Source organism: Bacillus sp. GW823-FHT06A11 (assembly GCF_058795355.1).
The window spans coordinates 1,123,586-1,181,256 of record NZ_JBXAHS010000001.1 but is presented as its reverse complement, the minus strand read 5'-3'; the positions used below and the strand labels follow the sequence as shown (position 1 = coordinate 1,181,256).

General features: G+C 35.7%; 57 protein-coding genes, 1 tRNA gene, 1 pseudogene and 1 riboswitch (1 of these 60 cut by a window edge). Of the genes and pseudogenes, 37 read left to right on the top strand and 22 right to left on the bottom strand.

The features are described from left to right. The 5 genes from AC1Q8L_RS05905 to odhA form a co-directional block, all read right to left on the bottom strand. Positions 1 to 7, bottom strand: the 5' portion of a protein-coding gene (locus AC1Q8L_RS05905; RefSeq protein ID WP_098311734.1) for a SagB family peptide dehydrogenase. Its footprint begins 1,535 nt before the window's first position; only the first 7 of its 1,542 coding nucleotides appear in the window; the start codon lies at positions 5 to 7; its stop codon lies beyond the left edge, outside the window. 15 nt (positions 8 to 22) lie between these two features. After that, complete coding sequence (locus AC1Q8L_RS05900; RefSeq protein ID WP_492339412.1) at positions 23 to 1,972, bottom strand: TOMM precursor leader peptide-binding protein; 1,950 nt, start codon at positions 1,970 to 1,972, stop codon at positions 23 to 25. After that, complete coding sequence (locus AC1Q8L_RS05895) at positions 1,969 to 3,888, bottom strand: putative thiazole-containing bacteriocin maturation protein (protein ID WP_001061569.1); 1,920 nt, start codon at positions 3,886 to 3,888, stop codon at positions 1,969 to 1,971. The genes AC1Q8L_RS05900 and AC1Q8L_RS05895 overlap by 4 nt, the downstream gene beginning before the upstream one ends. Positions 3,889 to 4,011: 123 nt before the next feature. Then, positions 4,012 to 5,271: a 2-oxoglutarate dehydrogenase complex dihydrolipoyllysine-residue succinyltransferase gene (gene odhB / locus AC1Q8L_RS05890; RefSeq protein ID WP_000569893.1), complete on the bottom strand. Its 1,260-nt coding sequence runs from the start codon at positions 5,269 to 5,271 to the stop codon at positions 4,012 to 4,014. 133 nt (positions 5,272 to 5,404) lie between these two features. Further along, positions 5,405 to 8,272, bottom strand: coding sequence for a 2-oxoglutarate dehydrogenase E1 component (odhA, locus tag AC1Q8L_RS05885; RefSeq protein WP_000197174.1), 2,868 nt, complete (start codon positions 8,270 to 8,272; stop codon positions 5,405 to 5,407). 823 nt (positions 8,273 to 9,095) lie between these two features. On the opposite strand from odhA, the gene AC1Q8L_RS05880 reads away from it, so the two are divergent. The 6 genes and pseudogenes from AC1Q8L_RS05880 (at position 9,096) to AC1Q8L_RS05855 (ending at position 11,400) form a co-directional block, all read left to right on the top strand. Next, positions 9,096 to 9,305 (top strand): helix-turn-helix transcriptional regulator, encoded by a 210-nt coding sequence (locus AC1Q8L_RS05880; protein WP_000428506.1) that lies wholly within the window; start codon positions 9,096 to 9,098, stop codon positions 9,303 to 9,305. Between the two features lie 2 nt (positions 9,306 to 9,307). Next, positions 9,308 to 9,685, top strand: a complete 378-nt coding sequence (locus tag AC1Q8L_RS05875) for a hypothetical protein (RefSeq protein ID WP_001109921.1) — start codon at positions 9,308 to 9,310, stop codon at positions 9,683 to 9,685. Between the two features lie 28 nt (positions 9,686 to 9,713). Then, entirely contained in the window at positions 9,714 to 9,896 is a 183-nt protein-coding gene (locus tag AC1Q8L_RS05870; protein WP_001178299.1) for a DUF3976 domain-containing protein, read from the top strand. Between the two features lie 132 nt (positions 9,897 to 10,028). Then, entirely contained in the window at positions 10,029 to 10,391 is a 363-nt protein-coding gene (locus tag AC1Q8L_RS05865) for a hypothetical protein (protein WP_001036582.1), read from the top strand. Between the two features lie 16 nt (positions 10,392 to 10,407). Further along, positions 10,408 to 10,662, top strand: a pseudogene (locus AC1Q8L_RS05860) (hypothetical protein). 141 nt (positions 10,663 to 10,803) lie between these two features. Next, positions 10,804 to 11,400: a DUF4878 domain-containing protein gene (locus AC1Q8L_RS05855; RefSeq protein WP_001169503.1), complete on the top strand. Its 597-nt coding sequence runs from the start codon at positions 10,804 to 10,806 to the stop codon at positions 11,398 to 11,400. 63 nt (positions 11,401 to 11,463) lie between these two features. Here the strand turns inward: AC1Q8L_RS05855 and AC1Q8L_RS05850 are convergent. The 3 genes from AC1Q8L_RS05850 to AC1Q8L_RS05840 all read right to left on the bottom strand — a co-directional run bounded on the left by AC1Q8L_RS05850 (position 11,464) and on the right by AC1Q8L_RS05840 (position 13,077). Beyond that, positions 11,464 to 11,536, bottom strand: a tRNA-Val gene (locus AC1Q8L_RS05850). Between the two features lie 265 nt (positions 11,537 to 11,801). Next, positions 11,802 to 12,266 carry a hypothetical protein gene (locus AC1Q8L_RS05845; protein WP_000846652.1) on the bottom strand — a complete coding sequence of 155 codons (465 nt, stop codon included), beginning with the start codon at positions 12,264 to 12,266 and terminating at the stop codon, positions 11,802 to 11,804. A 589-nt stretch (positions 12,267 to 12,855) separates the two neighbouring features. Then, the gene (locus tag AC1Q8L_RS05840; protein WP_000196287.1) at positions 12,856 to 13,077 is read right to left on the bottom strand and encodes a hypothetical protein; all 222 of its coding nucleotides are present in this window, start codon (positions 13,075 to 13,077) and stop codon (positions 12,856 to 12,858) included. A 407-nt stretch (positions 13,078 to 13,484) separates the two neighbouring features. Between AC1Q8L_RS05840 and AC1Q8L_RS05835 the strand changes: the two genes are divergently transcribed. From AC1Q8L_RS05835 to calY, 6 genes are all read left to right on the top strand, one after another. Then, on the top strand, positions 13,485 to 13,712 hold the full coding sequence (locus AC1Q8L_RS05835; protein WP_000251856.1) for a hypothetical protein: 228 nt from the start codon (positions 13,485 to 13,487) through the stop codon (positions 13,710 to 13,712). Positions 13,713 to 13,864: 152 nt separating this feature from the next. Beyond that, positions 13,865 to 15,151 carry a D-alanyl-D-alanine carboxypeptidase family protein gene (locus AC1Q8L_RS05830; RefSeq protein ID WP_492339411.1) on the top strand — a complete coding sequence of 429 codons (1,287 nt, stop codon included), beginning with the start codon at positions 13,865 to 13,867 and terminating at the stop codon, positions 15,149 to 15,151. Between the two features lie 190 nt (positions 15,152 to 15,341). After that, entirely contained in the window at positions 15,342 to 15,911 is a 570-nt protein-coding gene (gene sipW / locus AC1Q8L_RS05825; RefSeq protein WP_000767802.1) for a signal peptidase I SipW, read from the top strand. Between the two features lie 62 nt (positions 15,912 to 15,973). Continuing rightward, a complete protein-coding gene (locus AC1Q8L_RS05820) occupies positions 15,974 to 16,561 on the top strand; it encodes a CalY family protein (protein WP_000172852.1) in 588 nt (195 codons plus the stop codon). 119 nt (positions 16,562 to 16,680) lie between these two features. Further along, complete coding sequence (locus tag AC1Q8L_RS05815) at positions 16,681 to 17,502, top strand: DUF4047 domain-containing protein (RefSeq protein WP_071714539.1); 822 nt, start codon at positions 16,681 to 16,683, stop codon at positions 17,500 to 17,502. A 386-nt stretch (positions 17,503 to 17,888) separates the two neighbouring features. Beyond that, a complete protein-coding gene (calY, locus tag AC1Q8L_RS05810; RefSeq protein WP_000053715.1) occupies positions 17,889 to 18,482 on the top strand; it encodes a biofilm matrix protein CalY in 594 nt (197 codons plus the stop codon). Positions 18,483 to 18,554: 72 nt separating this feature from the next. Here calY and AC1Q8L_RS05805 read toward each other — a convergent pair whose 3' ends face one another. Beyond that, positions 18,555 to 18,878, bottom strand: a complete 324-nt coding sequence (locus AC1Q8L_RS05805) for a helix-turn-helix domain-containing protein (RefSeq protein WP_000578885.1) — start codon at positions 18,876 to 18,878, stop codon at positions 18,555 to 18,557. A gap of 79 nt (positions 18,879 to 18,957) precedes the next feature. Then, entirely contained in the window at positions 18,958 to 19,092 is a 135-nt protein-coding gene (locus AC1Q8L_RS05800; RefSeq protein WP_000276219.1) for an anti-repressor SinI family protein, read from the bottom strand. Positions 19,093 to 19,434: 342 nt separating this feature from the next. On the opposite strand from AC1Q8L_RS05800, the gene inhA1 reads away from it, so the two are divergent. From inhA1 to AC1Q8L_RS05745, 11 genes are all read left to right on the top strand, one after another. Further along, positions 19,435 to 21,825: a M6 family metalloprotease immune inhibitor InhA1 gene (gene inhA1 / locus AC1Q8L_RS05795; RefSeq protein ID WP_001035940.1), complete on the top strand. Its 2,391-nt coding sequence runs from the start codon at positions 19,435 to 19,437 to the stop codon at positions 21,823 to 21,825. 172 nt (positions 21,826 to 21,997) lie between these two features. Then, positions 21,998 to 23,365, top strand: coding sequence for an aldehyde dehydrogenase (locus tag AC1Q8L_RS05790; RefSeq protein ID WP_000028384.1), 1,368 nt, complete (start codon positions 21,998 to 22,000; stop codon positions 23,363 to 23,365). 239 nt (positions 23,366 to 23,604) lie between these two features. Then, positions 23,605 to 24,588 carry a spermidine/putrescine ABC transporter ATP-binding protein PotA gene (potA, locus tag AC1Q8L_RS05785; RefSeq protein WP_000720335.1) on the top strand — a complete coding sequence of 328 codons (984 nt, stop codon included), beginning with the start codon at positions 23,605 to 23,607 and terminating at the stop codon, positions 24,586 to 24,588. Then, on the top strand, positions 24,585 to 25,433 hold the full coding sequence (gene potB / locus AC1Q8L_RS05780) for a spermidine/putrescine ABC transporter permease PotB (protein ID WP_000715500.1): 849 nt from the start codon (positions 24,585 to 24,587) through the stop codon (positions 25,431 to 25,433). The genes potA and potB overlap by 4 nt, the downstream gene beginning before the upstream one ends. Positions 25,434 to 25,439: 6 nt before the next feature. Next, the gene (gene potC / locus AC1Q8L_RS05775) at positions 25,440 to 26,240 is read left to right on the top strand and encodes a spermidine/putrescine ABC transporter permease PotC (RefSeq protein WP_000714190.1); all 801 of its coding nucleotides are present in this window, start codon (positions 25,440 to 25,442) and stop codon (positions 26,238 to 26,240) included. 38 nt (positions 26,241 to 26,278) lie between these two features. After that, positions 26,279 to 27,328: a spermidine/putrescine ABC transporter substrate-binding protein PotD gene (potD, locus tag AC1Q8L_RS05770; RefSeq protein WP_000772490.1), complete on the top strand. Its 1,050-nt coding sequence runs from the start codon at positions 26,279 to 26,281 to the stop codon at positions 27,326 to 27,328. Between the two features lie 59 nt (positions 27,329 to 27,387). Beyond that, the gene (locus AC1Q8L_RS05765) at positions 27,388 to 28,035 is read left to right on the top strand and encodes a phosphatase PAP2 family protein (RefSeq protein ID WP_016513124.1); all 648 of its coding nucleotides are present in this window, start codon (positions 27,388 to 27,390) and stop codon (positions 28,033 to 28,035) included. Between the two features lie 111 nt (positions 28,036 to 28,146). Beyond that, positions 28,147 to 30,339 (top strand): MMPL family transporter, encoded by a 2,193-nt coding sequence (locus AC1Q8L_RS05760; RefSeq protein WP_000856400.1) that lies wholly within the window; start codon positions 28,147 to 28,149, stop codon positions 30,337 to 30,339. 102 nt (positions 30,340 to 30,441) lie between these two features. After that, the gene (locus AC1Q8L_RS05755; protein WP_000490302.1) at positions 30,442 to 30,858 is read left to right on the top strand and encodes a YodN-related protein; all 417 of its coding nucleotides are present in this window, start codon (positions 30,442 to 30,444) and stop codon (positions 30,856 to 30,858) included. A 100-nt stretch (positions 30,859 to 30,958) separates the two neighbouring features. Next, positions 30,959 to 31,882 carry an RluA family pseudouridine synthase gene (locus AC1Q8L_RS05750; protein ID WP_098311732.1) on the top strand — a complete coding sequence of 308 codons (924 nt, stop codon included), beginning with the start codon at positions 30,959 to 30,961 and terminating at the stop codon, positions 31,880 to 31,882. A 91-nt stretch (positions 31,883 to 31,973) separates the two neighbouring features. After that, positions 31,974 to 32,579 carry a DUF1648 domain-containing protein gene (locus AC1Q8L_RS05745; RefSeq protein WP_000599010.1) on the top strand — a complete coding sequence of 202 codons (606 nt, stop codon included), beginning with the start codon at positions 31,974 to 31,976 and terminating at the stop codon, positions 32,577 to 32,579. A 40-nt stretch (positions 32,580 to 32,619) separates the two neighbouring features. On the opposite strand, the gene AC1Q8L_RS05740 is transcribed toward AC1Q8L_RS05745, so the two are convergent. The 4 genes from AC1Q8L_RS05740 to AC1Q8L_RS05725 all read right to left on the bottom strand — a co-directional run bounded on the left by AC1Q8L_RS05740 (position 32,620) and on the right by AC1Q8L_RS05725 (position 37,883). Further along, complete coding sequence (locus tag AC1Q8L_RS05740) at positions 32,620 to 33,447, bottom strand: CAP domain-containing protein (protein WP_016513122.1); 828 nt, start codon at positions 33,445 to 33,447, stop codon at positions 32,620 to 32,622. A 465-nt stretch (positions 33,448 to 33,912) separates the two neighbouring features. After that, complete coding sequence (locus tag AC1Q8L_RS05735; protein ID WP_016513121.1) at positions 33,913 to 35,241, bottom strand: (Fe-S)-binding protein; 1,329 nt, start codon at positions 35,239 to 35,241, stop codon at positions 33,913 to 33,915. Then, positions 35,238 to 36,650 (bottom strand): glycolate oxidase subunit GlcD, encoded by a 1,413-nt coding sequence (gene glcD, locus AC1Q8L_RS05730; protein WP_000890756.1) that lies wholly within the window; start codon positions 36,648 to 36,650, stop codon positions 35,238 to 35,240. The genes AC1Q8L_RS05735 and glcD overlap by 4 nt, the downstream gene beginning before the upstream one ends. A 117-nt stretch (positions 36,651 to 36,767) precedes the next feature. Continuing rightward, positions 36,768 to 37,883: a CdaR family transcriptional regulator gene (locus AC1Q8L_RS05725; RefSeq protein ID WP_000898640.1), complete on the bottom strand. Its 1,116-nt coding sequence runs from the start codon at positions 37,881 to 37,883 to the stop codon at positions 36,768 to 36,770. Positions 37,884 to 38,019: 136 nt separating this feature from the next. Between AC1Q8L_RS05725 and AC1Q8L_RS05720 the strand changes: the two genes are divergently transcribed. From AC1Q8L_RS05720 to AC1Q8L_RS05680, 9 genes are all read left to right on the top strand, one after another. After that, positions 38,020 to 38,994, top strand: a complete 975-nt coding sequence (locus tag AC1Q8L_RS05720) for a YncE family protein (RefSeq protein ID WP_001234155.1) — start codon at positions 38,020 to 38,022, stop codon at positions 38,992 to 38,994. After that, positions 38,987 to 39,658: a response regulator transcription factor gene (locus tag AC1Q8L_RS05715; RefSeq protein ID WP_001046397.1), complete on the top strand. Its 672-nt coding sequence runs from the start codon at positions 38,987 to 38,989 to the stop codon at positions 39,656 to 39,658. Before AC1Q8L_RS05720 ends, AC1Q8L_RS05715 begins: the two co-directional genes overlap by 8 nt. 3 nt (positions 39,659 to 39,661) lie before the next feature. Next, entirely contained in the window at positions 39,662 to 41,062 is a 1,401-nt protein-coding gene (locus AC1Q8L_RS05710; protein WP_000494811.1) for a sensor histidine kinase, read from the top strand. Between the two features lie 382 nt (positions 41,063 to 41,444). Beyond that, the gene (locus tag AC1Q8L_RS05705; RefSeq protein WP_254904515.1) at positions 41,445 to 42,134 is read left to right on the top strand and encodes a FadR/GntR family transcriptional regulator; all 690 of its coding nucleotides are present in this window, start codon (positions 41,445 to 41,447) and stop codon (positions 42,132 to 42,134) included. A 168-nt stretch (positions 42,135 to 42,302) separates the two neighbouring features. Next, a complete protein-coding gene (locus tag AC1Q8L_RS05700) occupies positions 42,303 to 43,022 on the top strand; it encodes a (Fe-S)-binding protein (protein ID WP_000869147.1) in 720 nt (239 codons plus the stop codon). A 16-nt stretch (positions 43,023 to 43,038) separates the two neighbouring features. Next, the gene (locus AC1Q8L_RS05695) at positions 43,039 to 44,460 is read left to right on the top strand and encodes a LutB/LldF family L-lactate oxidation iron-sulfur protein (protein WP_000061930.1); all 1,422 of its coding nucleotides are present in this window, start codon (positions 43,039 to 43,041) and stop codon (positions 44,458 to 44,460) included. Beyond that, on the top strand, positions 44,460 to 45,170 hold the full coding sequence (locus AC1Q8L_RS05690; protein ID WP_000147180.1) for a LutC/YkgG family protein: 711 nt from the start codon (positions 44,460 to 44,462) through the stop codon (positions 45,168 to 45,170). The genes AC1Q8L_RS05695 and AC1Q8L_RS05690 overlap by 1 nt, the downstream gene beginning before the upstream one ends. A gap of 112 nt (positions 45,171 to 45,282) precedes the next feature. Further along, positions 45,283 to 46,005, top strand: coding sequence for a prepilin peptidase (locus tag AC1Q8L_RS05685; RefSeq protein WP_086387352.1), 723 nt, complete (start codon positions 45,283 to 45,285; stop codon positions 46,003 to 46,005). Positions 46,006 to 46,019: 14 nt separating this feature from the next. Further along, positions 46,020 to 46,331 (top strand): cyclic-phosphate processing receiver domain-containing protein, encoded by a 312-nt coding sequence (locus AC1Q8L_RS05680; protein ID WP_086387351.1) that lies wholly within the window; start codon positions 46,020 to 46,022, stop codon positions 46,329 to 46,331. A 27-nt stretch (positions 46,332 to 46,358) separates the two neighbouring features. On the opposite strand, the gene AC1Q8L_RS05675 is transcribed toward AC1Q8L_RS05680, so the two are convergent. From AC1Q8L_RS05675 to phaQ, 7 genes are all read right to left on the bottom strand, one after another. After that, positions 46,359 to 47,210 (bottom strand): formate/nitrite transporter family protein, encoded by an 852-nt coding sequence (locus AC1Q8L_RS05675; RefSeq protein ID WP_000893034.1) that lies wholly within the window; start codon positions 47,208 to 47,210, stop codon positions 46,359 to 46,361. A gap of 202 nt (positions 47,211 to 47,412) precedes the next feature. Then, complete coding sequence (locus AC1Q8L_RS05670) at positions 47,413 to 48,207, bottom strand: TerC family protein (protein ID WP_000383326.1); 795 nt, start codon at positions 48,205 to 48,207, stop codon at positions 47,413 to 47,415. Between the two features lie 90 nt (positions 48,208 to 48,297). Next, a riboswitch (yybP-ykoY riboswitch) is annotated at positions 48,298 to 48,463 on the bottom strand. Positions 48,464 to 48,501: 38 nt separating this feature from the next. Next, the gene (locus AC1Q8L_RS05665; RefSeq protein ID WP_000822342.1) at positions 48,502 to 49,821 is read right to left on the bottom strand and encodes a TrkH family potassium uptake protein; all 1,320 of its coding nucleotides are present in this window, start codon (positions 49,819 to 49,821) and stop codon (positions 48,502 to 48,504) included. A 114-nt stretch (positions 49,822 to 49,935) separates the two neighbouring features. After that, the gene (locus tag AC1Q8L_RS05660; protein ID WP_000241212.1) at positions 49,936 to 50,121 is read right to left on the bottom strand and encodes an alpha/beta-type small acid-soluble spore protein; all 186 of its coding nucleotides are present in this window, start codon (positions 50,119 to 50,121) and stop codon (positions 49,936 to 49,938) included. A 148-nt stretch (positions 50,122 to 50,269) separates the two neighbouring features. Further along, positions 50,270 to 50,713: a MaoC family dehydratase gene (locus AC1Q8L_RS05655; protein WP_001067916.1), complete on the bottom strand. Its 444-nt coding sequence runs from the start codon at positions 50,711 to 50,713 to the stop codon at positions 50,270 to 50,272. A 101-nt stretch (positions 50,714 to 50,814) separates the two neighbouring features. Continuing rightward, positions 50,815 to 51,339, bottom strand: a complete 525-nt coding sequence (gene phaP / locus AC1Q8L_RS05650; RefSeq protein WP_000448592.1) for a polyhydroxyalkanoic acid inclusion protein PhaP — start codon at positions 51,337 to 51,339, stop codon at positions 50,815 to 50,817. Positions 51,340 to 51,381: 42 nt separating this feature from the next. After that, on the bottom strand, positions 51,382 to 51,834 hold the full coding sequence (gene phaQ, locus AC1Q8L_RS05645) for a poly-beta-hydroxybutyrate-responsive repressor (protein ID WP_000939954.1): 453 nt from the start codon (positions 51,832 to 51,834) through the stop codon (positions 51,382 to 51,384). A gap of 198 nt (positions 51,835 to 52,032) precedes the next feature. On the opposite strand from phaQ, the gene phaR reads away from it, so the two are divergent. The 5 genes from phaR to AC1Q8L_RS05620 all read left to right on the top strand — a co-directional run bounded on the left by phaR (position 52,033) and on the right by AC1Q8L_RS05620 (position 57,239). After that, positions 52,033 to 52,515 carry a polyhydroxyalkanoic acid synthase subunit PhaR gene (gene phaR / locus AC1Q8L_RS05640; protein ID WP_000566941.1) on the top strand — a complete coding sequence of 161 codons (483 nt, stop codon included), beginning with the start codon at positions 52,033 to 52,035 and terminating at the stop codon, positions 52,513 to 52,515. Between the two features lie 150 nt (positions 52,516 to 52,665). Continuing rightward, positions 52,666 to 53,409, top strand: coding sequence for an acetoacetyl-CoA reductase (locus tag AC1Q8L_RS05635; RefSeq protein ID WP_000250407.1), 744 nt, complete (start codon positions 52,666 to 52,668; stop codon positions 53,407 to 53,409). An 83-nt stretch (positions 53,410 to 53,492) separates the two neighbouring features. Beyond that, positions 53,493 to 54,578, top strand: coding sequence for a class III poly(R)-hydroxyalkanoic acid synthase subunit PhaC (gene phaC, locus AC1Q8L_RS05630; protein WP_000206336.1), 1,086 nt, complete (start codon positions 53,493 to 53,495; stop codon positions 54,576 to 54,578). 94 nt (positions 54,579 to 54,672) lie between these two features. Then, on the top strand, positions 54,673 to 55,866 hold the full coding sequence (locus AC1Q8L_RS05625; RefSeq protein ID WP_098311731.1) for an NAD(P)/FAD-dependent oxidoreductase: 1,194 nt from the start codon (positions 54,673 to 54,675) through the stop codon (positions 55,864 to 55,866). Between the two features lie 23 nt (positions 55,867 to 55,889). Then, a complete protein-coding gene (locus tag AC1Q8L_RS05620) occupies positions 55,890 to 57,239 on the top strand; it encodes a TrkH family potassium uptake protein (RefSeq protein WP_001204706.1) in 1,350 nt (449 codons plus the stop codon). Between the two features lie 38 nt (positions 57,240 to 57,277). Here AC1Q8L_RS05620 and AC1Q8L_RS05615 read toward each other — a convergent pair whose 3' ends face one another. Continuing rightward, on the bottom strand, positions 57,278 to 57,613 hold the full coding sequence (locus AC1Q8L_RS05615) for a DUF3905 domain-containing protein (protein WP_000726028.1): 336 nt from the start codon (positions 57,611 to 57,613) through the stop codon (positions 57,278 to 57,280). Positions 57,614 to 57,671: the final 58 nt, after the last annotated feature.

The window sequence follows — 57,671 nt, the reverse complement described above, 5'->3', positions numbered from 1 at the left end:
GCTGCATGAAATCCCTCCTTTACTATGGAAACGGGTGCGGATGTGGATTTAATTGTTCATTTGTTAACGGTTCAGTGCTATATCCAAGTGTCATCGGTACGGTATAGACTCTATCTAATCCTGTAACACGAGTAAGGTGATGGCCGAATGTCATAGGTAACATGCCTGGAATAATGACTTTTACACAGTGTAGTCCGTTCTTTTCTATAAGGGGAACGGTTTGATCTACAACGATTACTTCAAGGTCAGATTGATGCAAACGATCTAAAAGTTGGTGGAGATCGGAAGTTAAATCCATATCAAATGATTGTGATACATTCATTTCTTGGAACGTTTGCACCGGTGCATCTTCTCGTAAAAGGAAGTGAAGACGTTCTTCCGTTTCTTTCAATCCATACAGCATACTATGGTCTTCCATTTTATTAACAAAATAAGGATCTTGTAAGCACTTTTCGTAGTATTCTCTTTTGTGCTCGAGCTCATCGTCTGTTATAAGTAACATGCCTGCTATTTCTTGAATGGCACTTTTTAAAGCTCGAATAGGATCTAAATGAGCGCCTCCCGCACAAACAACGTTCATTCCATTTTCACGTGTATTTTTTGCAATTATCCATAAGCTCGGGATGCCGTGTTCCATCGTCGCATTAAAAGCGTGTAATTCATATCCGGTAATCGTACGTAACCGCTGAATCATTAATTGTAATTCTGTATCATTTGCTGAACTCAGATCAAGGCGGGGAAGAGGTAATTCGGCATACCAAGTGAGTAAGAAGGCATCACGCTCTACAATTTCTAAAATACCGTGAAAAATCGCTTCTTCTAAACTACCGCCAATTGCACATCCATTTGATGTTTCATACACGAAAGCATCTCGATGACCGAGGCTATAATAAGCAATTGATTCAGGAACTAAAAGCGGTCTGTCTTGTGATAAAGAATATCCCCATACCCAGTTTTGCTCATAATCAGGATCAAACAGCTTGAATGGAAAATTATCACGATTGTAATGTTCATTTGTATGTACACCGAGTGTAAGGGGATTTAGTGCATGTTCCTCTAAATCATGAAAACTACCATGCACATTTGTCTTCTTCCCGCGAGGCGACATACCGCAATATCGTTCTAAACCTTCTAAAATAGCAGTTGCTTCACTCACTACAAATGAATGAGTTCGGCCTGCAACACCTTCATTTCCGAACATTAATGGCATGTTTATAATGACGTCAGCGAATGGTAATAAAGAATGCTGCATTTTGCCGTTCAACATACCGACCCGATAATCTAAATAGTCTCTCGTTAAAAATGTGTTTAATTCATGAATGGAACGGCAGCGATACGTTTCGGTGCTTACTTTTAAACTCGGTTGTAAAGAAACTTCCGCCGCATCCGCAGTATCATCAGGTAAATTACTACATACAGGACAGAGAGGATCTGGAAGAAAAGAATGCCGCGTACATTGTAATGTTTGTAAGTTGAGTAAAATAAGTTCATTTTCTAAAGAAGAATGGTTATGAGTTAATATTTTTTCTGTTTCTGCGCAAATAAGATGGCACATTTGTAACATTCCATTTTGGGTGGCACGTACATCACGCCTCGTTACATTATCTGCTTTAAAGGCATATTTCCGCTGTAGTTCCCACATTTCTTTTTGATCAAAGCCAGCGATAAAACGGCGTCCATCAGAACAATGGGAACATCCGGGCGTAAGAGGATGAATGTAAGGACCGATAATACCTTCGCCAAATGAAGTAAAACCACGTAACCACGGAATATGATTTGACCGAAAAATTAGCTCAGCATCATGATGAATAGTAGAAGGAGATCCATCATGTAATACGAGAGCAAGATGAATATTTTCAGGAAGTTCTTCTGTAAGGGTATGCTGACGAATGATGGAATATTGTTTGCATAATTGATCATGTACATAGTCTGCAAGAAGGCCATCTCCTATAAGCAATATATTTTGAATCATAAACCGTCCTCCTTTGCAATTAATACCCCATACACACCGTCTAAGTTTTCTTTCAAAAAGGGTTCGATTGCTAAATCAAACACGAAAGGATAAAAATTATGTTCTTCTAAATGTTGTAAGGCGAGTTGTAAAGATTGTACGCTTGGAATTTCTTCTTCTGGTTGTATTTCCACTCTAAGAGAATCAGTGTCATATAAAATAATAGATGAGTCATACAAAATATTAGCTCTGTAAGGAATTTCTTCATTTTGAATGTGAAAGAGTGATAGTTGTAGTGCGTTTCGTAACGCTAACGTCATATTAATATTAGATGCACCGTACCATCTATCATTTATACCAACCCAAACGACTGGAAAACTGAGAATCTCTTCACTCATTGCGATTTTAGGTGTTTCATGAATTGTAGCGAGGGCATCGTAATAAAATCTACAATGTTTATCGTGAATATCAGTTAAATCAATCGTTGTAAGTTCTTCTAGCATATGTGACTGCCGCTCATACAATTTATTATTTAAATGTTGTTGTAGTGCCCGGTAAAATCCTTCTGTCATCGTTTCTCCAGCACCGATACCGATATCATTATGTTCAGGAATAAGGCGGTGAATGATTTCTGCTACATATGTTTCAATTCCTGTTAAACCAGCTTCTCGGCGTGCTTCATTATGAGTCAATCCACTGCGAGTCATAAGAGGCAGAAGGGGAGCTGGGCCATCTGATAGTGGAGTGGCTACTTGAATATAGCACTGTGATAACGGTAATTGATATGAATCTTGTTCATCCCATACATGGAATATACCGGCTTCTTTAGAAGTTAATGAGTCAAAAAATCGGAATACATCAGTTGAAGTATGTTGGTTGGACCGATGCTCAAGTTTTTCAGAAAGATTTTCTATCGTATCAATTGTAAAACTTTCATCAGCTGCAAGAGGGTGTTTTATAAAAGGATGCCACGTTCCTTCAAGTGTTTCATAGTTTAATAAAAAGAATTGTGATTCTTTTTCACGATATGAATCATCCGCGACATGCTTAAATAATTCAAAAACGATTACATTTGTTAACATTGCAGATGTAATTGGTGAGAAGGAATCCGATGAATTTTCATTTTGCAAAGTCGTTTCATGTAGCCGATGCCATGCGGATTCCCAGCATTCATCACGATTTTCTGTTACGACAGGTCCAGCTATACCGAGTGTTGATAAACAAATAGCTGGTATGAAATTCTTTTTCGTTTCTCTACAAATAGTGTGAACTGTTTTTAAACCGTCAATGTCTCCGTTTTGAGAAACATATAAAATCCAATCAAAAGGTTCGAATACTTCATGCAAGGGACGGTCAATTGTAGTATCGATTTCTTGAAGGAGTACATTGTTATCAACTTCATATGCACGTTCTATTAGCTCATGTATTCTGTCATAGTTTGTTTCATCCCGATCTGTAACGAGGTAATGAAATGTAGGTAAACCAGATTCTAATAAAGAAGAAACTAAAGAAGTAAGCATATCTCCGGAGCCAAGTACAAGGACATTTGCTCCGCGGTATGTTTCAAATTTTAAAGCACCTGAATGAGAATCAGCTTCTAAAAATTCAATTTGTGAAGCATATCTGTCGAGTAATGAACTGTTTAATTCATGAGGTGCATCTTGATTTGCATCGCGAACGAAACCATTTTCATATAAAACCTCTCCAATTTCAAATACACGATTTTGATAGGGGAGAGGGAGACCCTCAGTTATTTCTGCTAAAGAATAATTACCGTTAAACATTGGCATTAATTTTTCAATCCAGTCATAAATTCCATCACCGTCCATGCGAAATGAACTGGCGTTATTTCGAAAATAGACACCCCCGTTTGAATCGGGGAGGAAGAAAGTATCCTTATTTACTTTAAGTTTTGCATGAATTGGAAGGTTATTCATTTTAATCCTCCTTACGTTTAGGCATACATTAATACTTTATGTCATGAAATTTGTCCCGTATGAACACAATAAAAAAAGGCTGTAGAATGATTCATTCTACAGCCTTTAATAGATTTTAATCTATCAACCTTCTAATAATAATGACTTTGGATCTTCAAGCATATCTTTAACAGCAACAAGGAAGCTAACTGCTTCTTTACCATCAACAATACGGTGATCGTAAGATAAAGCAATGTACATCATTGGGCGGTTTTCCATACGCTCGTTATCAATTGCAACTGGGCGTACTTGGATTTTATGCATTCCTAAAATACCAACTTGTGGGCTATTTAGGATCGGTGTTGACATTAGAGAACCGAACACACCACCGTTTGTAATTGTAAATGTACCACCTTGTAGTTCTTTTAATGAAAGTTTGTTATCGCGTGCCTTCATACCTAAATTACGAATTTCACTTTCGATTTCAGCAAAGTTTAATTGGTTAGCATCGCGTACAACTGGAACAACTAATCCATCTGGAGCTGCTACTGCAATACCGATATCATAGAATTTTTTGATGATAAGCTCGTCACCTTGAATTTCAGCATTTAATAATGGAAATTGTTTTAATGCTGCAACAACTGCTTTTGTGAAGAATGACATGAAGCCAAGACGTACATCATGTTTTTTCTCGAAAGCATCTTTGCGTTCTTTACGTAATTCCATGATCGCACTCATATCAACTTCGTTAAATGTTGTTAACATTGCAGATGTTTGTTGAACTTCTACAAGACGTTTTGCAATTGTTTGACGGCGGCGGGACATTTTCACGCGCTCAACTGGTTTTTCGAATTCAGTTTTTGCAACTGGAGCAGGAGCTGGGCTCTTTGGAGCAGCTGGTGCTTCTTTTGGTGCTGCAGCATGAGCTTGTACATCATGTGGTCTCACGCGTCCAAGTGGATCTGTGCTACGTACGTCGTTTAAGTCGATTCCTAATTCACGAGCCATTTTTCTAGCAGCTGGTGATGCGATAGGACGGTTCGTATTTGGTAAGCCTTGTAGACCCGTAGTTTGTTCAGCATTTGGAGCCGCAGCTTTCGGTGCTTCAGCTGTTTCTTGTTTTGGTTGCTCAGCAGCTGGAGCAGGTGTACTTACTGCAACTGGTGCTCCATTAGCATCTAAAATTGCGATAGTTGCGCCAACTTCAACTGTATCCCCAGGTTCGCCTAGTAACTTCGATACAATACCTGAATCTTCTGCAATGATTTCTACATTGACTTTATCAGTTTCAAGCTCAACAACGCTGCCACCTTTCTCAACTTTGTCGCCTACGTTGATAAGCCATTGTGAAATAGTTCCTTCGGTAATAGATTCTGCAAGCTCAGGTACTTTAATTTCGATCATTTTAAATGTCCTCCCCTTATTTGCCTAACGGTGTGTTTTTTCTTCTTTTGTCTTCGGTAATCTCCATTTGTTAGCCTGGCCTTGGGCAGATATTCTGCCCAAGGAACAAGCTAGAAACCTTCATTGTTACTTTTTAGTTGCTGTAAACTTCAATTTCTTGTTTATCTTGACGGAAGTTATACTTCACATCTAAAGCATGTGCAACAATTAGTTCTTGCTCAGCTTTGTGAGCGAATGGATCGCCTCCAGATGGACTAGAGCGATCAGGACGTCCAATGTAACCTGTTTTCACTTTATCTCCAGCAAGTTCGAACAGAATTGGAGCCATGTAATGCCATGCACCCATATTACGAGGTTCTTCTTGAACCCAAATGATTTCTTCTAAGTTTTTAAAGCGTTTAATAATAGATTGAACTTTCTCAGCAGGGAATGGGTACAATTGCTCAATACGAACGACATGAACTTCGTCTAAGCTGTACTCGTGTTTACCAGACTCGATTTCTGCTGCTAAGTCAATCGCCATTTTACCTGTACTTAAAACAAGACGTTTTACTTTATTTGGTTTCATGCCAAGGTTTTCTTGTTCTAAAGCAGGTTGGAAACGTCCTTCGCTTAACTGACTAGCAGTTGAAAGCGTAAGTGGGTGACGTAATAAGCTCTTCGGTGTCATCAGTACTAATGGTCGAACAGCTTCTGTTCCTAAGATAGATGCTTGACGACGCAGGATATGGAAGTATTGTGCCGCGCTCGTTAAGTTTGCAACTGTCCAGTTATTCTCAGCAGCTAACTGTAAGAAACGCTCTGGACGTGCACTAGAGTGCTCTGGTCCTTGACCTTCATAACCGTGTGGTAATAGAAGAACTAAACCAGATTTTTGACCCCATTTTGCTCTTCCAGCTGAAACATATTGATCAAATAATGCTTGCGCAGTATTTGAGAAGTCACCATATTGCGCTTCCCACATAACAAGAGTTTCTGGAGCGAATACGTTATAACCATATTCGTAACCAACAACAGCAGCCTCTGATAATGGACTGTTATGAACAGAGAATGAAGCATTAATGTTTGGTAAACGGTGTAACGGTGAATATGTTTCGTTTGTATCAGTATCGTGTAATACTATATGACGGTGTGCGAATGTACCACGCTGTGAATCTTGACCAGTTAAACGAATTGGCGTACCTTCTTGTAAAATAGAAGCGAATGCTAATGATTCAGCAAGTGCCCATTCAATTTTGCCGTTCTCTTCAAGAGCATCTTTACGGCGCTCAAGAATTTTCTTCACTTTCGGATATACGTTAAAGCCTTCTGGCCAAGATAGTAGACCTTCATTAATTGCACGAAGTGAGTCAATCTCAACGCCAGTATCAATTGACTGAATACCTTTTGCAACAACATCTGGTACTTTAACGTGAATTGTTGCATCACTCGTATCAGCTGGTGGTACTTGTGCATAGTCGGATTTTAATTGCTCTTGTATAAACTGTGTAATTGTTTCAACCTCATCTGCATTTAGAACACCAGCAGCTTGTAATTGATCTGCATAAATTGCTCTTACAGTTGGATGGTTTTTAATTTTTTTGTACACTTGTGGTTGCGTAACTGCCGGGTCATCCATTTCGTTATGACCGTAGCGGCGGTAACCAATTAAATCGATTAAGAAGTCTTTTTTGAACAACATGCGATATTGAATCGCAAGGTTAGCAGCTGCAAGACAAGCTTCCGGATCATCAGCATTCACGTGAACAATCGGAATATCGAAACCTTTTGCAAGGTCACTAGAATATTTCGTAGAACGAGAATCATAGCTATCAGTCGTAAAACCAACTGCATTGTTTGCGATAACATGAATCGTTCCGCCTGTTTGATACGCGTTCAATCTGCTTAAGTTGAGTGTCTCAGATACAATACCTTGACCAGGGAATGCAGCATCACCATGAACTAAAATTACGAATGATTTTGAAGTATCTTGATCTGGAAGACCAGATTTTTTACGATTCTCTTGAGCCGCACGTGCGAAACCTTCTACTACAGGATTCACGAACTCAAGATGACTCGGGTTATTTGCTAATGTAACGCGAGTGCTAACTTCTTCGTTACTAACGACTTGTTCTCTACCTAGGTGGTATTTCACGTCGCCAGTCCAGCCAGAATTAGCCACTGCGCCTTCTATTTTTGCATGTTTGAACTCAGCAAACATGTGGCTATATGGTTTTTCTAATACGTGAGCAAGTACGCTTAGGCGACCGCGGTGAGCCATACCAATCATGACATCCTCTACGCCGTTCTTAGCACCTTCTAGAACAATTTCATCTAAAACAGGTACAAGCATATCAACGCCCTCGATAGAGAAACGTTTTTGCCCAACGAATGTTTTATGCAAGAATTGCTCGAAACCTTCAACAGCTGTTAAACGTTTTAAAAGAGCAGTTCGTTTTTTATTTGATAGTGGTTGACGCAATGAATTTGATTCCACCATTTGATGCAACCACGCGCGTTCTTCACTATCTTGTATATGAGAAAATTCATAAGCTAAAGATTTTGTATAAACGTCTTTTAATCTATGAATTACATCAAGTGCAGTGTGAATACCTTCTGGTGCATCTGGCCATACTGTTTTCGCTGGAATCGCTTTCAAGTCAGCATCGCTCAGTTCGTTCATTGCTTTCTCAAGAAGAGATTGTCCATTTGTAGCATCTTCCATCGGGTTGATGTGAGCCAACGTGTGCCCGAAAGAACGAATCTGCTCAACAAGTTGAACGACTTTAAGAATTTTTTCAATGTTACCTGTGTTTTGAGGAGAAAAATGTGTTGCTGTGTTGTCCCCTGTTACGACATCATCTTGAAACGAAGGAGCTCCAAAAGTTTCAAAAAGCTCTTGTAATTCCGGATCAACAGAACCTGCTCCAGTTACGTAAAGATCATACTGCTCAATAACATAACCAAGGTTCGGACCGTGGAACTTGGCCCAAGGGTTTGTCGTTGTATTCTTCCTCGTCATTTGTTTAAACCTCCCAATGCATATAATCCTTTTCCATACAAAGGTGCATTTTGCTCTTTTTCAATAAGTAATGAATCAGTAATCAATGTAAATGTTTTCTTTACTCTTATGTTATTACAATAATTTACATAATACCAAACACTATTACTTATCTGTTTTGTAAAAAAACATTCACAATAACTTATCACCCAAGTTAATCTTTCACTTTATAAAGTAATTTTACAGAAAAATGGGGTGGATATATTTGGTATGCCTATACTAATAGCTATAATTGTTGCATTTAAATATAGGTATAATAGTTAGAATGTTTCGATAAAATTTAGTTTGAATTATGTATATTGAAATAATAAGCGCTTTCATAGATATTATACAACAATATAACGGAATATAGTATAAAAAATAAAAAATTATGAATTTATCGTAAACTTTATTTCGATAGTGTTAAATATCGAAAGGAAAATGAAGGATTTCTACAAAAAAAGTTGCTAAACATAAAAAATGCTCCATAAACAGTTAGTTTCTATAAATATGACGAAAAACACCGTAAAACAAATAACGTATTTCGTGAAATAAAGAAATAAATGAAATATTTTAAAAGGATAAAACAAATATGAAGATATTAAATTTTAAAAAAGGTGAGGAGGAAATATAGTAACGATTACATACAGTGTTCCATGTTTTATTACAAAATAGACGTGCTGAAATCGAACAAGTTTCTTCTATATAAATAGAGTGAAAAATGATTGGGATAAATGTAAAGGAACCTTGACGTAAAGTTTACTTTACATATATACTCGATATATGGGAGGAGGGAGAAATTTCCTTGGAAAATAAAATGGTCGAATACCGAAAAAAATTTGGACTATCTCAAGAAAAGTTGGCTGAGAAACTTGGAGTTTCCAGACAAACCATCATTTCAATTGAAAAGGGGAAATACGATCCATCACTTCCGCTAGCATTTGAAATAGCAAAAACATTTCAAACAACGATAGAACATGTATTTATTTATGAAGGAAAAGAAGAGGGGGAATAGGGATGAATTATTCACAAAAGTACTTTGTAATTATGGGTGTTATTTTTCTATTTATGAGTGGATTTATGATATTAACAGGTATAATGACGCATTCTGCACCACCAGCTATAACGTATCCATTGCTTGGGATGATGATTATGAGTTTCTGTCTAAGCTACTTACACCCGCAATTTAAAGAAAAAGACGAGCGAATGAAACTTATTCGTTATAAAGGAATGTTTGTAACCTTTTTTGCATTAACAGCATATTATCTTCTTTTCTCTATCGGCTTAAACTTAAAAATATTTACACTATCTGCTACTGAATTATTGAATATACTTATGGCACTTACGATGAGTACCGTCTTTATCTCATTTGTTGTTTTGGCAAAAAGATATTAAGATGGAAGAGAGAAAGGAAGATTAACATATGCAAATGATGTATGCTTTTGGCATTGGGCTTGTATTATTTTTAGCCGTATTCTTATTTATTCGTAAAGACGTTCAAGGCGGGACGTTAACGAAACGAGGATTTTATAAAATGATCGGCTGCTTAGTTGTTATGTTTATAGCGATTATTGTAATAATCGTTTTAATAAGTCAGTCACTATAGAATGTAAAAACGGAACCTTACTTCGGTAAGGTTTTTCTTTATTATTTAACCTAAAAATCACCATTAAATCCATTTACTATAAATAACTTGTATTATATAATCCAATGAAATGATAGATAAGGAGTGTAGTATATGAATAAAAAAACTATCTTCTATTTATTAACTTGTCTACTACTTGTAGCTAGTACTACTTATATAATATGTAACAAACGAGAACAAGTGCCACCTATATTAGTATGGGACGAACAAGAATACTATGTTACGAATGAACCTGCCAAAATAGAAGAAGTCGGGCAAAAACTTGGCGAAGTAACAAAGAAAATTAAAACAAGTAAAAAACCTACTAAAAATAGAGAATCTAATACATTACAAGAGAAAACAGAAGTATTCACAATGATTGAGGAAGAAAAAAGTGATTACCCGCCTTTAATCATAAAGGAAGCTTATAGTGATAAATATAGGGTAGTGAGGCCAATGTTGAAGCAAGTATTATGATGAAAAGGAGATTCATATGCAGACAGTAATTTCGTATCCGTGGGTGTTAAGAAAAATATTTGTCTTTTTCCTCCTATCGGTGCTGTTTACATTTTGATGAATAGAGGAGCGATACAAAAGAGAGATTTTATATTTATTATTTGCTGCTATGAATATATCACTTTGGTTATTGCTTATGATTTTTGATTGGAGTATGTGGATGGTAGTAGGGAACAGAAAATGTGGTTCATTTGTGCTACGGATACAGATTGATAGAAGAGAGGCCTTGTAGGAATGCTGCAAGGCTCTTTATATTTTTGGGAATTAATAGAAAATTAATCATATAAATGCTATACTAAAAAATGTTTGTAATGTCAGTTTCATAATATTGTATGATACTGACTTACTAGAAAAGATAATGAGGAGAATGAGCGTGCAAAAGATAAAGAGATTATTGCTATTAATGATGGTAGTAGGATTAACAGCGGTTGTTTTAGCAGGGTGTGCAAATCCGAAAGATACTACAGAAGAATTTTTAACAGCGATACAAAAAGGTGATGTAGAAAAGGCTCGTACATTTGTTGAGAGTGACAAGGAATTTAATAAACTAAATGAAAAAACAGATGATGCTGAGGCAAAAGCAATGCTAAGTGCAATTACAAAGAACTTTAAATTTGAAAAGCTAGAAGAAGTATCGAAAAAGGATGACAAAGCAGAAGTGAAAGTGAAAATTACATCTGCAGATCTATCCGTTGCTGTAACAAAAGCAGTGGGAGAAGTTATGCCAATGGCGTTCGCTAGTGCCTTTAGTGAAGACAAAGAACAATCTGAAAAAGCAATCGAAAAAACAATGACATCAACTATCGTCAAAAACTTAGCAGATAAAGATGCAGCAATGGCAACTCGCGAAGTTACATTGAACTTAAAGAAAGACAAAGATGGCGACTATAAAATCGTTGCTGACGATAACTTGAAAGAAGTATTGTTTGCCAATGCGAAGTCTTTGGAGAAGATGTTTGGTGGGAAGTAATTGAATTAGATAAAAAGAGACACCATATCACGTAGAAGGTTGATATGGTGTCTCTTTTTTATATGACCCCGGAGAGGCTCGAACTCACGACCTCCACCCTGTCAAGGTGGCGCTCTCCCTGCTGAGCTACGGGATCCCAACTATAAATATTACGACCAGTAATGTGTTTTCATTCGGGTAATCGGAGGATTTATATAATTTGTTGAAAATTTTAACATTTGATGTATTCCTATAATAGCAACAAACTTTAATGGTGTAAAGATGAAAATTTCTGAATGTTATTATTCCAATTTTTATATAAAAAAATAAGCCCTGAAGAGCTTATTTTAATAATAATATCACCGCAATTATTAATGATATTATCAAAAATACAATCATAAATAATGAAGCTCGTTCATGAGCTATCGTCCTGTAACTGTCATTCCTGCTGTGTAAATTGTATCAATAGAACTGTCAGCGCCTTTTATTTCGACTTTATAACGATATGTTCCATCCTCATAAATATCATCGCCATATCCTGTGAAAGTTGCAATTTCATCATTGCTTCCAGCTGGGACCCATTGATTTTGCCAACGGAAGTTGGTTTCAAATTCTCCCCATCTATCGCCATATTTCTTTTCAAGGCTGACATTGTAATGAATTTCTTCAGCTCGGTCATTTGTAATTCTTGCAATTACGCTGTTACCAAAAGTAACTTGTGTAGAGTGTACCTGAACTGTAACACCGTTCACCGTTTCACCAGGACCACAAATGTAATGACAACCATCCCATTCGTCAGCATGTGCTTTTGGTGTTTCAATGTTCATAATCGTTAAACCGCCTAAAGCTAATGCGCCAGTTAATAATACTTTACCAAATGTTTTCACTTGAAATTCCCCCTAAGTATATTCTCAATTCGTTCGATAGATATCACATTAATCTAATCGAACGTTTTTTCCTTAAGTGTATTCGCTATGAATCTTTCATCTTGTAGTAATCTAATCACTACATAAAATTTCATAGTTTTGATTCCATATATGTATCATGATTTACATAGAACAAATCTGTTAATACGCTTTGGTTATTTACTTATTCCACTACTCTTCATTACCTTTTATTGGTAAAACGTTGGTTTTATTATATAACATTATTATCTATTTACAAGAGAAAATCATACTGTATGCAAAAATGCATAATAAAAAACACTGCTTGTATTCTAGATTACAGATTAAATGGAGTGTTGGGTTTCAATTAATATTTGAGTGGAACTTAATGCTAATTTTTTATGCTTAACAGTATGCATATATCATCGTTTATTAAAGTCATAATTGATAAACCTTGTCCAGGGGACGCTCTTCCTGCTGAGCTACAGAATCTTCAAATGGGAAAGTATAAGCGATTATGCTAGTAATGTATGAAGGAATAATGATGAGAAGCGAATTCAGTAGAAAGTAGTCTTTAGATGTAGTGGTTATATTATTTAAGATACCAATCCAAAGGACCTTCAGCACTCAAATCAACAAGAAAAGGGAGTAAGAAATGTAAAGGTAAGCTTATAAGTTCTGGCATAGCGTTCACCGTTTTCTTTGATAGATATTGTCTCATAAAACAATACGGACAATCCTTTTCAAATGTCACGAGTATTGCCCATACATCTTTTATTGTCCACTTCGTTTTACAATACGTACAACGCGTCATGAGGTTCCTCCTCATTTTAAGTTTTCTTCTAGTATACTCCATTCCATTGTAAGAAAGTCATTTGTATTTGGTGTGGTAAAATGTAAGTTGTTTTATTTTTATGTGAATCTATTTAGTCATTTATGAACAATTACATATCATTTGATATTTTTGCAGAATGATAGATTTTCAGTTTCAATATGCCAATTGGCCAATATATCCTTTTTACAATTTACTGAAAATCATGTATAACAGAGATACATGATTATTTTATCTCGCTATTTGCGAGCAGTAAGATCCCTTACCTCGAAATTTAGCAAAAGTAAAGAAGTTAGGTTGGGGTCGGGATGGCCGTAAAAGTCCGATTGGTGAGGGTTGATGAAAGTTTCACTTTATAAATATTCAGAAGTAGAGGGAGAAAAGTTGTAATGGTAAGAAAAACGTTCAAGATGCGCGTGTCTAAAAATAGAACGATTTCGATTAATGGCTCGATTCTTGATGTGGATGTTACACATGATGAATTTTTACAAGAGTTTGTTGAGTGGGTCGATTCTAAAGGTTGGTCGTTTATGGGGATAACCGATGAGATTACGCCCGAGGAAGCTAGTCAAAAGTTAATAGATTCGTTGATAGATGAGAAGGATAAGAAAGAGTAATTCCTTCTTATTTTTATTGTATATTTATGTTCTTTATCGTAAAAATATGATATAGTAAAAAATAGTGAAAATTCTTCCAGTTTAATACAAATTACATATGATTGGTAGATTTCTTATTTTGTTAGAGGAGTAAATGGAAAAGGGAGAGTCATATGGCAAATTTTAAGAAAATTTTGGTTTTTATTACAGTTATTTGTTTGTTTTTATTGACACCTATGACATTGCGTGCTGAGACGAATATTGGAGTAAATCCAGAACAAGTTGCACCACCACCTGCAGAAGGACCGAATGTTTTTAGTCAGTTTGCAACGACAATTGATGCGAAAACAGGAGATGTTATGTATGACAAAAACGCATATCACCGAGCATATCCTGCTAGTACGACGAAGGTGTTAACAGCGATTTTACTCATGGAGCATACAAAGCCAGAGGATCAATTTACATTTTCACAATTAGCATTAGATCAAGAGAAGAGTAATTATCAAATTGAGTTTCAACCTGGAGAGACAATTAATAGAAATACTGCGCTTATGATTTTAATGGTGCTGAGTGCGAATGATGTGTCGTATGCGATTGCGGAGCGGATTGGCGGGAGTGTTGAGAATTTCGCTAATATGATGAATGAGAAAGCGAAGCAATTAGGGGCGAAAGATAGCCACTTTGTAACACCGAATGGACTGCATGATCCGAACCATTATACGACGCCGTATGATATGGCTATGATTACGAAGGGTGTGCAAAAGTATCCTGAAATTTTACAAGCGATGAATACGAAAAGAACGACAGTTACGACGTCTAGGCAGACGGTGTCTATTTTTAATAAATCTAATTTTTTTGAAAATCCATATAGCATTGGCGGTAAGACAGGGTTTACGAATGAAGCGCGTAATACACTTGTTTTATTAAATGAGAAAGATGGAAACCGTATTATAAGCGTAGTAATGGCTTCTCAAAGACCTGAAATTTATGAAGATTTGAAGCAGATGGCGGAATATTCTTTCGGTCAATTTACGAAGCAAACAGTGCTCGATAAACATAATTGGCATCAAAAAACAACATATTTAAATAAAGATGTTAATTCTGAGTTGGAACAAAGTGCGGAGCTTATGCTTAAGAAAGATGAAGGGAAAAATGTGAAAACTATTTTCCGGGCGGCTTCATTAGATAAAGAATCTTTATATCATAAAGGAATACATCGTGGTGAGGTAGTTGGTGCAGTTGATATTACGAAAAATAATCAAACAATTGCGACGGTAAATGTTCTTTCAACAGAAGATGTCACTTTTGCGATGCCTAAAAAAGATACAACTATGCCTGCAGTAAAAGACTCAAATGTTAAAGTAATAAGTGTTGGGATAGGTGCGATTGTATTATTTGGAGCAATTTTATATGTAGTGTTGCGCCGAAATACAAAAGGAATGAAATCAGAAGGTAAATAAATTACTAATAAAAAGATTGTGTAAAATTTTGGCACAGTCTTTTTTTTATACTTTAAATAACTAATAATTGTAAATTTTCTTATTGCAATAACTTAAAGTTCGTTATATCATTTACTTGTGTTCTTGTTAAAGAACGTAATGGATATTGCATACTTCAAATAATATAAAACAACGGAGAGGGAGAGAGACGATGAAATTAATTTGGAAGGTAATTAGCAACGCGATCTCATTCGTTTTATTTGCATTGATGGTTTTTTTAGCTTTTGTAGTTATTTCTTCAAAAGCGAGCGGTGGTGATCCGACAGTGATGGGATATCAATTTAAGAGCGTTCTTTCAGGATCAATGGAGCCGACGTTTTTAACAGGATCAATCATTGCAATAGAACCAAACAAAGATGGTTCTAAATATCAAAAAGGTGATGTTATTACCTTTAAAGAGAAAGATCAAAAAATTATCACTCACCGTATTATCGGTGTGAAAGATACAAATGGAAAAGTAATGTATGAAACAAAAGGGGATAACAACAACGGACCAGATTTAGAGCCAGTACTTGCAGAAAATGTAGTTGGAAAGTATGCAGATATTACAGTTCCGTACGTTGGTTATTTACTGAATTATGCGAATTCAAAAGCGGGAGCAGCATTACTTCTTATTATTCCAGGAGTCTTTTTACTTGGATATTCCGCGATTTCTATTTTTGGGGCTATTCGTAGCATTGACGGAGAAAAGAAAGATAAAAAAGTAGAACAATCCGTCTAGTTCGTTTGGTTATACTTTCCGTTTAGGAAGTTAACAAATATATATATTAAGGGGATATGGACATGACTTTAAAGAAAAAATTAGGAATGGGTATTACATCAGCAGTACTAGGAGCAGCGTTAGTTGGTGGAGGAACATTTGCATTTTTCAGTGATAAAGAAGTGTCAAACAATACATTTGCGGCTGGGACACTGGATTTAGCATTAAATCCATCAACAGTTGTTAACGTATCGAATTTAAAACCTGGGGATACAATTGAAAAAGAATTTAAACTAGAAAATAAAGGCTCTTTAGATATTAAAAAGGTTTTACTGAAAACAGATTATAATGTAGAAGATGTAAAGAAAGATAATAAAGATGATTTTGGTAAACATATTAAAGTAACATTCTTAAAAAATGTAGATAAGCATGAGACAATTGTGAAACAAACTACTTTAGATAAATTAAAAGGTGACACACTTACAGCTGTAGATAATGATTTATCGGCTTGGTTCTGGGATGAAAAAGGTATTTCAGCAGGTAAATCTGATAAATTCAAAGTGAAATTTGAGTTCGTTGATAATGGAAAAGATCAAAATCAATTCCAAGGCGATAAGTTACAATTAAATTGGACGTTTGATGCACAACAAACAGCAGGTGAAGAAAGATAATAACAAAAAGGGCTATCACATGGATAGCCCTTTTTCTATTTTTCTAGTATTTGTCTATCAATTTTAATAGTTCTTTACTATAATATAGATAATGTTCTGTATAAAGAACGTAATGTTCGATGGGAGAGATTAAGATGCTGAAAAGACCGCGTAATTTTAAAAAGATGCTTATATTGCCGTGTATGTGTTCTATTACGTTTTATTTAGGATCTCAAATTATGACGCATACAGAAGCGGCGTTCATTCATGAAACGAAAGTAGAAGCGACGTTTTCTACAGCAATTATATTTCCGAAAACAGTTAATACGTTAAAAGAGCAATCTGAGAAACATAAACAGTTTATTGAGCGTGAGTATGGAACGATGAAGGGAAAATCGAAAGCAACTTCTATTGAAGAAATAAAACAGGCGATTTCTGTATGGCAACAAGGGCGTGAGAAAATTGTTGCTGAGAAGGAAGCCCTGCAAAATGTATATACTGAAATAGAAGCTCCTTACAATCAAATACAAGAAGAATTAAAGGTAAATAAAGATGAGTCGATGCAGCAAGTGTCCATATATGTAAATGAAGGCTTCCGCAGTATCAAAGAGAAGCGTGACTATATTGAGAAAGAAATTAGCTTGAAAGCTATTGATGAGCAAATTCAGGCTCTTCAGCAACAATTAAACATTGCAATTGAAGCGGAAGGACAAAAGAAAGCCGAAGAACAAAAGAAAGTAGAAGAACAGAAGAAAGCCGAAGAACAAAAGAAAGTAGAAGAACAAAAGAAAGCCGAAGAACAAAAGAAAGTAGAAGAACAGAAGAAAGTAGAAGAACAGAAGAAAGTAGAAGAACAAAAGAAAGCCGAAGAACAGAAGAAAGTAGAAGAACAGAAAAAAGTAGAAGAGCAAAAGAAAGCGGAAGAACAGAAAAAGCTAGAAGAGCAGAAGAAAGCGGAGTAACTGCTTTAGTGAAACAGTCAGAAAACAAGAATGTGGTGTAAGAGAGAGTGAACGAATAAGTAAGACTAGTAATATTTATACGAGTGTGAGGGAACGTTAGCCCTCACTTCTGTATTTTTCTTTTTTCTTATAGTATTAAATGATTTGAGTGTGAAAAAATAAATAAATTATCATTCTTTTTTCTGAAAAGTCTAAATAATATTGAGAAATAAAAATAACTGAAAATATTAATAAATATGTGTTGTGTTTATATAGGTTTGTTCGTTATAATGAACATAAGGTTTTTAAAAAAGAACACATATTAGCTAAGCTAATATAGTTTTCTTTACATCTCTTATTGAAAAATAAGTGATAAAAATATAAAAAAAAGCTAGGGGGAATTGATTGTGAGTCTGAAAAAGAAATTAGGTATGGGAGTTGCATCAGCAGCATTGGGGTTAGCTTTAATTGGTGGAGGAACATTTGCATTCTTTAGCGATAAAGAAGTATCAAACAATACATTTGCAGCTGGGACGTTAGACCTTACATTAAACCCTAAGACGCTTGTAGATATTAAAGATTTAAAACCAGGGGATTCTGTTAAGAAAGAGTTCTTATTACAAAACAGCGGTTCGTTAACTATTAAAGACGTTAAATTAGCAACAAAGTACACTGTTAAAGATGCAAAAGGTGATAATGCTGGTGAAGACTTTGGTAAGCACGTTAAAGTAAAATTCCTTTGGAACTGGGATAAACAAAGTGAGCCTGTATACGAAACAACTTTAGCAGACTTACAAAATGTGGATCCAGATCTTTTAGCTAAAGACATCTTTGCTCCTGAGTGGGGAGAAAAGGGTGGATTAGCAGCTGGTACAGAGGATTATCTATGGGTGCAATTTGAATTTGTAGATGATGGAAAAGACCAAAATATCTTCCAAGGTGATACATTGAATTTAGAATGGACATTCAATGCTAACCAAGAAGCTGGGGAAGAAAAATAATAAAAAAGCGGGTATTCCCGCTTTTTTTTATAAAGAAAAAGAAGTGCTGGTTGTAAGCACTTCTTTCTATTATTATTTTTGATTTTGCTTCCACTTTGTAAATTCAAGAAATTCACGAAATTGTTCTTTGGAGACACCAGAGTTCATTGCATCTTTAACGAGTTGTGTCCATTCGGAGTCTAGGTTAGTTTCCTTTGTTGTTTCATCATGAAGTAAAGTATCAACTGGAATTTGTAGAACTGCTGCGATCTTTTCAAGAAACTGAATGGAAGGGTTTTTTTGTAAATTTCGTTCTATAGAACTAATGTAAGATTTAGCAACGCCAGCTTTTTCGGCAAGTTCAGTTAATGAAATACCTTTTTGTAAACGAAGGCGTTTTATACGTTCTCCAATCATATTTGCGCACCTTTCTATCAATATGTAGTTGTCTTATGATGTCATTATTATAACATAAACTTCGTTAAAAAGAACAAACCTATTGAGCCTGACTGGATGGCTTCATACGTTGGAAAAATTGCTCGATGTCTTGCATGGCGATACCAGCATCTAGAGCTTCAAGTATTAAATCAATCCATTCTTGATCCAGTGCGTCTGTCTTATCTTTGTACAAATGTAATTCCTCCCTAATTATCGGTCATAATTGCTGCTACAGAATACATGATAATGAAATCCGATTTTGTGTTTTATATAATGAATTATCAAATATTGTGTAGATGAAACAAAGATAAAATCCCCATTAAACTCCCTCTATGGAAATTATAAATTGTTCGATAAAAACTTTCAATATTTTCAGAAAACATTGTTGAATTGTGATATATTCGTATGCTAACTATGAAATTTTTACAAATATATTAAAAACATTACATAATATGACTAAATATTGAAAAAATATTGAATTTTTAATAAAATTCAATTTGTAATACATATTATTTATTAGGGGAGGAAATATGGGATGAACAAGAAACCGTTCAAAGTTTTGTCATCAATCGCTTTGACAGCTGTATTAGGCCTTTCATTCGGAGCTGGAACTCAATCTGCATATGCTGAAACGCCTGTGAATAAAACAGCTACGAGCCCAGTTGATGATCATTTAATTCCGGAAGAACGTTTAGCAGATGCGCTAAAAAAACGTGGGGTAATTGATTCGAAGGCTTCAGAGACAGAAACAAAGAAAGCAGTCGAAAAGTATGTAGAGAACAAAAAGGGTGAAAATCCTGGAAAAGAAGCAGCAAATGGGGACCAGCTTACGAAAGATGCATCCGACTTTTTAAAGAAAGTAAAAGATGCGAAAGCAGACACGAAAGAAAAATTAAATGAACCAGCAACAGGGACACCTGCAGCGACAGGCCCAGTTAAAGGCGGACTAAATGGTAAAGTACCAACTTCTCCAGCAAAGGGAAAAGACTATAACGGTGAAGTTCGAAAAGACAAAGTACTCGTTTTACTTGTAGAGTACGCTGACTTTAAACATAATAATATCGACAAAGAGCCTGGATATATGTATTCTAACGATTTTAATAAAGAACATTATGAAAAAATGTTATTCGGCAACGAGCCATTCACATTAGATGATGGAAGCAAAATCGAAACATTTAAACAATATTACGAAGAGCAATCTGGTGGTAGTTACACAGTGGACGGAACAGTTACAAAATGGTTAACAGTTCCTGGTAAAGCTGCTGATTACGGTGCAGATGCTGCTAGCGGCGGCCATGATAATAAAGGACCAAAAGGGCCACGTGATTTAGTAAAAGATGCATTAAAAGCGGCTGTAGATAGCGGTATTGATTTATCACAGTTCGATCAGTTCGATCAATACGATGTAAATGGTGATGGAAATAAAAATCAACCAGATGGTTTAATCGATCACTTAATGATTATTCATGCGGGTGTTGGACAAGAAGCAGGCGGTGGTAAATTAGGCGATGATGCAATTTGGTCGCACCGTTGGACAGTTGGACCAAAGCCATTCCCAATTGAAGGTACACAAGCGAAAGTTCCATATTGGGGCGGAAAGATGGCAGCATTCGACTACACAATTGAACCAGAAGATGGAGCGGTTGGTGTATTCGCACATGAATATGGTCACGATTTAGGTCTTCCAGATGAGTACGATACACAATATAGTGGTCAAGGTGAGCCGATTGAAGCTTGGTCTATTATGAGTGGCGGAAGCTGGGCTGGTAAAATCGCTGGAACGACGCCAACGAGTTTCTCACCACAAAATAAAGAGTTTTTCCAAAAAACAATTGGTGGTAACTGGGCAAATATCGTAGAAGTAGATTACGAGAAATTAAATAAAGGTATCGGTCTAGCGACATATTTGGATCAAAGTGTTACGAAATCAGATCGACCAGGTATGATCCGTGTTAACTTACCAGATAAAGATGTTAAAACAATTGAGCCAGCATTTGGTAAACAATATTATTACAGCACAAAAGGTGACGATCTTCATACGAAGATGGAAACACCGTTGTTTGATTTAACGAATGCAACGAATGCAAAATTTGATTTCAAGTCATTATATGAGATTGAAGCAGGTTATGATTTCCTTGAAGTACACGCTGTAACAGAAGATGGTAAACAAACGTTAATTGAAAGACTTGGCGAGAAAGCAACTAGTGGAAATGCAGATTCGACAAATGGAAAATGGATTGACAAATCATATGATTTAAGTCAATTCAAAGGCAAGAAAGTAAAATTAACATTTGATTACATTACTGATGGTGGTTTAGCATTAAATGGATTCGCTCTTGATAATGCTTCATTAACAGTAGATGGTAAAGTAGTATTCTCTGATGATGCAGAAGGTACACCACAATTAAAATTAGATGGTTTCGTTGTATCTAACGGAACAGAAAAGAAAAAACATAACTACTATGTTGAGTGGAGAAACTATGCTGGGGCAGATAACGCGTTGAAATTTGCTCGCGGTCCAGTATTTAACACTGGTATGGTTGTATGGTATGCAGATTCAGCTTATACAGATAACTGGGTTGGTGTACATCCAGGACACGGTTTCCTTGGTGTTGTTGATTCTCATCCAGAAGCAATTGTTGGTACTTTAAATGGTAAACCAACAGTTAAGAGCAGTACACGATTCCAAATCGCTGATGCTGCGTTCTCATTCGACAAAACGCCAGCTTGGAAAGTTGTATCTCCAACGCGTGGAACATTTACGTATGATGGCTTAGCAGGCGTACCGAAGTTTGATGATTCTAAAACGTATATTAATCAACAGATTCCAGATGCAGGACGTATTTTACCGAAGCTTGGTTTGAAATTTGAAGTAGTAGGACAAGCTGATGATAATTCTGCAGGTGCTGTTCGTTTATATCGTTAATACAGTAAAACTACCGAGAGATTTTTTTTCGGTAGTTTTTTTTGTGAGCAATGAATTTTATATAGCTGAAAAAGTCATATATAATGTAACTTTAAGAATAGAAATTTGTTATATATGAAGTCTATATAAATAATGAAAGAATTGGATAAAAATAGTGGGAGAAGGTGAGTGAATGAGTATTTCCTCTATTGTAAGTAGGCAAAAGGAATATTTTTTAAAAGGGCATACGAGAAGCATCGAAATGAGAAAGAATAATTTGAAGAAGCTTTATGAAGGCATTCAGCGTTTTGAAGAAGAAATATTTCAGGCATTGAAATTAGATTTAAATAAGTCAGTTCACGAGTCGTTTACAACGGAAGTTGGATATGTATTAAAAGAAATTTCCTTTCAATTGAAACATATGTCATCGTGGAGTAAACCGAAGCGAGTTCGAACAGCACTCACTCATTTTGGATCAAAAGGAAAAGTAGTGCCAGAGCCGTATGGTGTGACGCTTATTATTGCACCGTGGAACTATCCTTTTCAATTAGCAATTGCACCACTTGTAGGAGCACTTGCAGCTGGAAATACAATCGTTTTAAAGCCGTCAGAGTTAACGCCAAGCGTTTCAAAAGTGCTTAAGAGAATGTTAGGTGAATTATTCCCAGAAGAGCTTGTAGCGGTAGTAGAAGGTGGCGTTGAAGAGAGTACATCTTTGCTGAGGGAACCAATTGATTATATTTTCTTTACTGGTAGTGTTGGCGTTGGAAAAGTTGTAATGGAAGCAGCAGCGAAACAGTTGACGCCGCTTACGTTAGAACTTGGCGGGAAAAGTCCTTGTATTGTACATAAAGATGCAAAGATAGAGATGACAGCAAGAAGAATTGTTTGGGGTAAGTTTTTAAATGCAGGGCAGACATGTGTAGCGCCTGATTATATGTACGTGCATTCTTCCGTGAAAGAACAGCTAGTTGAGGCACTGCGACATGAAATCACAGAGCAGTATAGTAAAGAACCTTTGCAAAATGAAAATTACGTGCGTATTGTAAGTGAGCGTCATTTTGAACGATTATGTGGATTTTTACAAGATGGTCAAGTCGTAATTGGTGGAAACTATAAGAAAGATACATTACATATTGAACCGACAGTGCTAGCGGATATTACATGGCAAGATGCTGTTATGGAAGATGAAATTTTTGGTCCGATTTTACCAATCATAGAGTACGACAATATAGAAGATGTAATTGGCACAATCCAGCAACATCCGAAGCCGTTAGCGTTATATGTATTTTCGGAAGATAAAGAAGTACAAAAGAAAGTGACGAGTAATATTTCATATGGTGGAGGCTGTATTAATGATGTTGTCTACCATCTTGCCACGCCATATTTACCTTTTGGGGGTGTTGGAAGTAGTGGATTAGGGGGTTATCATGGGAAAGAAAGTTTTCGGACTTTTTCACATTATAAAAGCATTTTAGCCCAATCTACAGCATTCGACATGAAAATTCGTTACTCTTCTACAAAAAGTGCTTTAAAATTCATACGAAAGTTGTTAAAATGATGATGGTGTTTATCAGTAGGCGTAGCCGTATGATAATAGCCCCTTCGCGATGGAAGGGGTTTTTCTGTTCGACGTTATGTATCATGCGAAAATGAATCAAACATACTACATAAAGAATAGAAACGAACGCTTGCTAAATAACCATTTTTGTTTGGATCGAAACAAAAAATAGTCTATAGAACATAAATATTTATTCATGAATATAAAAATTTAAAATTTAAGGTAGATAGGACGGGAAAATGAAAAAGATTATTAAAGTTGAAGCAGTTGAAAAACATTTTGGAAATCAAGTGATTATCCCACCTCTTTCTTTAGATATTAAAGAGGGAGAGTTTTTAACAATTTTAGGGCCGAGTGGCTGCGGGAAAACGACTTTACTTCGTATGATCGCAGGATTTGAAACTCCAACTAAAGGGAATCTTTTATTAGATGATGAAAGAATTAACGATTTGCCGCCATATAAGCGTCATATGAACCTAGTGTTCCAACATTACGCACTATTCCCACATATGACAGTAGAGAAGAATATTTGTTTTGGTATGAAAATGCAGAAAGTATCAGCAGCAGAGCAGAAAGAGCGTGCTGAAGAGGCAATGCGTTTAACGCAGTTACTTGAGTTCCGTAATCGTAAACCTGCTAAGCTTTCTGGTGGACAACAGCAGCGTGTTGCAATTGCAAGAGCGATTGTAAATAATCCGCGTGTATTACTATTAGATGAGCCACTTGGAGCGCTTGACTTTAAGTTACGAAAAGACTTGCAACGTGAATTGAAAAACTTACAACGTAATTTAGGAATTACGTTTATATACGTAACGCACGATCAAGAAGAAGCAATGAGCATGAGCGATCGTATCGTCGTTATGAATAAAGGACATATCGAACAAATTGGAACGCCGAAAGAAATTTATAATAAGCCGAAAACATTGTTCGTTGCGACATTCATCGGTGAAAATAATATTGTGAAAAATGGGGAAGGCTATGTAGCAATTCGCCCTGAAAATGTGAAAGTACGTTCGGTTGAAGAACCAATTTTAAAAGAATACCACCTTGGACATATTGAAGATATCGAGTTTGTCGGAAATATGGAGAAGCTTTATGTACGTGATGAGAAAACATCAGAATTACTAATGACATATCAAACTGCTGAAGAGGCAGCGCAGTGGAGCATTGGAGATAATGTATATGTAGGCTGGGAGCAAGAGGACGAGGTGACCTTAAATTGAAAAAAGGGAAATTACTCGCACTACCTACAGTCGCGTGGCTGTTAATTTTCTTCCTAATCCCGCTCGTATTCGTATTAGGATTCGCCTTCATGCAGCGCGGAGCTTACGGGACAGTAGAAATGCAATTTACGCTGGAGAATATATCCCGTGTGTTTGATCCATTGTACTTAGGAACGTTATGGGAAACTGTTAAGATTGCAGTTATTACTACAGTAATATGTTTATTAATTGGTTATCCATTTGCGTATACAATTACAATTGTTGACCGCAAATATCGTTCTATTCTTTTATTATTGGCAACGATCCCGTTTTGGATTAACTTTCTTGTTCGTTCATACGCATGGATTGTTATTTTACGTTCACAAGGTCTTGTGAATACGTTGTTATTAAAACTCGGCATTATTAGTGAACCGTTAAATTTATTATATAATACGCCTTCTGTAATACTCGGAATGGTCTATTCTTTATTACCATTTATGATTTTACCAGTGTATGCAGCGATTGAGCAGCTGGATAAGCGTAAGCTAGAAGCGGCTTATGATTTAGGAGCAACACCAATAAAGGCATTTTGGAATATAACAGTGCCGATGACAATGTCAGGAATTGCGACTGGTTCTATTTTAGTATTCGTTTCTTCTATCGGAATGTTTGTTGTATCAGACGTGATGGGCGGATCGAAAGTAGCTTTAATCGGAAACGTTATTCAAAACCAATTCTTAGGTGCACGTGACTGGCCATTTGGATCTGCGTTATCGATTATCGTTGTTCTATTCTCTGTTCTGTTAATTTACTTATATTATCGTGCAACGAAAGTATATAAATATAATGAGAACGGAGGGGAATAGGCAAAGATGAAGAAGTTTTTAGTTTCTTATTCTTGGTTAATTTTGTTATTCTTGTATTTTCCAATGATGGTTTTAATGGTCTATTCTTTCAACGACTCTCGCATTAATGCGGAGTGGGAAGGTTTTACATTCCATTGGTATACAGATTTATTTCAAAAACAAGATGTTATTGATGCATTTGTAAATAGTATTACGATTGCAGTTATAACAACGATTGTGACAACGGTACTTGGTGTATTCTTTGCGATTGCTTTACATCGTTATAAATATCGTTTCGAAGGGGCTATTAATGGCCTTGTATATTTACCAATTTTAATTCCTGATATTTTAATGGGATTATCTTTACTAATTCTTTTCAGTCAGCTAGGAATGGAACTTGGACAAACAACGATTATTATTGCACATATTACATTTAGTATTTCGTTTGTTGTTGTTATTTTAGCTGCGCGTCTTTCAAGTATGGGACGTGACTTAGAAGAAGCTGCAAATGATTTAGGAGCAACGCCTTGGCAAACGTTTCGTTTTGTAACGTTCCCAGCAATTGCACCGGGAGTTATTTCAGCAGCATTATTAACATTCACATTATCAATTGATGATTTTGTAATTAGTTTCTTCGTATCAGGACCAGGATCAACAACATTGCCATTATACATTTACAGTATGGTTAAGCGCGGAGTATCACCAGAAATTAATGCTCTTTCTACAATTTTAATTGTTGCTATCGTAGGATTAATGGTTCTATCTGAAATCTTCCGTAACAAAGGTGCAGATGGTGAAGAAAACTCTGGAGGACACCTTCCTTTATAATACGAACGATATAGAAAGTACGAGGGGGTAATAAACCGATGAAATTAATGAAAAGAATAGCTGGCGCAGCAATTAGCTTTAGCCTTGTTGCTGGTGTGCTTGCTGGTTGTGGTGAAAAGAAAGAAGAATTAAATATTTATAGCTGGGCTGACAATTTTGATGAGCAAGTGCTAAGAGATTTTGAAAAGAAGTATAATGTGAAAATTAACTATGATAAGTACGCAAGTAACGAAGAAATGCTTGCGAAATTACAAGCTGGTGGCGCAAAGTATGATTTAATTCAACCATCTGATTACATGGTTAAAACAATGGCAAAAATGGATTTATTAGCGCCGTTAGATAAAAAGAATATCCCAAATATCGAAAACATGGTTTCTAATTTCAAAACACCTGCGTTTGATCCAGAGAATAAATATTCTTTAGTGTACACTTGGGGTGTAACAGGGATTGCATACAATAAAAAGTATGTGAAAGAAGCACCTACAAGCTGGGCTGACTTATGGAATGAGAAATATAAAGGACATGTAACGTTATTAAACGATTCTCGTGAAGTATTAGGAGTGGGTCTTAAGAAGCACGGGTTCTCAAACAGTACGAAAGAAGATGCAGAGTTAAAGACAGCAGCAGATGATTTAAAGAAGCTGCTTCCAAACTTATTAGCATTTGATACAGATAACATTAAACAAAAATTCATTACAGAAGATGCTTGGATCGGAACAGTTTGGTCTGGAGATGCAGCATTTATCGCAAAAGATAATAAAGATGTAGAATACGTTGTACCAAAAGAAGGCGGCACAATTTGGGCTGATACGTTAGCAATTCCAAAAGGTGCAAAACATAAAGAGCTTGCTGAGAAGTTTATGAACTACTTACTTGATGAAAAAGTAAGTGTGAAAAACTACGAGTCAATTGGTTACAGTAATCCAAATGAAAAAGCTCATCCTCTTCATAGTAAAGAATACCGTGATAATCACATGATTTTCTTAACGAAAGAAGAGTTAGATCGTACAGAATGGCTTGTTGATGTAGACGATAAGTTAAAAGACTATGATCGTTACTGGACAGAGCTAAAAACAAAAGGTAAATAAGTAAGAAAATGCGGTTTCTAAAGTAGAAATCGCATTTTTTCATAGTAGGAGGAAATCGTTTGAAGAAGAAGTTACATCAGTATGAGGTAATATGTATCGGTTTATTATTTGCTGTATTTAGTATTGTTGCTTGGCGCGTACATGCAGGTGGCGTTACAGTAATGGATACATATGTCCGCGGATTAGTAAAAGGGCTACAAACGGAAAGTTCCCTTACATTTTTCTCGTACTTTACAAAATTGGGGTCAGCAATTGGGATAGCTGCTACGCTCGTTATAAGTTTGCTTGTTTTTTGGAAGCAGCGTTATTATGCTGCGATGATTGTGTATCCAATGGGAATTTTAATAACACATCTTGTGAATAAAGGGATAAAAGAGATTGTAAAGAGAGAACGTCCATCATTAAATGAAGCGTTAGATGCACTTGGATATAGTTTTCCTAGTGGACATGCAATGCTATCGATTATGACATTTGGATTTCTTGCTTATATCATTGCTGCTAATTTGAAAAGCATAGCTGGGAAATGTGTCATAACGATTTTGATGGGTATAGTAATCCTATCGATTGGATTAAGTAGAGTCATTTTAAATGTACATTACCCAACTGATATTTTAGCTGGTTACTGCGTAGGTGGTATTTTGTTAGTTATCGCTATTTACTATCATCGTTTACTTACTGAGAGATTGGGGCTTAATAAAGAGAGATAGAAAAAACGCCTGGAAAAACTATCATTATAGTGTTCCTAGGCGTTTTTTGTTTGTATAAAGATATGATACAGTATAAGTGACAATTGAATTATTTAAAGTAGGTGAAAATGTGTGAAGACAAATGTTCATAAAGTTGATAAGTGGGGGAAGTTAGGAGCTTTTTTGTATCAATTTCGTTATACAGTAATTGTAGCGTTACTGTTGCTTGCAATCGCACTTGGGATTTTTGCTCCAAAGCTACCGGGAGTATTAGGTGGTGACGGTTTCCAAACGGAAGGAGACTATCAAAAAACAAAAGAAATTTTAGATAAAGATTTTAAGAAGTCTCAAGATACGCTTCTGCTCGTTTTTGAGAAAAATAAAGATGCTTCGCATGAGGAATTTAAAAAGCGAATAGATGAAATTGTAAAGAATGTTCAAGAGAAAGAGAACTATGAATCTTTCCATCACCCAATCCAAAATAAAGAAATGCTACAAGATGACATCGGTTATGCGACAATTTTATTTTCCGGGAAAACAAATAAAGAAAGAATGGAAAAGACATTACAATTTGCTAATGAGATTGAGAAAGAAAGTAATGTAGCATTAAAAGTAACACCTACAGGATTTCCGAAAATTAATCAAGAGATTAATGAAAGAACGCAAAATGATTTAAAAGTAGCAGAAATGATTGGATTACCAATTGCGTTTCTTGTATTACTATTTTCGTTTGGTAGCCTTTTGGCATCAATTTTACCGATTTTGAATGGAGCGCTTAGTGTTATTAGCACGATGGGTATATTGTATTTCATCGGTGTGGATAAAGAACTATCTATTTTCGTGTTAAACGTTGCACCGATGATTGGACTTGCACTATCTATTGATTTTGCGCTATTATTTGTGAACCGTTTTCGAGAGGAAGTTGCTAAACGAACGGTAAAAGAAGCGATAGCAATTACATATCAGACGGCAGGACGTGCAATTGTATTTTCAGGATTATGCGTATTTGTTGGGTTATCCGGTTTGTTTTTCTTTAAGATAGATTATATTCAATCTGTCGCAATTAGCGGAATGATTGTTGTGATTATGAGTATTTTATTCTCACTCACACTTCTTCCAGCGTTATTATCGTTAATCGGTAAAAAAATATTAAAAAAGAATCAAGTAGCACATACGCCGGCAAAAGCATGGCGTAAATTTGCACAATTTGTGATGAAACATCCAATTGCAATGATTGTTGTTGTTACAACATTTATTGTTATTTGCTTATTACCGTTACGTACAGCTAATTTGCAGTTCCCTAGTGTTGAAGCTTTACCTGAAAAGAGTGATACAAGGATTGCATATGAAAAGTATGAAGAAGCATTTAATAAAACTGTCAAAACACACGCTGATGTTACGTTAGTTGTAGAGACGAAAAAAGATATGAAAGAAAAAGAAAGTCTACAAAAGATAGAAGAAGTCGTTCAAAAGTTAAAAGATGATAAAAAAGTACATGAAGTAAGAAGTTTATACGACGGGTTAACTGGAATGAAAGCAGATCAAGTTGCTGGAATATTGCAGTCGCCAGAAGCAGCAAAACTAACTCCTGTATTTGAAGCATACACAAAAGGGAATAAGACGACGATAGAAGTTTTTTTGAAAACAAAACCACGTACAGAGACTGCAAAACAGTGGGTGCGTGACTTTAAAAAGAACTATAAAGAAACGAATGTTACGTATTATCTAGGCGGAATGACGACGTTTCAACAAGAATTAGAAGATGAAATTAAAGATAAAGTTGTAATTGGTATGTCTGTTATATTTGGATCGACCTTTGTTATATTATTATTTGCATTCCGATCTATACTCATTCCAATTAAGGCAATTATTATGAATATACTTAGTTTGAGTGCAACCATTGGAATTGTTGTTTGGTTATTTGAAGGTGGTCATTTCGGTTTAGAAGCGAGTCCGGTTCTGTTTGTCTTACCAATCTTCATTTTTGGCCTCGTATTTGGGCTTAGTATGGATTATGAAGTATTTCTTATTTCACGTATTCACGAGCTCTATGAAGAAACAGGAGATAACGATCAAGCAACGTTAGAAGGGCTCGTTTCAACAAGTAGAATCATTACATCAGCTGCATTAATTATGATTGTTGTAACGGGTGCATTCGCATTTACTGATATTTTACCAGTAAAGCAGATGGGGCTTGGCGTGGCATTAGCAATATTTCTTGATGCAACAATTATTCGTCTTATGCTCGTTCCAAGCTTAATGAAGTTATTTGGAGACTGGAATTGGTGGTTACCATTTCGAAAAAAACGAGAAAAATCATCGTAAAAAAATGCTCATCATATTGATGAGCATTTTTTTATGAATAGCAAGACCTACATTTTGCAAATAGTATGTGATAAGAACATTACATACAAGTAGGTGAAGGCAATGTTTCGTTATTTTAAGTTTAAGTTAAATGATACAGTACAGTTTGCAGAAAACGATGGGCATATGTATCGCATTGTCGGTTATCGGTTAGAAAAGGGATTTTATCCAAAAGATGAATGGACTCATATCATTTATGAACTACTTAGAGAATTTGACGGGTATACGATGGATGCAGAGGAGGAAGAACTTGTAAAGGTCGTTCAAGTAGAGGATGAGTATTACAAAATACAAGAAGTATCAGGTTATCGTTATCCAGTAAAAATGAAACAAAAACAACAAGTGATGAAAATAGAAAGGATGGACGATTTATTAGATGCTTACAATGACTATAAAAGGTTGGCGGATTTCTTTAAAGATTTATCGTATGAACAAAAAGCTGAAGAAGTATTGTTAGAAATGAAAAGACTTAGAGCTTGAGGGGCAGTCTATTATAAGACTGTCCTCTATTTTTGACGGTGCACCAAAGTGTGTTTTCCGTTACAATGAGAGAATCAATAGAAATAAGGTGATAAACAGTATGGAAACAAAGAAAAAGGGCGAATGGTGTGAAATTACCGTTCCACCTAAATGGAATGGTATAAGTATTGAATCGGTATTAAAAGTAGAATGGGAAATACCGAAAAAGCTATTACATCAGCTTCGTATGGGAAAAGGTGTTACGGTTAACGGAGAACAAAGAAGATGGAACGAGCTTTTAAAAGAGAACGATAAGTTACAAGTTCATATGTTTGCGGAGGAAGAGTACGGTGTGGATCCAGAATATGGTGAATTGCATGTAGTATACGAAGATGATCACGTACTCATCGTAAATAAACCAGAGAAAATGGACACACATCCTGCTGAAAAAGGTGGAACCGGGACGCTTGCAAATCTTGTTGCTTTTCATTTTCAAATGCAAGGTTTAGAGACGAAGGTGCGTCATATTCATCGTTTAGATAAAGATACGACAGGTGGTGTCGTATTTGCTAAGCATAGAATTGCTGGTGCAATTATGGATCGTTTATTAATGGAACGAAAAATTAAAAGGACGTACGCAGCGCTCGTTGAAGGGAAAGTAAAGAAGAAACAAGGAACGATTGATGCTGCTATTGGAAGGGATCGCCATCATGCTACAAGGCGTCGTATTTCTCCAAAAGGTGACCAAGCTATCACATATTATAAAGTAGAAAAGTATTTTAAGAAGCAAAACACGACTTTCGTAACGTTACAATTAGAAACGGGTAGAACGCATCAAATTCGTGTTCATATGAGCCATAATGGTAATCCACTAGTTGGGGATGTATTATATGGTGGACAAACAAAATATATGTCTAGTCAAGCATTGCATGCGATGAAGATAAATTTCTTGCATCCAATTACGAAAGAAGCGATTGAAGTTGATGTGCCGTTTCCTACAAAGTTAGATAATAAAATAAGAGAATTTCAAAAAGAAAATGCGTAAAGTATAAGTTTTAATTTGAAAAAAGTAGATTTTTGCAGGGATTTCTCTAAAAGGAGCGAAGCCGTTAAGAGAAAAGAGAGGTGAGAATCACTTGATCAAATATAAGTATGTACTTGGAATATTTTTCGCTTGTCTTTTAGTTACTCTATGTCTCTATCCCTATTTACCAACTCGTATGGCAGTACATTGGAATGTAAATGGTGAGCCAAACGAGTTTATGAGTAAACAAGTTGTTGTAGCATTTATTCCTTGTTTTATTATTTTTTCATATGGATTTTTGTATATTATTTCACATAATATATTTAAGTTTAATGAAAGAGAGCATGGTATTATAGACGGATTTATAAAGAAAATTACGTTATTTATGTTGTTTATTCATATGCTTATCCTCTTTATTAATTTTGAGGATTTGATATCCTTTCAAACAGGATTAACGATTGGGATTAGTATGTTTCTTTTTATGCTAAGTAAAGAATTTAAGAAAATAAAAGGCAAAGAAAAAGACCCAATTAAATTACAAAAAATTCGTTTAGTAAGTAGACGGATTTTTCAAGTGATGGCATGTGGCATATTGTTTTCATTGTTTTTGAACTTAGAGTGGGGATTTTATGTATTGCTTAGTGTAATAAGCTGTGGATCTATGCTATTTATGTTATATATTTTCTATTCATACATAATAGAAAGTTATGAAACTTAAAAAAGAGTCTTCTCATTATGAGAAGACTCTTTTAATCTATTTACTTTGTAATAAATTGTTGTGTCCAGTAGTTGCCGCTTTCTACATAACCAACACCGATGTGAGTGAAGCCGTTATTTAAGATGTTTGCACGGTGTCCAGCGCTGTTCATCCAAGCTTGTACCACTTCTTCAGGTGTACGTTGGCCTTGAGCGATGTTTTCACCTGCAGATGTATAAGAAATACCAAATTTCTTCATCATGTCAAACGGAGACCCGTATGTAGGGCTGTTATGATCAAAGTAGTTGTTTTTTTGCATGTCTTCAGACTTAATACGTGCTACTTTGCTTAATTCAGTATCGATTTTTAGTGCTGGTAAACCTTGTTTTGCACGCTCAGCGTTTGTTAATTCAACAACACGTTGTTCGAACTCGCTTAAAGATTTTGCTTCTTCAGCAGGCTTTTGCTCAGCAGGTTTTTGTTCAGCAGGTTTTTGCGTATTGTTGTTTTCAGCAGGCTTTTGAGCTTCTGGTTTTTGAACTTCTTCAGCAGGCTTTTGCTCGGCAGGTTTTTGCTCAGCAGGCTTTTGAGTTTCTGGCTTAGCTGTTGGTTGCTCAGTTACAACATTTTCAGTAGGTTGTTGACCAGGAATGAAGCAGTTTGGTTGGAAGTTTCCTTGTTGCCATTGTGCTAATGATTCAACTCCCATAGATTGTAAGAATGCTTGTAGTTCTTGTTGGCTCATTTGCTTCATCATCACTTTTGAATGCTGAATATTTTGAACCTTTATGTTAGATGGTTGTACTGTTGCAGCTTGTGCATCTAGAGAAGATACTCCTAAAGTAAGAGCTGTTGCAGCAGCTACAGATAATAAAACACGCTTTTTCATGATGTGTGTCCCCCTATATAAAGTTTTAATTTGTTTTCACACGATTTGTTTTTGACAGCCTGTCTGACTGACAAATTCATCGTAGCATACAATTTGCGAGAAAAAAGATGGAAAAAAATTCATAGACTTTAAAATTACCTAATTTATCCTAAGAGAAGAAGGGAGCAAAAATAAGAGAAATATAGAGTATAAAAGGAATTTATAGTGTTTTTATACTTGGTTTTAAGAGGGGGTTTTTGGATAAATTTACCTAAATAGAAAATAAAGAATCCTATTGTATCAATGGTTTGAGCGATTTTTTGAGGAATATAATGGATTGATTTTTACAAAACTGTAATGTTTCTGTTGTTCTTTTTTATAATAAAGTAACATATTTTTAATGTTGTAGCAGACAAAAAAGCGGCTATCTCTTTACATAGACGAAGGAGATAGCCGTTTTCCTAATATTACGTATGTTACGAGTTATTACGAGTTAGTTTCAATTGCTTCTAATAATAAATCCACAATGTGAATTCCTCTCATTTTATGAGAAAGCTCTTCTCGCTCAATACCCAATTTCATTTGTAATAAACAACCTGGATTTGCAGTAACAATGGTTGCTGCGTCTGTTTCATGCACACGGTCCATTTTGTAATCTAGAAATTCCATTGATAACTCTGAATGAACAATATTGTAAATACCAGCAGAGCCACAGCAGCGGTCCGCATCTTTCATTTCTCGATATGTTGCACCTTGGATAGCCTCTAGTAACATACGAGGTTCAGAAGATGTGCGCATAACATTGCGTAAATGACAAGAGTCTTGATACGTAATAACCTGCGGCGTGAGTCGTAAGTCAGTTCGCTTATGGAAGTCTAGTTCTACTAGTATAGCAGTAACATCTTTAATCTTAGAAACAAACTGCTTAGCACGTTCAGCCCAATTCGGATCATCTTTTAAAAGATAATCATAGTCTACGAGGTAAGCTCCGCAACCCCCTGCATTCGTAATAATATAGTCGATGTTTAAATCTTCGAATGCTTTTATATTTCGCTTTGCTAATTCTTTTGCTCCACTCTTTTCACCAGCATGTCCATGCAATGCACCGCAGCAACTTTGTGTTTTCGGAATAACAATATCACAACCAGCTAATTGAAGAAGTTTCAGCGTTGCGTTATTTGTTTCTAAAAACATCGTATCCATTAAGCAGCCTGTGAAGAATGCAACTTGTTTTTTCTTTGTACTTTCTGCAGGTAAAAATGAAGGACGATCTTTCATTGCTTTCATTTTAGGGACTTTTGGTAAAACGAGATCCATCGTTGTAAGTGTTTCAGGGAATAACTTCATAATACCTGTTTTATGTGTTAGCGTTTGTAAACCAGAACGTTGATAAAATCCGATTAGTCCGGTTAATGTTCGCATTCGATTTTGATGGGGGAATAATCCTTCAAAAACGACTTTTCGAACAGCTTTCACTGGCATTGAGAATTTTTTATTTTGATTAATAATATCTCGAGCCTCTTCTAATAAATGTCCATAATTTACACCAGATGGACAAACAGGCTCACAAGCACGGCAACCAAGACAAACGTTTAATGTATTTTCAACATCTTCATCTGGTTCGATTAAACCATCAACGACTGCTTTCATTAATGCGATACGTCCGCGCGGTGAATGTGACTCTTTATATCCGGATTGAATGTAGGTAGGACAAGTAGGTAAACAAAAACCGCATCGCATACAGTTAAGTAGCTCATCTTCACTTAATCGTTCTTTAAATTCTTTTTGAATATTTTCTTTATTTAATGTGGTCATCGCTCAACCACCACTCTTTTTCGAGTGTCTTTCGCGAACATTTTTCCAGGGTTCATAATGTTGTTTGGATCGAAAGCTTGCTTTATTCCTTGCATAGCTGCAATACCTTCTTTACCTAATTTCATTTCTAAATATGGAGCTTTCATTGCACCAACACCATGTTCACCAGTAATTGTGCCACCAAGTTCAATTGCTTTCGCAAATATTTCAGCAAAAGCTTGTTCAGCTCGGTGCATTTCTTCTGCATTACGAGCATCTGTCATACAAGTTGGATGTAAGTTACCATCACCAGCGTGTCCAAACGTACAAATAGGAATATTATATTTTTTTGCAATGGCATTAATAGCTTCAACCATTGGAGCGATTTGTGAACGTGGTACAGTCGCATCTTCTAATATTGTAGTAGGTTTTAATCGTGCGAGCGCTGATAGAGCACTACGGCGAGCAGTACGAAGCGCATCTGCTTCTGTTTCATCTTTTGCAATGCGAACATCAACTGCATTCATAGAGCGGCAAACGTTAGCCATGTTTTCAATATCTCGATTGACTACTTCGGGTGGGCCGTCTTGTTCGATTAATAAAATTGCTTTTACGTCAGTTGGTAAACCGATTTGTGCAAACTCTTCTACAACTTCAATTGTCGGTTGGTCTAAAAACTCAAGTGTTGCTGGAATAATTTTATTTGCAATAATAGAAGAAACAGCACGTGCAGCTTCATTAATATCTTCATATAATGCAAGCATTGTTTTCTTTGTTTCAGGCATAGGAACAAGTTTTAATATAGCTTCTGTTACCACGCCAAGTGTTCCTTCAGAACCGATAAATAAACGAGTTAAATCGTAACCAGCTACATCTTTGGCTAATTTACCACCAGTGCGAATAATATCGCCATTTGGTAAGACAAGTTCAAGCCCCATTACATAATCACGTGTTACGCCATATTTCAAACCGCGTAATCCACCTGAGTTTTCATTAATATTGCCGCCGATTGTAGAAATTTTCATCGAGCTTGGATCTGGTGGATAAAATAAACCTTTTTCTTCTACCGCTTTAATAATATCAAGTGTAATGACTCCAGCTTGTACAGTAATTGTTAAGTTTTCTTCATCAATTTCTAAAATATTGTTCATATGGCGGAAAATAAGGACGATACCGCCTTCAAGTGGACATGTACCTGCGCAAAGGTTTGTTCCAGACCCGCGCACATATACAGGGATTTTGTGAGTGTTACATACTTTTAACACTTCAGCTACTTCATTTGTATTACGAGGAGCAATGACTGCATCAGGCATTGCTTGGAAGTTTGGAGTGGCATCATAACTATAAGTTAAACGCCCCATATTGGATGTATCTACATTATCTTCGCCAACAATAGATACGAATGAATGAATAATTTGTTTTTCTAACATTGGAAATCCCCCTCAAACTGTTAACGTGTTTAGTTATAATAAACAACGTGGTAACAGTGCTTTCATTATAATGATAAAAAAGTCGAGGGATTCTTTCTATGTATAATCATCTAAAGATTAATCTGTTTTATCGTTCTTTTTTGTATGATCATCTAATAGGAGGAGTGCGAAGTATAAAACGTTTAAGTCTTTGAATTGTTTTGGATCAAGTCCTGTATGTTCTTCAATCTTTTTTAGCCTGTAATGTAATGTGTTAATGTGTATATGTAATTGTTTAGCCGTCTGTTTATAAGATTGGTTATAATCGATAAATAAGCGCAAAGTATGCATAAGCTCAGGAAATGATAATAAGTTTTCGATGGTACGCTCTAGAAATTGTTCACGCGTTTCGGCAGAAATATCTTGTAAACACATTTCTAAACGTAAATCTTCATTAAATACAATTTTTTTCGTTTCCAATGATACAGAAAGAGCGCGTAATGCTTGTTCGTAACATATGTTCATATTGTTTGAGGTAACTGTTTGTCCAATCCCGATATATAAAGGAATAGAAAATAAAGTTTCGCAGTCTTGTTTTAACCGTTTTAAAAATTGATAAGTTTGCTCTTTGGAGCTCGTTGCTGTAAATAAAATAAAACGATCATTTCCCCAACGAACAAATAGATGCTCTTTTGTTAAAATATTACGTATGTGTTGCCATATTTTACGCTGGAGCATCGTGTCATTTTTGCCAATAGAAAACAAAATAAGTTGTTTTTTCTTATATAAATCAATGCCAAGTGTTTTGGCGCGATCAAGAAAACTCGGGGACCACTCTGTATTTTGAAGCCAATCAAAGACGAAAGCTTCATAAGAACGGTGCTCAAGTTCTAGTTGCTCTAAAAAGTAGTTTTCATGAATTAATAATTCGGTCATCTTACGCAATATTTCGCCGTAGCGTGAAATATTTTCAGGTTCTCCTGTAATTCCAATGACACCAATTACTTCATCATGAAATAATAAAGGAAGATTCATCCCAGCCTTTACACCTTGCAATCGCCTTTCATCTTCTTTTGTAATGATGACGGTTTTCTTTTGTTTGGCGCAGCGGAGTGCACCTTCATGAAATTGACCAATTCTTTCTGTATCTGTACTTGCGATAATAACGCCTTCTATATTAATGATAATAATATTTTCTGTAATTAGTCTGCGTACTTCTCGTACAATTTTATTCGCTAAATCAGGAAATAGCATAATTGACACACCTCAAATTCTATTTGTTGTACATTATATATGTAAATTGAGTAAGAAAGGAAAATTTCACACTTTCCACACATTTATTTGTTATTTTACAATTATAACGAAATCATCCGAAGATGGAGGGAATCTTTTGAGAAAGTATGTTTTTCTTCTCTGTTTTTTATTTCTATTAGTAGGGTGTCAAGGAAGTTCGTATACACCAATTGCTAAAGATAAAAATGTTATTATAACAACGAATATAAAAGAAGGCAGTATTAGTTTTATTGATAAAAAAGATAAAAAGTTAATCACGACATGGGAACTAAATGAGCCAATGGCCGGAATCACACTGCTTCCAAATGGTGAGGAAATACTTGTATACGGTAAGCAATTAGAATATATGTATGTATATTCACTAGCGGAAGGAAGGCAAGTGGGAAAATATAAAACTGGAAAGGGCATTGTAAATGTGGTCGTATCAGAAGATAAAAAACAATTATTTGCTGCCGATCAAAATGTTCAAAAGGTAAGGTTCTTTACGATAAATGGGAAAGAGACAGGAAATGTTTCAACAGGCAAAGGACCTATAACGATGGTAGAGTATCATAATCGGTTATCTGTATTAAACTTTTATGATACGAAACTAACGACAATTGATACGAAGAAAAAAGAGGTTGTTCAATCCTTTATGATTCCACCAGCATCAACAGGAGCAACGATTAGTCCTGATGGGAAAGAAATATGGATTGGCGGACATGGTGATGGAAATCAAGTAAATGAGAAAGTGTTAGTATATTCTTTGCAGGATGGAGAAATGGTACGTTCTTTACATGCTCCATTTATGCCTGTGAATATAACGAAGGATAGTAAGTACGTATATGCATTAAGTCATGGGTCGAATACACTTAGAAAGTTTGATATTAGCACATATAAAGAAATAGCTTCTGTAGAAGTAGGATCAAATCCATTTGCATTTTTGGAGAGCGGAGCAGAAGGATATGTAGCAAGTTATGATAGTGATGAAGTGTGCGTTATGGATATGAAGAATTTGAAAATAAAACAAACAATTAAAGTCGGAAAAGGACCGTTTCAACTCATAGAGAGGGAAGGGAAGGACAATGAATAAATATAGAGTACTAGTTGTAGATGATGAAAGTGATATGAGGCAGCTTGTTGGAATGTATTTGGATAACTTTGGATATGAGTGGGGAGAAGCTGAGAATGGAAAAGAGGCTCTTAAAAAACTAGAAACGGATCATTATGATTTCGTTGTATTAGATATAATGATGCCAGAAATGGATGGACTTTCAGTTTGTAAAGAAATTAGAAAAACGTCAGATGTGCCGATTATATTTTTAACCGCAAAAGGTGAAGAGTGGAATAGGGTGAACGGCTTACGTATGGGAGCAGATGATTATATTGTAAAACCGTTTAGTCCGGGTGAATTAGTTGCCCGTATGGAAGCTGTGCTAAGAAGATATACAAAACAAGAACAGCAAGAAGAGATTCAATTTGGACCAATTCTTATCAATGAAAAAAGTAGAAGAATCGAGGCGGATGGTGAGTCGATTTCTCTTACTGTAAAAGAGTTTGATTTACTATATTTTCTTTGCCAGCATACAGGACAAGTATTTAGCCGGGAGCAATTACTTGAAAAGGTATGGGGATATGATTATGCCGGAAGTACAAGAACAGTAGATACGCACGTGAAAACGATGCGCTTGAAGCTTGGAGAAAGTGGAAACTACATTCAAACTGTTTGGGGTGTAGGCTATAAATTCGAGGTGTAACGTATGTTTACAATGGTACAAAAACTTTGGCTTACAGTAGTATGTGCAGTATGTGTAACAGTGTCCTTTCTTTATTTCGTATCTTTATACTCGTATGAAAAACTATACGTTGATAATTTAAAAGGTTCATTAGTAATGGAAGGAAAAAATCTTGCTGCCCAATATGATAAGCACGAAGGAATATCAACTTTTGAAGAGAAAGTAAGATCGTTTGATCAAATATCTAGTTCAGACGTTATTTTCGTGTCTAATCCGCGTGATTTAAGTGCATGTTTGCCTTTTGATGTGCATCATCATTCCCTTATAAGTGAAAGAGATAGGCAAACGCTATTAGATGGGAAAACTGTGACAAAAATAGGATATGAAGAACATTTTGACCGTAATATTATGGGGGTTGTCATCCCTGTATTGGAAAATAAAAAATTAGTCGGAATTGTCTATTCGTATATTCCTTTAAAAAGTATAAAAGATTTAATCTATGATATGGGTCTTATTTTAGCACCGTTAGCAATTGCTATGATTTTAATTACTATATGGGTTGGAAGAAAAATTATAATTGCAATTACGAAGCCACTTTCGCAAATGGAACGGGTTGCAAATCATTTGGCTACGGGAGATTTCTCGGAGCGGATTACAGTTTCTTCAGAGGATGAAATTGGACGGTTAGGAAAAGCATTTAATAAAATGGCCAATTCATTAGAAACAGAAGATGTAAAGCGTAAGGAATTTTTAGCAAATGTTTCGCATGAACTTAGAACACCACTTAGTTATATAAAAGGGTATAGCGAGGCTATTTTAGATGGCGTTGCCAAGGGACCGCAGCAGGAAAAAGTAACGCAGCTAATTCATAAAGAAGCAGGTCGTATGCAGCGTCTCGTTCATGACTTGTTAGACTTAGCACAATTAGAAGGTGAGCACTTTCCGTTAAAGAAGCAACCTATCGTTTTTTCACAGCTGATTGAAGACGTATTAGATACGTATGAGATTAAGTTTATAGAAAAGGAACTTCATATTTCAACCAATTTAAATCCAGAGATCATTGTCATGATTGATGAGGATCGTATGCAACAAGTGCTTCATAATGTGTTAGATAATGCGATACGGTATACAAATCAAAACGGAAATATCGTTATAACTTTAGAGCAAATCGATGATTACTGTGAATTGAAAATAAAAGATACAGGAATTGGCATTGATATAGAGCATTTGGAGAATCTTGGGGAACGCTTTTACCGAGTTGATAAAGCGAGAAGTCGTCAACACGGTGGAACAGGTTTAGGCCTTGCTATTGTGAAACAAATTGTTCATATACATGGTGGACATTGGAAAATTGAAAGTGAAAAAGATAAGGGAACAACGGTTATTATTAAACTGAATGTACAGGATGAGGGGGGCATGTTCTAATTTTTAGGACATGTTCTTTATATTGAAGAAAATATTTATCCCGCTATTTGCCGGACAGTAAGACCCTCACCTCAAAATTCAACGGAAGCAAAGAAGTTAGGTGGAGGCCCTGCTGTCCGTAAAAGCCCGATTGGTGAGTGCTAATAATCAGTGGGGGATGAACAAAACCCCTACTGATTAAAGTTTCACTTTATACGTAAAAATATAAATTAATATGTAATAAATATCGAAAATTTGACTATTTTATGAACAAAACATTTGTACTTCTTATCAATTCGGTCTAAAATAGTTATGATGCAAAGTTCTTATAAATCGTTTCAATTGTTGTTTGGAAGATACTGAGGTGATTTAACTGGAGTACAAATCTATTAAACCGAAAAAAATTTACGAAGAAGTATCTGAAGCTATTTTAACAATGATTAAAAATGGTACGTTAAAACCTGGTGACAAACTACTCCCTGTGCATCAATTAGCTGAGCAGTTTCAAGTTGGTAGATCTGCTGTTCGTGAAGCGCTAAGTGCGCTAAGAGCGATGGGCTTAATTGAGATGAAACAAGGAGAAGGTACATATGTGAAGAACTTCGATTCTTCTTCATTAACGAAATCATTAAACAATAGATTATTAATGAAGAAAGAAGATATTTTGAATTTATTAGAAGTACGAAAGGTGCTTGAAGTGGGGGCAGTTCGAGTAGCGGCGGCAAAACGTACGGAAGATAATTTACAAAATATGAAACATTGGTTAGATGAAATGGCAAAGAGCATTGGAGATGAAAAGGCTGGCGAAAAAGCCGATTTTCAATTCCATATGGGAATTGCAGAGTCTTCGCATAATAACATTTTGCTTGAACTCATGAATCATGTTTCAGAGATGATTGCTGAAACGATTGGTGAATCAAGACGCATTATTTTATATGGTGAACAAACGACATCAGAACGACTTATAGAAGAGCATCAAGTTATATATGATGCGGTGTTAAAACAAGATGTAGAATTAGCGCAGCAAGCAATGCTAGATCATTTAACAAATGTAGAACATATTGTCACAGGTAAAAACGATATAAATTCGTAATTTAATCTTTTAAAAATTTAATTTTCTGATAAAATAGAGAAAGATTAAGTAAGCGTTTTCTTTAGAAGAGGGAGAGGATAGGCCATGGTTGAGCCTATTTCTTCTCTACTCAGTCATCTGATGACCATATGTTTGTTGGCGAAGTTGTAAAAAGGGGGAGTAATAGTTATGAAAGTTACTTTATTTGTTACTTGTTTAGTCGATATGTTCGAAACAAATGTCGGCAAAGCAACAGTTGAAGTGTTGGAGCGTTTAGGTTGTGAAATTGAATTTCCAGAAGCACAAGTTTGTTGTGGCCAGCCTGCTTATAATAGTGGCCATGTAGAAGCAGCAAAAGAAGCGATGAAACATATGATTGAAACTTTCGAAGATGCAGAATATATCGTTACGCCATCTGGTTCGTGTGCGACAATGTTTCATGAGTATCCGCATGTTTTCAAAGATGATCCAAAGTGGGCTAAACGTGCACAAAAAGTTGCTGATAAAACCTATGAATTTACACAGTTTATTGTAGATGTTTTAAAAGTTACAGATGTTGGTGCAAGTTTACCAGGGATAGCTACTATTCATAAATCATGTCATATGACACGTATGCTCGGAATAAAAGAAGCACCAGGAATTTTATTATCAAATGTAAAAGGATTAACTGTGAGAGATTTACCAAACGTGCAAAATTGTTGCGGGTTTGGGGGAACGTTTTCAGTTAAGATGACTCCAATTTCTGAGCAAATGGTAGACGAAAAAGTAGATAGTGTAATGGAAACAGGTGCAGATTATTTAATCGGTGCAGATTGTGGGTGTTTGTTAAACATTGGCGGACGTATTGAGCGTTTAGGAAAAGAAGTAAAAGTAATGCATATTGCTGAGGTACTGAATAGTCGCTCATGAAGGGGGAACATAAGCTATGTCTATGAAAATCAGTGAGAAAAAATTTAATGATCGCGTTGGTGATGGAATTCAAGATTCGTTTATGCGCGGAGCAGTTTCTTCTGCACAAACGCGTTTATATACGAATCGCTTAAAAGCCGCAGATGAATTAGGAAACTGGGAAGAGTGGCGAGAACTAGGTGAACAAATCCGTCAACATACGTTAGAAAATCTTGATTATTATTTAATGCAGTTAAGTGAAAATGTATCAAAAAGAGGCGGACACGTGTACTTTGCGAAGACGAAAGAGGAAGCAGCAAAGTATATTCAAGACGTTGCCAAAAAGAAACAAGCGAAAAAAGTAGTAAAATCAAAGTCGATGGTAACAGAAGAAATCAGTATGAATCATGCGCTTGAAGAGATTGGCTGTGAAGTGTTAGAGAGTGACTTAGGAGAGTATATCTTGCAAGTAGATAACGATCCACCTTCACATATTATTGCACCTGCACTTCATAAAAATAGAACGCAAATTCGCGATGTATTTAAAGAAAAGCTAGGCTATGAAAATTCTGATGACCCGTATGAAATGACAAAGTTTGTTCGTAAACAACTTCGTGAGAAATTTATGGATGCAGAAATTGGTGTAACTGGTTGTAATTTTGCTGTTGCAAATACTGGCTCTCTTTGTCTAGTAACGAATGAAGGTAATGCAGATCTTGTTATGTCAATTCCGAAAACACAAATTGCGGTAATGGGTATGGAACGTATGGTTCCGACAATGGAAGAATTAGATGTTTTAGTTGGTTTACTATGTCGTAGTGCAGTAGGTCAAAAATTAACAAGTTATGTAACGGTAGCAGGACCAATTCAAGAAGAGGAAGTTGATGGACCTGAAGAATTCCATTTAGTTGTTGTTGATAATGGTCGCTCTCAAATTCTGGGATCTGAATTCCGTTCAGTATTACAATGTATTCGTTGCGCTGCTTGTGTTAATGTATGTCCTGTATATCGTCACGTTGGTGGACATTCATATGGATCGATTTACTCAGGACCAATCGGTGCGGTATTAACACCGCTTCTAGGTGGATATGATGATTACAAAGAGCTTCCTTATGCATCTAGTTTATGCGGAGCATGTACAGAAGCTTGTCCAGTAAAAATTCCATTGCATGATTTATTATTAAAACATCGTCAAGTTATTGTTGAGCAAGAAGGTCGTGCACCACTTGCAGAAAAACTAGCAATGAAAATGTTTAGTATGGGTGCTTCTTCAGCTGCTTTATATAAAATGGGGTCAAAAATGGCACCAGCGGCAATGAGTCCATTTACATCTGGTAATCGTGTATCAAAAGGTGTTGGACCACTTAAAAACTGGACGGATATTCGGGAATTCCCAGCTCCAAGTAAAGAGCGATTCCGTGATTGGTATAAAGATCATAAGAAAGGCGGGGATAAATAATGACAGGATTAATTCAAAACCGTGATGCCTTTCTAGATAACATTGCAAAAGAACTTGGGCGCGCGCGTAAAACAGAAGATGTAGAGCGACCAGTATGGAAAAGTAATGTGAATATAGAAACGTTAAAAGATTGTTCACAAGAAGAATTACTAGAAGTGTTTAAAAAGCAATGTACAAACATTCATACAACTGTAGTAGAAACGACAAATGACCGATTAGGTGAAGACCTTCAAAAAGTAATCATGGAAAACGGCGGTGGACCTATTTTATTATCAGCAGATGATCGTTTTGATGCATATGGTTTAACATCTTTATTTAAAGAAGAACTTCCAAAGCGAGACGTTGAAGTAAACGTATGGGATCCAGAGAGAAAAGACGAAAATATGTGTTTAGCTGAAAAAGCGAATATTGGTATTGCATTTAGTGATTATACATTAGCTGAATCTGGTACAATTGTTGTACAAAGTCATAAAGGGCAAGGACGTTCTTTACACTTTTTACCGACTGTATATTTTGCTATTATTCCACGTGAAACACTTGTGCCTCGTATTACACAAGCAGTTCAGGATATGAACTTACGCGTAGAAAATGGGGAGACAGCGGCATCTTGTATTAACTTTATTACAGGGCCAAGTAACTCGGCTGACATTGAGATGAATCTTGTTGTCGGAGTACATGGACCATTAAAAGCAGTATATTTCATCGTATAAAAGAGGGGAAAGCAGGCCAGAAAATGGCCTGCTTTTTAGTAGAATAAAGGATAATATGAAGTAGAAGTTCTCTCCTTTTTTTGCTATGTTTTTTGGGAAAGGAGAGGAAGGGATGTTCACTTATTTATATGCACTGTTAGCAGGGATGGTGTTTGGTTCTTTTTTTATGCTAGTTGCGATGAGGGTTCCATTAGGTGCGTCTATTATTACCCCGCGTTCACATTGTTATTATTGCAAATATGTGCTAAGGCCAAAAGAACTAATCCCCATCATTTCATTTTATATACAAAGAGGCTGTTGTACGAATTGTAAGAGGAAAATTCCAATTATGTATGTAGCATTTGAATGTATAACAGGAAGTATATTTCTTCTTACCGTGTATATGATTGGAATAGAACGAGAGCTTATTATCATTTTATCCCTTTTTTCGCTACTTCTTATTATTTCAGTTACAGATTACTTATATATGTTAATTCCTGATTGTATTTTAATTTCGTTTGCCGTTTTACTCATTCTTGAAAGTGTTTTTGTACAATTAGTTACTTGGACAGATAGTATAGTTGGTAGTGGTGTTATATTCATTTTGTTATATTGCATGCAAAAGATATATCCAGAAGGGCTTGGCGGAGGTGATATAAAACTACTTTCGTTACTTGGGTTTATAGTAGGAGTGAAAGGCGTTTTTATCATTTTATTTTTAGCATCTTGTTTCAGTCTTTGTTTCTTTGGGGTGGGTATCGTATTAAAATGTATAGAAGTACGAAAACCAATTCCATTTGGTCCTTTTATTAGTCTTGGGGCAATATGTTATGTATTGGCCGCATATTCAAATTAGAGAGGGAATAGAAAATGAACGTATATATGGATGATCAAAGAAGTTGCCCGTTCGGGTATGTGCCCGCAACTACAGTAGAATGTGCTTTGCAAATGGTTCGGGATTATGATGTGAATATTCTTTCCCTTGATTTTAATATGGGGTGGGGAGCAAAAAATGGACTGGATTTTGTAGAAGCTTTTTGTACAGAGGGGTTATATGTAAATGAAATTCACCTTCATACGAATGATGTCATCGGTATGCACAAGATGAAACAGAGAATGGATAAGGGAAAGAAAGAAGGAGAAATTAATCCTCACCTTGTTGTTAAATACGTGGGAAGCTAAAAACTCCAAAGTAAAACTTTGGAGTTTTTAATGTTTCATATGTGCTTGTAAAGGAATAATCTCTTCTTGTTGAGCTGCTGCGATTTCAGTTTCTTCCTGTTGAACTTCAGGTGTTTTTTTTGTTAAGTAGTGGTATACCATACCGACAAATACTGATCCGCCAATAATGTTACCGATTGTAACAGGAATTAAGTTATGAATAGCACCTGAAAAAGAAATTGTCTCAGGATGTGGTGAAACTAAAGATAAAGCAAAGAGTGACAAGTTTGCAATACTATGTTCGTAACCAGATAAGAAGAATGTGAAAACAAGTAGCATCATGACCATTATTTTTGCCGTGTCGCCTTTAACCTGAGATGGTAAGAAGCAAGCAAGACATACGAGCCAGTTACATAAAATGGCTTTAAAGAATAACTGCATTGTAGGTGTGTTCATCTTTCCTTCAACGACTTTATTCATTAGGTGACCGTGATCAATTGCTTCAAAAATTCCAGTTGCGTAAAATAGTAAGGCAAAGAATAACGCGCCGGCTAAGTTACCTGCATAACAAGCAACCCAGTTACGAAGTGTATCAGAAATCGTTGTTTCTTTTCTTAAAGTTGCTACAGTAAAGTACATTGTGTTTCCAGTAAACAATTCAGCACCGCCATATATAATAAGTACGAGAGCAATCCCGAAAAACATAGAAGCAGCTAAATAAGTTGCTGGTGAATCTGCAATGTGAAAAAAGTTACCTAATTTAAAACATAGTACAATAATAAAACCGATATAAATACCCGCAAGTGCAGCACGAATGAAATATTGCATTGGGTTTGTATCTAGCATTTTCTTTTTGCTTTTAGCCAGTTTGACAACATAATCTAGTCCTTGTTCTAGCATGAGTAATACGCTCCTTTAGTAAATCTTCTATAAATACTCCTTATATGAATAAAGTACATGGAATTGTTCTCACTTTCAATAAGTTTGTGCAATGTTTCACAAAAAGGACATACATACGTTAAGAAAACGTTTACAAAGGGTAGTATAATGGAATTTTTTCTGGACATTGAGAGGAAGAAAGGAAAAAGAAAAAGCGCTGTAATTACAGCGCTTTTTCGTCTAAATTCTTTTCTACTTTTACTTCTACTTCTTTTGAGAAGAACCAACCACCAACTGCGATTCCGACTAATACAATCCAGAATGTAAGCTTCCACGGAGTGGATTCTGGGAATGAATGTGGAATTACATTTAATGCAGGGTGTGCTAATGTATAAACTGCTAGCTTCACACCAACCCAACCTACAATTAAGAATGCTGCAGTTTCAAGTCCTGGTTTACGTTTTAAGATTTGTACGAATGCAGTTGCTGCAAATCGCATAATGATTAATCCGATAAGTCCACCTACAAAGATAACAACGAATTGCCCAGTATCTAGACTACCAATTGTACCTAATCCTGTTTTTGGTAAAGTCATTGCTAGTGCAACCGCAGCTAAAATTGAATCAACTGCGAAGGCGATATCAGCAACTTCAACTTTAAATACAGTCCACCAGAAGTTCTCTTGTTTTTTCTTTGCTTCTTTTTCTTCTGTTTCTTCATCTGTATTCTTTTTAACATATGTTTTAAATAAGTGATTACCAGCGATAAACATAAGGTAGATGGCACCGATTGCTTGCACTTGCCATACATCGACTAAGAACGAAATCATAAATAACGATCCAAATCGGAAAACAAATGCCCCCGCTAATCCGTAAAATAGTGCTTTCTTTCGTTTTTCTTCTGGTAAATGTTTTACCATAATTGCAAGAACAAGAGCGTTATCAGCCGCTAAAATCCCTTCAAGTGCAATTAGGATGAGTAATACCCAACCATACTCCAATAATAATGATACATCCATGTACATTCTCCTCTCATCTCTATAAGTTCTAAATAAGTGAAGAATTTCCCCACTATTTAGTTTCCCCATACTCCTGCCTATTAACTTTGGAAGAATTTGGAAATGAATACAAAAAAGACCTCTGCCGTTAATAGGCAAAGGTCTTGCTAGACATATGTAATAAAAATGCCAACAAAGCCGGAAGAACTAAGTTCTACGTAATGACGACTTTGTTTCCAAGAAATATTCTTGGACGCTACTCCCCTTTGGAGATATGTTATTGTATTCTCATTATATGGATAATTGATACGGTTGTCAACCTGTTAAAATATCTTCATTAGGATATTTTATTTTCCGGTTCTTTTTACGAGCAAATGAAAAAGCCAATGTTAAAGGCCCCATTTTGCCAAAAAACATCATAAAGATAATAATAGCTTTTCCGATTATAGTTAAGTGGGGTGTTAAGTTCATACTGAGGCCAACAGTCCCGAATGCTGAAAATACTTCGAAAGCACTCATCAATAGAGGAACTCGCTCAGTAATACTCAAAATTAAAATAGCAAAAAAGATAAATGAAATGGAAATAATAGTAATGGTTAATGATTTGACAATGAGAGTATCTTTAATGGATTTTTTAAATACGACAATATCCTCTTGTTCTTGTAAAAATTTAAATACGCCAAAAAATATGATTAAAAATGTTGTTAACTTAATCCCACCACCCGTTGAAGCACTACCAGCACCAATAAACATAAGGAGCATCATTAATAGGAGGGAAGGTTTTGACAATGTAGAAATATCAACAGTATTAAACCCGGCAGTTCGTGTTGAAATTGCTTGAAAATAAGAGGCCATTCCTTCTTCAAATGGGGTAAAACCTCTCATAGAAAGGGAGTTATGGAACTCGAATATAAAAATAAAAAGGGTAGCAATAATGTTGACGATTAGAGTAGAAGTGAGCATAAGTTTTGAATGTAGTGTAAGGTTTTTAAAGTTTTTCTTTCTTTTTATGTCTACAATTACTGTAAAACCAATTCCACCTAAAATGATTAGAGAGGAAATGACGAAATTGACAAGAATGCTATGAGAATGGGACATTAAATTATCGCTCCACACAGAAAAACCAGCATTGTTAAAGGCTGAGATTGAATGGAAAAAACTATAATAGATCCCTTTGGCAACCCCATATTTGGGTACCCATTCAAAAGAAAGAATTAAAGTAGCGATACATTCGACTGTAAAAGAGAATAAAAATAATGCTTTGGCAAGACGGATAACGCCGCCGATATTCGTTTGATTTAATGCTTGTTGTAATAAAATACGGTTTTGAAGACCGATTTTTCTTCCGAGCATAATAGCAATTAAGACCGCAAAGCTCATAATGCCAAGCCCGCCAACTTGTATAAGCGTTAAAATGACACATTGTCCAAATAAAGTAAACACTTTTCCAGTATCCACAACACCAAGCCCAGTAACAGTACAAGCGGAAACGGTTGTAAATAAGGCATCGAGCCATGAAATGGACGTTGTCGTAGCAATTGGCAGTTTTAATAAGCATGTGCCGACAACTGATAATACAATAAAAGATAAAGTAAGAACGCGGGGAGGGCTCATGCGAATATTAATCCGTTTCATGTCACATATTGCTCCTTTCGTTTTGCTTTGATTAGTATGTGAAAAAGCACTATTATGTATGTTGAAAATAGAAAGAGGCAGATAATATCTGCCTCTAAGCCATATGTTATATAATTATCCACGTAATTGTTGTTGAGCTAAAGCAACAAGACGTTTTGTTACTTCACCGCCAACTGAACCGTTAGAACGAGATGCTGTATTAGAACCTAAGCTTACACCAAATTCTTGTGCAATTTCATATTTAAATTGTTCAAGCGCTTGTTCTGCACCTGGAACTAATAATTTGTTTGTTTTTACCATGTTGATACACATCCTTATGAGTAGTCCAGTTCAGCTAAGTTCTTATCTAAACTGGTAACGTTATTTTATGTGGAAATGACATACTCATACGCGGAAGTAATCGGTGCGATTAGAAGTTCTTGGATAGAAAAAAAGAGTAGCAACTTTGCTACTCTTTTTTTAGTATTGTCGCTGTTCCTTCCACGACAATATCATCTGATTGATTATATATGTTTGTTTGCAACGTAATGATTTTTTTATCGTCACGCTTCTTAATAACCTCTGCCACAACGCGAAGTGTATCACCGATTTTGACAGGGGCACGGAATGAAACATTTTGGGATAAATAAATCGTATTTTTGCCTGGGAGTTTCGTTCCAAGGATGGTAGAAATAAAACTCGAAACGAGCATACCGTGAGCAATACGTTCTTTAAACATTGTCGTTTTTGCAAAAGAATCTAAAATGTGAATAGGATTCACATCTCCAGTCAATTTTGCAAAATTGATAACATCTTCATCTGTAATTGTTTTTGTAAGGGATGCTTGATCACCGACTTGAATCTCATCATAACGAAGCTCCGGAACAGTTTGTGCTTCTTGAAATGGATTCATTTTGTCCTCCTTCTTTTCCATATCGAAAAATGTTAGCCATCTTGATGTAGTAGGAGGAAGAAAGAGTTTTGTTTGTGCTGCAGTTAGCTCCCACATTTTTCTTACTTGATGGAAGTAAATAGATTTTTTGAGTTTTCCTCGAACTTTTTTGCGAGTTCCAACTGTTTTGACTTGAACTCTTCCAAAAAACCCTCTAACTGTTTTTGAGCCTCTTCACGTTGTAATTGTTGTTGCTCAATAAATTGTTTTGTTGTTTCTTCAAATTGACCGCTTGTTTGTGTAAGAATTGACAAAGATGTTTTTGTAGGAGAAACAGTAAGCTGCTGCATATGAGCAGAAAGTTCTTTCCACTTGTCTTGCCACTCGTTAATTTGATCATTTAAGGAGTTACCAGTTAATTGTTTCACGTAATCTGTATATTGGTTATTGAACTGAGCAGTGATTTGTTGTAGTTCTTTTTCTAGTTCATCTACTCCTGATGTTAATTTATGCAAAGCGTCTTGTTGTTGTTTTAATGTTTCTAAAGTAAGTTGCTCTAATTGTTTCCCAGCTGAAGAAAAAAGGGAAAGTGATTGAGACCAGTTTTTCCAAAATGCATCGACTAATTCGTATGGTTTAGTTTCCATTGTTTGACCCCCAAATGTTTTTTTACATATTGTGAACGCAGATTACTCTGCTGTACCACCAGGTGAAGATGAAGAATCCTTTTCATCCTTTTCTGGAGAAGTAGAAAATGGAAAGAATGCATTGGTGTATAACGTGAAAAACGTCCGCAACATATTTTGATAATGTTCAAAAGAAGTCGCACATGTTGTTAAATATTGCTCTCCATATTCAGTTAAAGAATAAATTCTTTTTGCCGGCCCTCCATCGCTTGTATCCCAAGTAGAAGAAATAAGGTTTTCTTTTTCTAATTTGCGTAGTGTTCTATAAACATTACCTTGGTCAACAGAAGAAAAGCCGATATCCATTAGCATTTGAATAAGTTTGTAACCATGAAGACTCCAGTCTTTTAGACAGAGAAGTAAGAAGGGAACTAAGAAGTTTTTTGGCATGGAGTTTGGTTGTTTCGCTTGGTTGTTCTCCAAACTTTCGCGTTGTTCTGGTTCATTTTGTAGCATGATTGTGCATCACCTCATGAATCAGTTAGATGGAATTTTTTGCTTATAAGTGCAATTTACACCTATCTGTTTTTAAAGTCAACACATTTGTTAGAAAATAGAAAAAAATAAAATATAGACTTGAAGTTTTATTCAGAATATTAGAAAATAGTGAATAGGTTGAATTGTTTCAAAAAAGAAAAAGGGAGTGTAGGTAAAGTGATTGATCAAAAATTCGATCCACTACAAGCATGGAAAAATGCTTATGAACAAACCGAAACATTTTGGGGAAAAGCGCTCAATGAAACAATTAAAACAGAAGAATATTCTGCTTGGATGGGCAGCGTTCTAGATTTGAATTTGTTTTATCAAAAAGCATTAAATGATACGACAAAAAACTATTTAGAACAAGTAAATGTGCCGACGAAAGAGGATATCGCAAGAGTGGCTACGCTTGTTATTAACTTAGAAAATAAAGTAGATAACATTGAGGAGTTTCTAGAGGAGAAAGTAGATTCTTTAGGACAAGCTCCTACATTAAAGCGTGATGTGACAAAAGTGAAACAAGATATTCGTACGCTTGAAACAAAAGTAGATCAAATTTTAGAATTGCTAGAAAAGCAAAATGCAGTACTAGCTAAACTACAAGTACCTGTAAAAGAAGAGATAAAGCCTGCGAATAAGCCGGAAAATAAAAAATGATAAAAGCGCTTGTTTATAACAGGCAAAAGAGAGAGGGAGAATCTCTTTTCACATGTAAACGGCGAAACATAATTATATAGGGACTCTACAGTATGAGTACCAAAATGATTCATAACAATCGTTCACAAATTCATTTAAGGGGGAAAAGAAATGGTTCAATTAAATGGAAAAGTAGCAATCGTAACAGGTGGAGCAAAAGGGATTGGAAAAGCAATTACAGTAGCGTTAGCACAAGAGGGCGCTAAAGTTGTTATTAACTATAATAGCAGTAAAGAAGCAGCTGAAAACTTAGTAAATGAACTAGGAAAAGACGGACATGACGTTTATGCAGTGCAAGCGGATGTTTCTAAAGTAGAAGATGCAAACCGACTTGTAGAAGAAGCTGTGAATCATTTTGGTAAAGTTGATATTCTTGTTAATAATGCTGGTATTACAAGAGATCGTACATTCAAAAAGTTAAATCGTGAAGATTGGGAGCGCGTAATTGACGTGAATTTAAGTAGCGTATTTAATACGACAAGCGCGGTTCTTCCATACATAACGGAAGCGGAAGAAGGAAGAATTATTAGCATTTCTTCTATTATTGGTCAAGCAGGTGGATTTGGCCAAACAAACTACTCAGCAGCAAAAGCGGGTATGTTAGGATTTACAAAATCATTAGCGTTAGAACTTGCAAAAACAAATGTCACTGTAAATGCAATTTGCCCAGGATTTATTGATACTGAAATGGTAGCAGAAGTGCCAGAAGAAGTACGTCAAAAAATCGTTGCAAAAATCCCGAAAAAACGTTTTGGTCAAGCTGATGAAATTGCAAAAGGTGTAGTATACCTATGCCGTGACGGTGCGTATATCACAGGTCAGCAATTAAACATTAACGGCGGATTATATATGTAATGAAGTAAGAAAAAAGTGCATATCCATAGCAGGAATGCACTTCTTTTTTTAAGAAGGAAATCGACCAAAAAGGAGATAAAAAAATGACTACATTCGCAACAGAATGGGAAAAGCAATTAGAGCTATACCCAGAAGAGTACCGAAAAGCATACCGCCGAGTGAAAAGGGCGAGTGAAATTTTATTACGTGAACCAGAGCCGCAAGTAGGATTAACGCCGAAAGAGGTTATTTGGACGAAGAATAAGACGAAGCTTTATCGCTACATTCCAAAACAAGAAAAAACACAAAGAGTTCCAATTCTGTTAATATATGCTCTTATCAATAAACCATATATTATGGATTTAACTCCTGGAAATAGTTTAGTGGAATATCTAGTGGATCGTGGTTTTGATGTGTATATGCTTGATTGGGGCACATTTGGTTTAGAAGATAGTCATTTGAAATTTGATGATTTCGTGTTTGATTATATTGCAAAAGCAGTAAAAAAAGTAATGCGAACTGCAAAATCGGACGAGATTTCTTTACTTGGTTATTGCATGGGTGGAACGCTAACTTCTATTTATGCAGCACTTCATCCGCACATGCCAATTCGTAATTTAATTTTCATGACAAGTCCTTTTGATTTCTCTGAAACAGGATTGTATGGTCCTTTGTTAGATGAGAAATACTTCAATTTAGATAAAGCGGTTGATACATTTGGAAATATTCCGCCAGAAATGATTGATTTCGGAAACAAAATGTTAAAACCAATTACGAACTTTGTCGGTCCATATGTTGCTTTAGTAGATCGTTCAGAGAATGAGCGCTTCGTCGAAAGCTGGAGATTGGTTCAAAAGTGGGTTGGTGATGGTATTCCGTTCCCAGGTGAATCATACAGACAGTGGATTCGTGATTTTTATCAAAATAATAAACTGGTTAAGGGTGAACTCGTTATTCGCGGACAAAAGGTAGACCTTGCAAATATTAAGGCGAATGTCTTAAATATTTCCGGGAAACGTGATCATATTGCTTTGCCATGTCAAGTAGAAGCATTACTAGACCATATTTCTAGCACAGATAAACAATATGTATGTTTACCGACAGGGCATATGTCTATCGTTTACGGTGGAACAGCTGTAAAACAAACATATCCGACGATTGGAAATTGGCTTGAAGAGCGTTCTAATTAAAAATAAAAAATCCAACTAGCCTATGTTAGTTGGATTTTTTTATGGAAAATAACAAAACATAGAAAGGAGAAACTTATATTTTAGGAGTATAATTATGAAACTTATGAATGGTAAGTTGTTTTGGAATACAGGAGTTTCTGTACCTTGTTATCCACTGTTAGAAAATGATATGATATGTGATGTGCTCGTAGTCGGAAGCGGCGAAGCTGGTGCTCATATAGCGCATTCGTTAGCGAAAATTGGCATGAGTGTTACGCTTATTGAAAAAAGAGCAATTGGGTGTGGTAGCACAGCTGCTAATACAGGTTTACTACAATTCCTTCATGATAAATCGTTAACCTCCCTTATCCATACATTTGGTAAAGAAAAAGGGGTACGAGCATATAAGCTTTGTTATGAAGCGCTAAGAACAATGGAAGAGGTTATACCGACTCTTGATATTGATCCCCATTTTATTCTGCGAAATAGTTTATATTATGCAAGTAAAAGTGAGGATGTCTCATTTTTACAAGAGGAATATAATACGTTACAGAATTATGGATTTCCAGTTGAATATTTTACAGAAGCTGATATTAAGAAACGTTATTCTTTTGCAAAACAAGCAGCGTTATATACGCAAGGTGATGCTGAGGTGAATCCGTATTTATTAGCGCATAGTTTTTTGCATAAAGCAAACCAAATAGGAGCTAATATATATGAACATACAGAGGCAATACATATAAAAAAACGCCAAAATGATTTAATTTGTTACACGAAAACAGGAAATCAAATTGTAGCAAAGAATATTATTATGGCGACAGGTTATGAAGCGCTTTTTGGAAAGAAAGAAAAAAATACAACAGTAGAAACTTCTTATGCAATTGTAACAAATGAAATAGATCAGTTTGAAGGCTGGCATGAGCGATCGTTAATTTGGGAAACGGAACGGCCTTACTTATATTTTCGAACGTATCGAAACCGCATTATTGTAGGCGGATTAGATGAAGCGATGCAAATTCAAACAATCGGTGATACGAAATTATTGCATAAGCGTGATATCCTTATTAATATTGTAAAAGAGATGTTCCCGCAGTATAAAAATATACAGGCAGACTACTATTGGGCAGCCGCATTTGGTGGTACTCATGATGGTCTCCCCATTTTAAAAGAAGACGAAAAGATACATAATTTGTTTTACGCATTGCCGTATGGAGGTAATGGAACTGTATATGGAATGGTCTTTGCCAAATTATTTGAACAGTTATTTACAAATAAAGAAAGGGAAGATTTTTCTTTATTTAATCGATAGAAAAAAGGTAGCGAAGTGATGGAATGAGAGATATAAAAAAGTTTTTACAAAAATTACGTCCAGTACAACTCATTGTTTTATTTTATTTATTAGCAGTAGTTGTATCGGTAATCTTGCTTAGTTTACCGTTTGTTACGAAACCTGGTGTGAAATGGACATTTATAGATGCCCTTTTTACATCGGTTAGTGCGGTAAGTGTTACGGGGCTGTCTGTTATTACGATTTCAGATACGTTTACTACAGCAGGAATTATTGTTTTAGCCCTTATTTTACAATTAGGCGGCTTAGGAATTATGGCGCTTGGTACATTTGTTTGGATCATTACGGGGAAAAAGATTGGTTTGCAAAGAAGAAGATTAATTATGGCAGACCATAATCAAGGAAATTTATCGGGTCTTGTAGAATTGATGCGTTCTATTTTAATTGTAATTATTTCGATAGAACTTATTGGAGCAATCCTATTAGGTACAAGATTTTTACTTTACTTTCCGACTTGGCAAGAAGCTTATTTTCACGGTTTCTTTGCAGCAGTTAGTGCGACTACGAACGGTGGATTTGATTTAACAGGACAATCGTTAATTCCGTATAAAAAAGATTATATTGTTCAAATGATTCATATGTTACTAATTATTTTAGGGGCGATTGGTTTCCCTGTGCTAATGGAAGTGAAGCAATTCCTTAGTAAAAGAGGACAACAATTATTTCGTTTTTCATTATTTACAAAATTGACGACAACAACATTTTTTGCACTCGTTGTTGTTGGTACAATTATGATTTTTTTACTGGAGAGAAATCACTTTTTAGTAGGAAAGTCATGGCATGAAACGGTATTTTATACATTATTCCAATCTGTGACGACGCGAAGTGGTGGACTTGCTACGATGGATATACGTGAATTGTCACAACCGACGCTTTTATTTATGAGTATATTAATGTTTATAGGGGCATCTCCAAGTTCGGTTGGGGGCGGAATACGTACAACTACATTTGCTGTTAGTATATTGTCACTATACACCTTTGCAAGGGGCGGTAGAACAGTTAGAGTCTTCAAACGTCAGCTACATGAAGAGGATGTACTAAAAGCATCTGTCGTTATGACGATGGGGATTTTGTTATGTGCTACTGCGCTATTCATTTTATCTATTACGGAAAATGTACCGCTTATGAGCTTAATTGTTGAAGTTTGTTCTGCTTTCGGAACGACGGGACTATCAACAGGTGTTACGCCTGATTTAACAACTGTTGGGAAACTTGTACTCATTGTGCTTATGTTTATCGGACGCGTTGGTATTTTAACATTTATTTTAGCTAGTGGTGGAAGGGAACAACCACCTCGCTATAAATACCCGAAAGAGCGGATTATTATTGGATAGTATGAAACCATTCTACCTACGTTAGGTAGAATGGTTTTTTAGTCGTTAATACCAAATTGTGGATGCATAAAAGCTTCATTTTTATTATCCACTTCGTTTTTTAGTAACTCTTGATTTTCTTCTGAAATCCACCCAATATCATTTGTCGGATGGATCCACTCATCGCCAGCCATAATGGCAGGATCTACTTCATCACTCCAATTGTTAAGCGGACTGTTCTCGGAATTATATTTACTGTCTCCAATTACAACATTATATTGATTCACAAAAGGTTGTTGCATCGTTTTTCCTGTTCCTTTAAAAGATGGAAAATTCATTTGATGCGGGAGCGTTTCGTCTAAAATTGGTGATTGAATCTTTTCTTTTTTCTTCAAAATTATCGCTCCTTTTTATAATGATTTCTTCATATGTAGTATTTCCATCTAACGCCCC

Bases quoted from the DNA above. Each gene is read 5' to 3' on its own strand.
- AC1Q8L_RS05900 (WP_492339412.1), bottom strand. From the start codon at position 1,972: ATGATTCAAAATATATTGCTTATAGGAGATGGCCTTCTTGCAGACTAT.
- AC1Q8L_RS05895 (WP_001061569.1), bottom strand. From the start codon at position 3,888: ATGAATAACCTTCCAATTCATGCAAAACTTAAAGTAAATAAGGATACT.
- odhB (WP_000569893.1), bottom strand. From the start codon at position 5,271: ATGATCGAAATTAAAGTACCTGAGCTTGCAGAATCTATTACCGAAGGA.
- odhA (WP_000197174.1), bottom strand. From the start codon at position 8,272: ATGACGAGGAAGAATACAACGACAAACCCTTGGGCCAAGTTCCACGGT.
- AC1Q8L_RS05875 (WP_001109921.1), top strand. From the start codon at position 9,308: ATGAATTATTCACAAAAGTACTTTGTAATTATGGGTGTTATTTTTCTA.
- AC1Q8L_RS05870 (WP_001178299.1), top strand. From the start codon at position 9,714: ATGCAAATGATGTATGCTTTTGGCATTGGGCTTGTATTATTTTTAGCC.
- AC1Q8L_RS05865 (WP_001036582.1), top strand. From the start codon at position 10,029: ATGAATAAAAAAACTATCTTCTATTTATTAACTTGTCTACTACTTGTA.
- AC1Q8L_RS05840 (WP_000196287.1), bottom strand. From the start codon at position 13,077: ATGACGCGTTGTACGTATTGTAAAACGAAGTGGACAATAAAAGATGTA.
- AC1Q8L_RS05835 (WP_000251856.1), top strand. From the start codon at position 13,485: ATGGTAAGAAAAACGTTCAAGATGCGCGTGTCTAAAAATAGAACGATT.
- AC1Q8L_RS05830 (WP_492339411.1), top strand. From the start codon at position 13,865: ATGGCAAATTTTAAGAAAATTTTGGTTTTTATTACAGTTATTTGTTTG.
- sipW (WP_000767802.1), top strand. From the start codon at position 15,342: ATGAAATTAATTTGGAAGGTAATTAGCAACGCGATCTCATTCGTTTTA.
- AC1Q8L_RS05820 (WP_000172852.1), top strand. From the start codon at position 15,974: ATGACTTTAAAGAAAAAATTAGGAATGGGTATTACATCAGCAGTACTA.
- AC1Q8L_RS05815 (WP_071714539.1), top strand. From the start codon at position 16,681: ATGGGAGAGATTAAGATGCTGAAAAGACCGCGTAATTTTAAAAAGATG.
- AC1Q8L_RS05805 (WP_000578885.1), bottom strand. From the start codon at position 18,878: ATGATTGGAGAACGTATAAAACGCCTTCGTTTACAAAAAGGTATTTCA.
- inhA1 (WP_001035940.1), top strand. From the start codon at position 19,435: ATGAACAAGAAACCGTTCAAAGTTTTGTCATCAATCGCTTTGACAGCT.
- AC1Q8L_RS05790 (WP_000028384.1), top strand. From the start codon at position 21,998: ATGAGTATTTCCTCTATTGTAAGTAGGCAAAAGGAATATTTTTTAAAA.
- potA (WP_000720335.1), top strand. From the start codon at position 23,605: ATGAAAAAGATTATTAAAGTTGAAGCAGTTGAAAAACATTTTGGAAAT.
- potC (WP_000714190.1), top strand. From the start codon at position 25,440: ATGAAGAAGTTTTTAGTTTCTTATTCTTGGTTAATTTTGTTATTCTTG.
- potD (WP_000772490.1), top strand. From the start codon at position 26,279: ATGAAATTAATGAAAAGAATAGCTGGCGCAGCAATTAGCTTTAGCCTT.
- AC1Q8L_RS05755 (WP_000490302.1), top strand. From the start codon at position 30,442: ATGTTTCGTTATTTTAAGTTTAAGTTAAATGATACAGTACAGTTTGCA.
- AC1Q8L_RS05750 (WP_098311732.1), top strand. From the start codon at position 30,959: ATGGAAACAAAGAAAAAGGGCGAATGGTGTGAAATTACCGTTCCACCT.
- AC1Q8L_RS05740 (WP_016513122.1), bottom strand. From the start codon at position 33,447: ATGAAAAAGCGTGTTTTATTATCTGTAGCTGCTGCAACAGCTCTTACT.
- AC1Q8L_RS05735 (WP_016513121.1), bottom strand. From the start codon at position 35,241: ATGACCACATTAAATAAAGAAAATATTCAAAAAGAATTTAAAGAACGA.
- glcD (WP_000890756.1), bottom strand. From the start codon at position 36,650: ATGTTAGAAAAACAAATTATTCATTCATTCGTATCTATTGTTGGCGAA.
- AC1Q8L_RS05725 (WP_000898640.1), bottom strand. From the start codon at position 37,883: ATGCTATTTCCTGATTTAGCGAATAAAATTGTACGAGAAGTACGCAGA.
- AC1Q8L_RS05715 (WP_001046397.1), top strand. From the start codon at position 38,987: ATGAATAAATATAGAGTACTAGTTGTAGATGATGAAAGTGATATGAGG.
- AC1Q8L_RS05710 (WP_000494811.1), top strand. From the start codon at position 39,662: ATGTTTACAATGGTACAAAAACTTTGGCTTACAGTAGTATGTGCAGTA.
- AC1Q8L_RS05700 (WP_000869147.1), top strand. From the start codon at position 42,303: ATGAAAGTTACTTTATTTGTTACTTGTTTAGTCGATATGTTCGAAACA.
- AC1Q8L_RS05695 (WP_000061930.1), top strand. From the start codon at position 43,039: ATGTCTATGAAAATCAGTGAGAAAAAATTTAATGATCGCGTTGGTGAT.
- AC1Q8L_RS05690 (WP_000147180.1), top strand. From the start codon at position 44,460: ATGACAGGATTAATTCAAAACCGTGATGCCTTTCTAGATAACATTGCA.
- AC1Q8L_RS05685 (WP_086387352.1), top strand. From the start codon at position 45,283: ATGTTCACTTATTTATATGCACTGTTAGCAGGGATGGTGTTTGGTTCT.
- AC1Q8L_RS05680 (WP_086387351.1), top strand. From the start codon at position 46,020: ATGAACGTATATATGGATGATCAAAGAAGTTGCCCGTTCGGGTATGTG.
- AC1Q8L_RS05675 (WP_000893034.1), bottom strand. From the start codon at position 47,210: ATGCTAGAACAAGGACTAGATTATGTTGTCAAACTGGCTAAAAGCAAA.
- AC1Q8L_RS05670 (WP_000383326.1), bottom strand. From the start codon at position 48,207: ATGGATGTATCATTATTATTGGAGTATGGTTGGGTATTACTCATCCTA.
- AC1Q8L_RS05665 (WP_000822342.1), bottom strand. From the start codon at position 49,821: ATGAAACGGATTAATATTCGCATGAGCCCTCCCCGCGTTCTTACTTTA.
- AC1Q8L_RS05660 (WP_000241212.1), bottom strand. From the start codon at position 50,121: ATGGTAAAAACAAACAAATTATTAGTTCCAGGTGCAGAACAAGCGCTT.
- AC1Q8L_RS05655 (WP_001067916.1), bottom strand. From the start codon at position 50,713: ATGAATCCATTTCAAGAAGCACAAACTGTTCCGGAGCTTCGTTATGAT.
- phaP (WP_000448592.1), bottom strand. From the start codon at position 51,339: ATGGAAACTAAACCATACGAATTAGTCGATGCATTTTGGAAAAACTGG.
- phaQ (WP_000939954.1), bottom strand. From the start codon at position 51,834: ATGCTACAAAATGAACCAGAACAACGCGAAAGTTTGGAGAACAACCAA.
- AC1Q8L_RS05635 (WP_000250407.1), top strand. From the start codon at position 52,666: ATGGTTCAATTAAATGGAAAAGTAGCAATCGTAACAGGTGGAGCAAAA.
- phaC (WP_000206336.1), top strand. From the start codon at position 53,493: ATGACTACATTCGCAACAGAATGGGAAAAGCAATTAGAGCTATACCCA.
- AC1Q8L_RS05625 (WP_098311731.1), top strand. From the start codon at position 54,673: ATGAAACTTATGAATGGTAAGTTGTTTTGGAATACAGGAGTTTCTGTA.
- AC1Q8L_RS05620 (WP_001204706.1), top strand. From the start codon at position 55,890: ATGAGAGATATAAAAAAGTTTTTACAAAAATTACGTCCAGTACAACTC.